This is a genomic window from Pradoshia sp. TA40_28, assembly GCF_059694525.1.
Map to the genome: position 1 here is coordinate 57,672 of NZ_JCATZO010000006.1, position 57,671 is coordinate 115,342.

A 57,671-nucleotide genomic window follows, 5' to 3' on the forward strand; every position below is an offset into this window, starting at 1 on the left:
CTAGGCATTCAGGATATTGGTACAGCAGATTATACGATCCGAATTGTTGCCAGAACAACTAACGGACAGCAATACCATGTTGAACGGCAATTACGTTCTCAAATAAAATTGGCTATTGATCAAATCAGACGTAAATATACTGTTGAAGGAGATGCATAATAAGAATAAAACCCGGTTGCCTCTTTGCAGCCGGGTTTATCTTTTTATTTTGATTTCATGCGAATATAGTCTGATATAACGGATACAGCAAAAGGCAAAGCCCTCTCATCAGGATTTAATTTTGAATGATGTAATCCATAAGAGGACTGAACACCAAGCCAGAACATAAAGCCTGGTGTATCTTTAATCATATATCCGAAATCCTCACCCGTCATTGCTTCCATACACTTCACAAATGACGTATCCTGACGTTGATAAAGAAAATCCATAAACTCTTCGGTCAATTGCTCTTCATTATACACCTGGTAGTATGCTGCTCCAAAATTAACGTTTATTTCACAACCAAGAGCCACTTCCATTCCTTTGGCCATATCCAGTATCCGCCCGCGAATCAACAGCATAGATTCTTCAGAAAGTGTCCGAATCGTTCCTTCAATACGGGCATTTTCGGCAATACTATTTTGCACGGTACCTCCTGTTATTTTTCCAATCGTAACAACAGCTGAATCGAGCGGATTAATATTTCTTGCCACAATCGTCTGAAGCTGATTGACAAACTGGCAGGATGCAATCACCATGTCATTCGTTAAATGCGGATAGGCAGCATGACCACCCTTGCCCTTAAAATCAATAAAAAGCTCCGACGTATTAGCAAAGAGCAAGCCTGTTTTGGTCGCAATCGTTCCTACCGGATATTCGGGAGCTATGTGCAATCCAAAAATTAAATCCGGCTTCCATTTTAAAAAATGTTCACTTGCAATCATCTCTTCTGCTCCGCCAGGCCCCTCTTCAGCAGGCTGGAACATAAATAAAACATGATCATTAATTGGATTTTCAACAAGATCTGTCAATACGCCAAGGGCAATAGTCATATGAAAATCATGGCCACAGGCATGCATATAATCTGCATGTTCAGATTTAAAAGACAGTTCCGTTTCTTCTCTGATCGGTAACCCATCTATATCAGCACGATATCCGATTGTTTTTCCCGGTGCTAATCCTTTCACTCTAACAAAGATACCCGTTCTCCATTTTTCCCATTCAATACGGTCCTCGGGTAAATTTTTTATGTACTCAATCAAATATTGCTGAGTCTTAAATTCCTTATACCCGGGTTCAGGAATTCGGTGCAAATCTCTCCTAATCGCGATTAGTTTCTCCATATCAAAGCCCACCTCTTCTCCAATTTAAAATAGGCGCGGAAATCAAGATCTCCACGCCTTTCCATACTTTTTATAATTGACGAAGCTCTTCCTTTATTTCAACTTTAGATTTCGTCTTTTCATCAATCTTTTTAATCACTTTTGCCGGGACACCCGCCACTACTGTATGAGCTGGAACATCTTCAACTACGATAGCTCCTGCTGCAACTACAGCTCCTTCACCTACTCGGACACCTTCTAGGATAACCGCATTGGCACCAACCAGTACATTATCCTCAATCACAACCGGATTGGCGGATGGCGGCTCAATTACTCCAGCTAATACTGCCCCTGCACCAATATGGCAATTTTCGCCGACTGTAGCACGTCCTCCAAGCACTGCGTTCATATCGATCATCGTCTTATCACCGATGCTTGCACCAATATTAATGGAAGCACCCATCATAATAACTGCATTATTGCCAATATGAACTTGATCGCGGATAATGGCACCCGGCTCAATTCTTGCATTAATCCCTTTTAAATCTAACAGTGGAATAGCAGAGTTTCGACGGTCATTTTCAATTACATAATCTTCAATTTTCGCCTTATTTTCTTCTAATGTCGGTTGAATATCAGACCACTCACCAAAAATAACCCCTGTATTTCCATTAATAAAGGACTTAACTTCAGGATTAAACGTAAGATCACTGATATCTCCCTTTATGTATACCTTTACCGGAGTTTTTTTAACGCTATTACCGATAAAAGAGATAATTTCATTTGCATCCATCATTTTCATGTATTATTTCTCTCCCCTAAATAATTTTCTATTACTTTAACAAACATGATTAAGAAAGACAAGAAATGAGATTTCATTTCTGCTTATTGACCATTTCCTCTACTAAACTAACAAATGCCTTAACCTGTCTAAGTTCAAGTGAAGCATCATAACTTACCAACCATGTCTTTCTTTCTACAGACTGTCCCTCCAAGTCATACAAGGGATGTTTAAAATAAGAAGCTTCCCCTTCTCTCAGAGAAATGCCAGGTAAAATGGCATATCCTATTCCGTTCATCACCATCTGTTTACAGGTTTCAATTTGATCAACCAAAATGGTCCGTGTCGGAGGGATTCCATAATGGCGAATCCACCAGTTTTGAATTTCTCGATAATAGTTCGAATCACTTTTAAACAAGATGAAGGGTCTTTCTGTCGATAACGCATCCGATAATTGGCTCAATTCGGTATCTACAAGGTACAAATGATCACTAAACAATAGTTTTTTATAACCATGCCAATCAGGTGCTCCTCTTAGTATACCAATATGAGAATCCCCATTATATATATTTTCAATCATTTCACTGCTCCAACCTGTAACCAATGAAATTTTAACATTCGGATATTTACTGACATATTCTTTTAAAACGGTTGGAAGCCAGTATTGACCTACGATAGAAGCACTGGCAATCTTTAATGTCCCTTGCACATTATGATTAAGAGCATCTACTTTTTCACGTGTTTTTTCTTTCAATTTCAGTGATTCCCTTGCAAATTGAACAACAATTTCTCCGGCCTCTGTTAACGTCATCCCTTTTGTTGACCTTATAAAAAGCGGGGTTCCCCATTCTCTCTCTATTGATTGAAGACGCTGTGAGAGTGCTGGCTGAGAGACAAACATTCTCTCAGCAGTCTTACGTAAATTTAATTCAACAGCAAGAGTATCCAATAATTCAAAATCAGTTATAACCATTTATTCCCCTCACAAACCAATCTAACTTAATCAGACATTCATTTTATTTTACCTTTATAGTCTGCTGAACTGCAAATAATTCAATATAGCTAATTTCACTTAGCTAATCTTACCCTCTTTCGGCATTTTCAGGATCAATATTGCACTCACAATCGCTAAAATAAAGACAATAATATAAACGATGCTTAATGAATGGGTCAATCCGTTCTGGAGGATCAGCATTCTGCCTGACTCTAACGAAGAACGAATATCCGAGTTCAATAATTCATTTATTGAGTTTAGATGTAACGTTTCATTCCCTTCTCCATTCTGTATAAAGTAGGCATTTAGTCGATTATTCAAAATTCCTCCCAAAAGGGCAGCACCAATCGTATTTCCCAGATTCCCCATAAACGTATTTGCAGCCGTAGCAACACCTCTTTGATTCCATTCCACATTGGATTGGATGGAAACAATGAAAGCTGTACTTGTCAGACCCATTCCTACTCCAAACAGAAATGATCCTGATGCTGCCAACATGACGTGAACATAATGAGGCAAAAGTGTAAAGACGAAGCCTCCCAAAACAATAAAAAAGCCTCCTATCATACAAGTACGGCGATAGCCAATTTTCAACATCATATTACCTGATAGGGTAGAGGCGATTGGCCATCCAATAGACATTGCAGTAAGTGTAAAGCCTGCAATAGTTGGCGATTTTCCCATGACCCCCTGTACAAATGTCGGTAAATAACTTGATATCCCAATCATCATAATTCCAGTCGTTAAAGATGTCAGATTGGCAAACAAAATTAATTTGTTTTTCCAGATAGAAAAGGGCATAACCGGTTCGTTAGTTCTATTCTCATGCTTAACAAATAATATGGACAAAAAGAGGATAAAGGAGATTAACAACAAGCTGGTAAATGAAATCCAGGAAAAGGCTATTCCACCTTCTACAAAGGTATACATTAGAAGTAATAAGATAACCGTAAGCAGTGCAGATCCGATATAATCGACTTTTTGCTTTTTAACGTGTTTATGCTCATGAAAGAAAAACAATAAACCGGCTATAGAGAGCAATCCTAGCGGGATATTCATCCAAAATATCCAGCTCCATGATATATACTCAATCAGTAACCCACCAAGCGCGGGTCCTAAAATCGCCGATATGCCCCAAACACTGGACAAATACCCTTGTATTTTTGCCCTTTCCTCTTTCTTGTAAATATCCCCGACAATCGTCATCGCTACCGGAGTAATGGCTCCTGCTCCAAAACCCTGGATTAAACGGAAAACAATTAAGCTTTGCATGGACCAGGCATATCCAGAACCAAGAGACCCCAACAGAAAAACTGTAAGTCCGAATAATAATACCGGTTTTCTGCCAAATAAATCTGATAACTTGCCATATATCAATACAGTTACGGCATTCATTAGCAAGTAGGCAGAGAAAACCCAGCTATATAAGGAGAAACCTCCCAGCTCGCCAACAATTTCAGGCAAGGCTGTAGAAACAATCGTCCCTTCTATAGCACCCATAAATAAGGCTAATATAATCGAAATTAGCACAAGCGGTCGTTTTGTCTCCCTCTTCTCCCGCTTTGCTTTATGTGATGCATGGTTTAACTCCATCTTTCCATGGCCCCCTCCTCTATTCATTTTAACTAAGTTTATTTCCAGAATAAAGCGTACTTTCGAATATTTAACTTAAACATAGGGCTTATGAACGGAATTTTAGCACTAACACTTTTTCTTTCCTCAACCTTATTATGTAGTTCTTAATCATTTTATCCAATACAAAAAACACCCGGAATTAGTCCGGATGTTTTTATATAATCTGTGCTATTTCGTAATTCATTGATAGAGATGACTGATTTTAATTATATTTAATGATTTTTAATATACGGTTGGTTTGCTTCATAACTTGCCTTCTGGTCAATATCCCTTCGAATGTTCCTGCTGTACCGACGACACAAATAAATGGATGGTCAATAAGTAAATCCATCGCTCTCTCAATTGAATCATCTTCTTTAAGACATGGGAGACTTGAATCCATAACTTCGGCAACCTTCATCTCTTCCAGTTTTTCAAATTCAATTCGCTCAAGACCCAATATTGCATCCATGATTTTTGGTGTACTGATCAATCCATGCAACTTATAGTCATGATCCAGTACTGGTATAGCAGTATATCCACTTCGTGTTAGTACCAATAAAGCATGTTCCAGATTATTTTCCTGTTGCACATGAGCAACACGTTCAGATGAAATCATTAAATCCTTCACAGTCAGTTCAAATCCATCTAACTTTTGTATATCTAACATGGTTAAGTACCCCTTATATAGTTAATTCCTGTTTATCCACTTTTGTTTGTGCTCGGATGACTCAAGTATCAAACCGCCAGTAGTAATAGATCCTTCTTCTCCACTTCAGGCTTAATTTTAGTAAGAGCATTTCAGAATTCTACTTCCACAATTAGGACAAATGCCATCAGGAAAATGATAATGGATCATAACCAAATCATCTTATTTTCAAATTAGCTATAGATTAACTCGAAAATTTCAATTGCAATCATATCAATGTTATCAAATTGATACTTCATAGTCTTTCCTTTGTCCTGGAAAATCTCTAGCTCGAATGTTTCAGTTTTATCGAAATAAGAAACCTGGCATTTAACCTGGCCTTCAACTTCAAACACACGTTGTGCTGTATCAGATACTTTCCCTTGCTCCTGTAGGTTTTTTAAACGTGATAGAATTCCTTGTAATCGTGACATATCTAATATATGCTCCTTTCATGACTTACCAACAAATAAATATTGTTTCTTATGGACTGGCCATTAGTAACAGAATATAGGAATAGGCATAATTTGAACACCCAAATTCATTATACCGTATTTGATGGTTATACCCTTTATTTCATCTCTTTTTTCAAGAGACTTTCTCATTTTATCATAAAAACGTTCTAAGAAAAATTCCAGGGCTATTTTTTCATTAATAAAATTAGCTTTATATACTTTTCTTCTCTTATTGTTCCAAATCTAAAATGACAATATGAGTGATGCAGCATACTATTCCCTTATATTTTTAATGTACCCATCTCTCCCATTAAAATAACGAATCTGTGTCTTGTCCGTTTTACTCATTAATAGAGGAAAGAAAAAAAATGTATTAAGCCTTCCTCATTGCAAGTTTCATGTATACTAGTAGAAAGAAATCATTCGAAAGAAGGAAAAACAGTGAAACCCATTATCTTTTTTACACAACCAGGCTGTCCGCCATGCGCTTACGCTAAAAATTATTTTGATGAGCACAATATTCCGTATATCTTAAAAGATATTCAGAAGGATGCCAAGGCAAAAAAAATGTTAGTAACAAAATACGATTCTTATTCTACCCCCACTTTTGTGATTGGGGATGAAGTAATCATTGGATTTGATCAGGAGCGAATTTTGAAACAGCTAAACAGCTCAAATTAACAATAGAAAAGCTAATCCTATTTGTATACAAGGATTAGCTTTTTCTTTGGTGATTATTTTAGACCATTTATACCAAACCAATGAGACATTTGATTAATAAATCCATAGCTTATATAATTGGTTATGTCATCTACTAAAGTTTGACTGGATGGTTCTTCCTCTTTACTCACCTTTTGCACCGTTTCTTTACTGCTATCAAGTACTTCCGGGTCGAAAGCAATTTGATAATCATTAATCATCCATTTATTTTCATCATAGAATAGCCCGATTGCTTCATAATGCCCTTCAGAGCTTATTGGCCCATCGGTACTTTCCGGAAACCATTCATAAACATACCACTGGTCATTCGTTGAGCTATATCCAAATTTAGTACGATCACTATATGTAAAAAACGGAATATAATAGAGTGCTATATCGGTACCATAAGTTTGGTAACCACTGCCGTCCATATTTTCTTGTACATTCATGTTTATAAAATCCTCAGTGTATTCCTTAGAGAAGGATTTTCCTAATAAATCGCGTATTTCGTCCATTGTTCTTGGTTGTTCAGAGAGAGATACTTGCAATTGAAATGACTCATCCAGTAGATTAAATACTTGCTGTTTGTCCAATTCGCTGCTAGCATCCGCTTTCGCAAGAGGAGAAACTGCTAATGCAAGTATGACAGTAAACAATGATGTTAAAACCTTTTTCATTATGATCCTCCTTTTTGAATACATCTATCTTAAGGCCTTTAATTAGCTTATTCCCCTTTTTACCAGAATAAACACTTTATATAGAAAAAAGAAAAAAAGAAGCCAACAGGAGATTGATGGGCCAACATCTTTCCCTCAGATAGTAATCGATGATTCTACTTTTAGATTCCAGAGGACCATTTCATTTAAAAGCTAGTCACTGTTCGTATTTCATTATCGTTTTATTAAAACGGACAATTCACCCTCAAAAACTTTTTCTTCTTTATCATTAAAAGTAGTTAATAATACTGTAAGAATTCCCGTTTCATTTTTCTTCGCTTCCTTGTCAATAACCTCAACAATGGTATGTAATTCATCATTGGGATAGACGGGCTTTATAAATTTTATATTATTCATCTTTGTTCCAGCGATGACATCATCACCATAGATACCTTGTTCAACCCACAATTTAAATGAAATGGCTAATGTATGTATACCAGAAGCAATAATTCCATTAAACCTTCCCTGATTTGCTTTTTCCTCATCCAAATGCATATACTGAGGATCAAACTCAGCTGCAAATTTCATAATATCCTCTGCAGATAATTTATATGATTTAGTTTCGAATACCTGTCCAATTGCAAACTCACCTAACTTCATTCATACACCTCGATTGATTTAAAGTACTATTCATTTATAGTAGCATCATCTACTTAATAAGATAAAATAATAGTCCTAGCCCTTTTTAGTTAAAGAAGAGTGAACTCAAAAAAAAACACCGAATGACTCTATTTAAAATGAAGTATAGATAGCACAAAAAGGAATCCAATTGTATTCACTTAATTGGATTCCTTTTTCTACATATTTATATTGCCTAAAACTAAAAACCTTCACGCGATATTTTAGCCTCATCTATCATTAAAAAGGAAACTTATTGAGATGAGCACCGCCATCCATAGTGATACAATCACCGTTAATGAAATAAGAACGATCAGATAATAGATACAATGCTAAATCAGCGATTTCCTCCGGTTTTCCCATTCTTCCAAGAGGAACACTTTCGAGCGTTCTTTGAGCCGCTTCTTCAGACTGAAATAACTTATCAGCTCCTCCAGTCCTTTCAATCGGTCCAGGAGCGATCGCATTTACTCTAAAACCGTATTTTTTTCCCCATTCTACAGCTAAAGTTCTTGTCATTGCCAGAACACCGGCCTTTGCAGAAGCTGAGTGAATGACATATGGACCAGCATCCCACGCATAGGTAGCCACCATATTTATGATAGATCCCTTAATCCCTTTTTCGATCCAATACTTTCCTACTAAACTACTGCAGTAAAAGGTACCATTTAGGACTATGTCAATGACAGATCTCCATCCATTCGGTGATAAATCCTCAGCAGGACAGATAAAATTCCCTGCTGCGTTATTTATTAAATAATCAATAGTGCCAAATTTACTTACTGTCTCATCAATTGTTCTCTGAACATCCTCGACATTACGAACATCCATCTGAACGGCTAATGTATTCTCCGGACCAACAGGAAACTCCTTTAATGTGTTTTCCAGTTTCTCTTTATTCCTTCCAGTTATGACCACTTTTGCCCCCTCTTGCGCAAAACGATATGCCATAGCCTTCCCCATCCCACTTGAACCACCAGTAACAATCACTACTTTCCCCTTCATAACACCCCTCCAAAAAATGAATGAACATTCACTTTTTATTATATCACAAAATTCTGTTAATTATATCCAAAATTAAAATTAGTAACTAATATATTAATAGGAGAGACTTTTATGAGAAAAACAAGCGTACCCTAGACTCCTCAGTGCGGAGCGCGAGCTGGCTTGATTCTTGCCCGCGGAAAGCGAGCCCATTCTGTAAAAATAGCTTTAACCGAATCGGAAAGAATAGCGAAAACAAAAAAACTGTAGACAAGCCCTAAAAAATAAGGGATTTGTCTACAGTCTGAAAGGATAGCCAGCTAGCTATGCTTTTTAACAATAAAAAAATTTTGATATTTTCATGTATGTATTTTAGTACACTTTATGATTGATTAATGAGCTCATTTAGTTTAGAAAGAGTACTTATTAAGGTTTCTTTCTTATTTGTCCCTTTGCTGTTTACCTTTAAATCATTAAGCATAACAAATACTCTGCCTGGATCTCCATTTTTATGAAATCCATACATGTATACTTTGATCATCCCTATTTTTGAAGGAAGGTAGATCATTTCGTATGATTTGGCTCTTTTCATCTGCAACACCCTCGTCCTCAGAATGAAACTGTCCATTCAGTTAACTGATATAAATTATAAATCTAATCAATCTAAATACCTATCATTCTTACATTTTACCTTAATACATTCTGTTAATCTATAGACCAAATAGCACATATATTTGTAACCAAAAATTAATATTCATACATCTTAACAATCAGCATAATGAATGATAGGATAAGATTGACCATTATGAGATAGGAACCTTACTATGAAAAAAATAACTAGACGACTCTTTTTAAAAAGATCATTCATCTATATAGCAACTATTTTTTGCTCTCTTGTAGGAGGGCGTTTTTATATGAAAGATATTGAACCTTCCTGGATTGATATTACGAATTATAGTTATTCACATCCACGCATTCCTGAATCCTTTAATAATATACGGATTGTTCAATTCAGTGATACTCATTTAGGTTTTCAATATAATCTATCAGATTTAGAAAAAACGATTGAAACCATTCAATCACTTGAGCCTGATATCATTTGCTTTACAGGTGATTTAATGGATAATCCGAATGAATATCAGGTAACCCCTGAACTTAATAGATTATTAAGTCAACTGAAGGCACCGCTTGGTAAATATAGTGTATATGGCAATCATGACCATGGGGGTTATGGGACAGAGATGTACAAAGAGATCATGACTAATAATGGATTTACCCTGTTGGTAAATGAATCAAACATCATTACCCATGCGGATGGCAGTCAAATCGTTATAAGCGGAGTTGATGATGCAATGCTCGGCAAGCCAAGTCTGGATGTTAGCATACCGGAACAATCAAATGAATTATTTACTATTCTTATGTCACACGCTCCTGATTATGCTGATTCTGCAGCCAGATACCCTGTTCAATTACAATTAAGCGGACATAGTCATGGCGGACAAATTCAAATTCCACTGCTAGGTGCGATCGTAACCCCTCCTTTTGCAGAAAAGTATAGCGAAGGATCCTATTCAGTTGACCAATTATCCTTGTATGTAAATCGTGGTCTCGGGACCACCAGAATTCCCTACCGCCTATTTTCACGTCCAGAAATTACGGTGATTGATTTGCAAAATGGTACAGCTGGCCTCAAGAAACAATAATAGGCAAACAACAGCTTTTATATGCCCATAGGTTAACAGACATTTGCCTGTCTATCCTGTGGATTTATGAAATGACTGTTGTTTGCCTTTTCTAGTGCTTTTTTTTCAGAAATTGCTGCTCTGCTTCAACAGCAGGGATTGGTCTTGAAAAATAAAACCCCTGCGCTTTTTCACATTGTATATCTAACAAGAATTCCACCTGTTCCTTTGTTTCAACGCCCTCTGCGATAACTTCGAGCCCTAAACTATGTCCCAAATGGATAATTGTTCTTGTAATTGCTGCATCCTTACTGTCGGTCATCAGTTCACTTATAAAAGAACGGTCTATTTTTAGCGTATTTAATGGGAATTGCTTCAAATAACTTAAAGATGAATACCCTGTTCCAAAATCATCCACCGATATACTCAATCCTAATTTTTTCATTTCTATCAGTGTTTCATTCGTTTCTTGCGTATCCTGAATGGTTCCTTCAGTAATTTCTATTTCCAATGAAGAGGCTTTAATATCATACTGAAGCATATACTGTTGGATTGTTTCAACAATATTTGGCTGCTGAAATTGTTTGGGTGACAAATTTATGGCTACTTTCGTAGAATACCCACTTAGATTCCACTTATTAAGTTGCTTGCAGACTTCTTCCAAAACCCATTCTCCAATTGGGATGATTAATCCTGTATCTTCTGCCACAGGAATAAATTCTGCAGGAGAAACATATCCCAACTTGGAATGATTCCACCTTAACAACGCTTCAAAACTGGTTGTTTCATTTGTAACCAGGTTAATTTGAGGTTGATAATATACCGATAATTCATTTTTTTCAATAGCTCTTCGTAAACTTGTATCCATTAAATAAGGATTCGAAAACTGATCATTCCTCATACCCGCACTATAGAATAGAAAGTGAGCTCTTCCCCTCTTTTTCACCTGATAAAGAGCATGATCTGCTTTTTGCATTAAAGTGACTAGATCCGAACCATCATATGGGTACATACTAATTCCCAGACTTGCCGTAACATAATATTGCTGCTTATCAATATGAAAGGGCTCTTCGAGAAGAATTAGAATTCCCTCAATAAACTGGATGGTGTCTTCTCTGGATGTATTCTCCAGCAAGATAACAAACTCATCTCCACCCTGCCTATAAACAGAATGGTCACCACCTTGAATTGATAGAAGACGCTGGCTGATGACTTTTAAAAGCTGATCTCCAGACTGGTGCCCAAAAGAATCATTCATAAATTTAAAACGGTCCAGATCCATATAAATTAAAGAAAATTCATTTTTCGCTTCTTTTGCACGATGTATAGCTTCATGTAAATCCTTCATTAAAGCAGATCGATTAAAAAGTCCTGTCATTTGATCATGTAAGTTCATATATTTAATCTTTTCCGTGTTCTTCACCTGTTCAGAAAGGTCCCGCATAATAAAATAAACACCTTTTATTTCATGGTTCACAATGATTGGGACAGATTTGAGTTGAATTTGGATATAATGGCCTTTTTTATGCAGGAAAATCACATCAGATGTTTCCATCGAATAACCTTTTAAGGCCCTTTCTAATAAATTCATAATCCTTCCACAGTCATCAGAATGAATATAATGAAAAAATGAGGCATTTTTAAGATGCTTTTCCTGATACCCTGTAATCGACAAAGTCGAAGGATTACAGTTTAGGATATCACCTTTGCAGTTAAGCGAAAAAATCGCGTCCATATTATGATCCACTAATGAACGATAGATTTGTTCACTTTCTATAACAAACTCATTCTCTTTTATAGAATGGGTAGACAAGTGTGTTATGCCTACCAAATAAGCCATCTTTCCTTCAGCATCATAAAGAGGGCTTATGGTTGTTTCTCCAAAGTATTCATGACCCTCCCGATCATGTAATACATCCAAGAATGACACAGGTTTTTGATCATCTCTTACTTGTTCATAATATCGCTGAAGTAATCCAGCCCTTTCTGCAGGCAAACAATCGTACCATGTATTTCCTATGCAATCTTCAGATATACCCGTTAATTTGTAAACTGATTCATTTATAAAGGCATATCGTAATATGTTCTCTGCATCAAATTCCATGACAAACACCAACTCTTCAATATGATGAAACAAAATATTGAAGAGTACATTCTGACTCTGTGAAATGTTTATCCCTTTATTTCCTTTATATTTTTTTAGTATGTTATTCTTTAACGTTGTCATAGACATGGCACCTATCAGTTTATTTATTAGAAATAAATTACATTCTTTCAATTATTTTATAATATATTGTCGAAATTTCATAGGTACTATCCATTATTAGGCGATACTTTTCATCAGATGATACCAAACCATACAGCAGAAAATTGAACCTGCCAATGAAAAACATATATAGGTCCATAACTTACGATAATCCTTACTAAGCATTAGTTCCAGAGCTTCTATGGCAAAGGTGGAGAAGGTGGTAAAAGCACCCATAGCCCCAATCATCGTAAACATATATAATCCAGTCCCCTTTTCTATACCAAGCCCTGCTAAAACACCGATTAGACTGGAACCAATCAAATTAACGATAAGGGTAGCGACCGGAAATGAACGATTGTACTTACTGAACCAGCTTGACATTAAATATCTCAAACAAGTTCCGCAAAACCCTCCGATTAATACAAATACAATCAACTCACTCGCCTCCCAAACCTTCGTGCAGCGATAAATCCGACCCAAGCCATCCCGAGACCCACAACCATGCTTAATAATAGATAAATGAAGCTTAAAATAGGATGACTGGTTGCCAATTTAGTTATTTCTAAAGCAAAAGTACTCATTGTCGTAAAACCGCCGCAAAGTCCGGTTCCGAAAAATAATTTTAAACGCTCACTTTTTTTATTTTCAAACGATGAATAGGTTAAGTTGGCCAAAACAAAACTTCCAGTACCATTGATGAATAAAGTGACGAAGGGGATCGCATTTTCTGAATACGGAATCAGTAATCCTATCCCATATCGTGCTAATGCACCGATTGCTCCTCCAAAACCCGTAATGAATAGCCTATGCATAAAGACCACTCCTTTTCTCTAAATCCATATCTTTCTTAATGATAATCTATCTCTTTTTAATCATGTAATCATTCATAAACAAGTATCAAGAAATGTTTTCTCTTTTATCCCATAGCTGAACGCGTTATAATCAATTATAGGCTTGTACTAATGATCATGAAATATTCTGAGAAGAAAGGAACATTTATGAACCAAAATAACGGGAAACATCCCAATCCCACCTGTTTTACTGCTGATGATTTGGGAGAAGCAATCTATTCTGTGAATAGACATGCAAAAACGGCACCAGATCCTAAATTCTTATATAAGCTAAAGAAAAAAACCATTATTAAAATGCTTGAAGAAGGTAAAGCAAAAAAATTAGGTCTGCAATATTCCGACCATCCTCACTTAAGCTTCCAACAATCAGATGTACTTATACAATGCGGAAGATACACATTCCATATCCCACCCTCAAAGGATGATTTTCAAACATTAACTCATCTTGGCCATTTATCAAAAGAAGTGAGAAATCCATCTTCCCGGCTATCCTTATCTAAAGCAAAAAAAATATTAATGTCTTATACCGGCTGTAAGGAACAGACGAATGAGGATCCCCCTAATGAGTATAAAAAGAAATACTACAAACCGACTTTTACCCGCCTCGGTGAATCCTATCCATATCAAAACTGGAAAAAATAAAGCTGCTGAACCTTTCGTTCAACAGCTTTATTTTTGTAAAAAGCGGTCTATTTGTCTAACCAGTTCAGCAATCTCAGGTTTACTGATTTGTGCATCCGCTCCTACCAACTCTCCCTTATGCTTTAAATCATCTGTTATAAGAGATGAAAAAATAATGACAGGCAGGTCAGATAAGGCTGGATTTCCTTTTATTCTTTTTGTGAAATGATGCCCATCCATTTGTGGCATTTCAATATCTGTAATAACCAACTGTATATCCTCTTGTAAGGTGCCTGCTTGTGCCTTACTTTCCAAAAAGGCTAGCGCATCCTGGCCATTTTCAAAGAAATCAAGTTGTTCATACCCAGCTTCTTTTAACGTCTCCAGCAATAGCTTGCGCAATAAGGGGGAATCTTCAGCTATTAACAAACGCTTTTCAGATCGTTCTCTAACACCTAATTTTTGAATCTGTGCAACCGTTATCCCTGATTCCGGATTGATTTCTAAGATAATTCTCTCATAGTCAAGTAGTAATAACATTTCATTATTCAATTTTATAACACCTGTGATTTGGCTATCCAAGCCTTGATACATCTCCGTTGGTTTTTCAATTTGATTCCAAGAAATCCGATGGATTTGCGTAACAGTATGTACATGAAAGATTACTTTCATTTTATTAAACTCAGTTACAATAAATTTATCTTTTTGTGGTTGCATAGATGTTGGTAAATTCAGTGCCTTTGCAATATCCACTACAGGTAAAATTTCTCCACGCAGTTCAATGATTCCTTCCACATAATGATGTGTTTGGGGAACACCTGTTACAGGCACCGGATTAATGATCTCCTTGACTTTAATAACGTTGATACCGAATTTGTGATTACCGATACCAAATTCCACAATCTCTAACTCATTTGTACCGCTCTCGAGCAGAATACCCTTCTGTTCATTCACTTTAATCAGCGCCCTTCCATCTACCTAATGATTACTCCCTTTATAAACAAATCCAGTTCTTTTAGATACCCTTTCTATCATTTATCGGATTAAATTAAAGTATTTTTATTTAAAATTAAAATTTATTCCTTAAACTTGTGTATTATGTGAAGCTTTACTCAAAGTTATAGACAGTAATTTGCAATAGGATTATGATACGGATAAGAAAAGATAAAACTTATCCACTGGAAAGAAGGGGTCCGATGATGAAAGGTACTGCCATAATCTATGAAGAAGACCATGTAGTTGCCTGTGTAGAGGATATTAGATTTACGGATGTAGAGAAGTATAGGAATCTACAATTTGATGAATCACCATGTTTGAAATCCTACCTTACTATTTGGCATCCAGAAGAAATAGACTGGGAATACGGATATTAATAAATAAGGCCTATTGATATGAACACACACCCTCTCATTCTGCCTACTTAAAGAAGAGTATATCATTTCATTAGGCCTTATTATTTTTGATCTTTTTTATCATTTCGCCAGAATAACCAACCTTTTAGCATAAATAGTATGATCATGACTACTGTTATAATTACCATAAACAAAAGAACATACCAATACCCATATTTAAATGTTAAACCCGGCATTTCAGTGAAGTTCATTCCGTATAAACCAGCAATAAATGTTAATGGCATAAAAATAGTCGTAATAATGGTCAAAGTCATCATAGTTTCATTCATTTTGTTTGAACTAACCGCCATATAACTATCCCTCAGGTCTGTAGAGAATTCTTTGTATCCATCAACCAGCTCCTTTAATTTCATTAGGTGATCGTACACATCATTGAGATAATGGTGATGTTCAGAAAGGGCACTGATTCTTTCAGAATGAATAATCCTGTACATTAAATCATTCATAGGCAATATAATTCTTCTTAATTTCGATATCATGGTTCGAATTTCATACAATTGATTCATTGGATCATTATTAAAGGAATATTGCAGGTGATCCTCCAGAATATTTAACTGTTCCTCTATTTGATATGCTTTTGGAAAATAAGCATCTACTACCGCATCCAGGATTCTATGAAGGATATGAATAGGAGTATCCAGTTGATTGGCTAATTTCCATACTTCCTCCATTTCTTGAATTGGACTCGCATGAACCGTTACCATTACTTTTTCATTCACATAAATATCAATTTCATTTTTCTTTAACTCACTATCCAATGAATGAATAACAAAAAACATATACGATTCATAAAAATCAACTTTTGGTCTCTGATTGATTTGATCAAGGCAATCTTCAATTGTCAGAGGGTGAAATTCAAACAGTTCCCTAAGTATCTCTGCCTCTGATTCTGTTGGAGCAGTCATATCAATCCACACCAAATTAAATTCTTTCTTCTGAAATTCTTCTAATGTTATTGGCTTCATACACCCAGTTTGTTCCTTAGCAAGTAGCCGGTACATCTCTTCCCCTCCCAATAAAGCTAAACCAAGTACACATAGTATCCCCAAGTGTATATAATCATCCCTTCAGATTCTGCTTGAATCGTCAAACTCAGGATTTGTACACATACTTAAAGCAACCTTATAATAAGAAAAGAGATGTTTTTAGGAGGTATGATTTAGAATGGAACACTTAATAAATCCCCATGTAAAAAGAATAGAAATCTCAGGCATTAGAAAGTTTTATAATATGGTATCTGAGATTGATAATGTCCTGTCTTTTACACTCGGTTTACCCGATTTCCCAACACCCTTACATATAAAAGATAAAGCAATAGATGCCATTCAAAGTGACTGTACCACCTACACCCATAATGCCGGTTTACTGGAACTCCGGCAGGAAGTAGCAAAATTTATGTATAATCATTATTCACTTAAATATGATCCGGTTGATGAGATTCTTGTCACCGTAGGAGCAAGCCAGGCGATTGACATAGCCTTCAGGACTATTTTATCTCCTGGAGACGAAGTTATTTTACCCGGCCCTGTCTATCCCGGGTATGAACCATTAATTCAATTAGCAGGGGGAAAAGCAGTCCATGTTGATACTAGAAATACGGCTTTTAAGATAACTCCAAAATTAATCGCAGCCAACTTAACTGAAAAAACAAAATGTATAGTTCTCCCTTACCCATCCAATCCAACCGGTGTATCAATGACGAAAGAAGAACTAGAAGAGATTGCTGATCTAGTTAGAGGGAAAGATGTGTTCATCCTTGCTGATGAAATCTATAGCGAGTTAACCTTTGACAGAAAACATACATCCATTGGTTCAATATTAAGAGATCAAACGATAACGGTAAATGGGGTCTCAAAATCGCATTCGATGACAGGATGGCGTATCGGCTTCCTTATGGCACCAAAAACCATTGTTAAGCACATGATAAAGGTTCATCAATATAATGTTTCCTGCGCCACGTCAATCTCGCAAATGGCTGCTTTGGAGGCCTTAAAAAACGGCGAAAATGATTCAGCCACAATGAGGGATGAGTATACAAAACGGCGTGATTATGTTTTCAGAAGACTTACTGAGATGAAACTACAGACTGTATCGCCTGATGGAGCTTTTTACTTTTTCATTAAAATACCGGCTGGTTTTAATCATTCTCTTGATTTTGCCCTACAGCTGGTTCAAACTGAAAAAATTGCTGTAGTACCAGGTTCTGCTTTTTCAGAATACGGAGAAGGATATTTCCGTTTTTCCTATGCTGTTTCCATGGAACAACTCGAAGAAGGATTAAACAGATTGGAACGCTTTCTAAAACAACAGATAAAATAAAAAGAAGCATTTCGTGAACAGGCACTCTGCCTTTAACGAAATGCTTCCTTTTTTAAGAACCGGTTAGTCCAGCATAATATTTATATAAAGCCTGTGTACCGGAATCCTCTTCTCCCATATCCGATAATTTTTCATACATGGATTTGGCAAGAGACAAACCAGGAAAGTCCAGACCCAATCGTTCGGTCTCTTCTAACGCAATCTTTAGGTCTTTAATAAAATGTTTGATATAAAACCCTGGTTCAAAATCGCCTTTTAGGATCCTCGGTGCTAAATTAGTTAAGGAAAAACTTCCTGCCGCACCGGTCGAAATGCTTTTCAAGACTGCTTCAGGATTCAGTCCGGATTTTTCAGCATACACAATCGCTTCGCATACACCAATCATATTAGTAGCGATGGCTATTTGATTACATAGTTTCGTATGTTGCCCCGATCCTGCATCTCCCTGATAGATAATATTTGTCCCCATTGCTTTAAATACTGGAAGCATAGTATCAAAGTCTGGTTGATCGCCACCAACCATAATAGCAAGCTTGGCATTTTTAGCACCAATATCACCACCAGACACTGGAGCATCAAGCACATGTAATCCAACTTTTTTACCGGCAGCATAGATTTTTTGGGCTAAAGTAGGAGCAGATGTTGTCATATCAATTAAAAAGGAGCCTGGTTTAGCATGGTTCAATAAACCTTCTGACCCCAAATAGATTTCTTCAACATCCGATGGATAACCCACCATCGTTATAATAACGTTTGTGCTTTCTGCAATCGCTCGGGGAGTTTCTTTCCATTCCGCTCCTTCGGAAAGTAATTCTTCACACTTGGATTTTGTTCTGGAATAAACACTGACAGGATATCCCGCTTTCATTAAATTACTCGCCATACTTTTACCCATTACACCAATTCCGATAAAACCAATATGTAAATTGCTCATATTACTCCCTCCTCCACACCTATCATAACAAAAAAAAATCAACTGGAAAACCAGTTGATTAAGAAAGGGGGGTCACTAAAAGCATGTTGCTGTTTTGTGTCCATTTTTAATTTACCCCTGTGTCTAAGTAATTAAACACGTATATTTATGATTTACTAAATTATTTTTTAGCAGTTGCTTCTTTAACCATTTCAACAATATCTGCTGCTGTCTGCATTTGAATAGCTTTTTCAGCCAACTCTTGCATTTCAGTTCGTGAAAGTGTCTTAATTTGGGAACGTGCACGCAGAACAGATGTCGCGCTCATTGAAAACTCATCCAACCCTAATCCAATCAACAATGGAATAGCCAGTTCATCCCCAGCCATTTCTCCACACATTCCGGCCCATTTGCCTTCTTGGTGAGCTGCGTCGATAACCATTTTCACTAGACGTAAAATGGCAGGATTATATGGCTGATACAAGTAAGAAACACGTTCGTTCATTCTGTCTGCAGCCATCGTATATTGAATAAGGTCATTCGTACCAATACTGAAGAAATCCACTTCCTTGGCAAATTGATCTGCAATGACTGCAGTAGAAGGAATTTCAACCATAATTCCTAATTGAATAGAATCAGATACTTCAATACCTTCCTGTATCAATTTAGCTTTCTCTTCTTCAAGTACTTTTTTAGCAGAACGGAATTCATCCAATGTAGCAATCATTGGGAACATGATTCGTAGATTTCCATATACGCTTGCACGCAGAAGTGCTCTAAGCTGAGTCCTGAAAATCGGTAATTCTTCAAGACACAAACGAATGGCACGGAATCCAAGGAATGGATTCATTTCTTTTGGAAGATCTAGATATGGAAGCTCTTTGTCTCCACCAATGTCCAATGTACGGACAACGACTGGCTTACCATCCATACCTTCCAGTACGGCTTTATAAGATTCAAACTGTTCTTCTTCACTAGGAAGATTATCTCTACCCATATACAGGAATTCAGTTCGATATAATCCAACAGCCTCAGCACCATTAGCTTTTACTCCTTCAAGATCTTTAGGAGTACCAATATTGGCTGCCAATTCAACCTGATGACCATCTTCTGTTACTGTTTTTTCATTAACAAGTTTTGCCCATTCAAGTTTTTGCAGTGCATACTCATCAGCCGCTTTTTTATATTCTTCGATTAGTTCTGGTGTTGGATTAATATGTACTTCGCCTTTAAGCCCATCAAGTATGATCATATCACCATTTTGAATCATTTCAGTTGCTTGTTTGGTTCCAACAACTGCAGGTATTTCGAGTGAGCGAGCCATAATTGCAGAGTGTGAAGTACGTCCACCAATATCTGTAGTGAACCCTTTAACGAATTCTCTATTTAATTGAGCAGTATCTGAAGGCGTTAAATCCTCCGAAACGACAATCACTTCTTCGGCAATCATACTTGGGTTTGGAATTTGTACTCCAAGTAAATGACTGATTACTCGTTTTGTCACATCACGAATATCTGCTGCTCTTTCTTTCATATATTCATTGTCCATTTGTTCAAACATGGTGATGAACATATCAGCGATTTCACGCATGGCAAATTCAGAATTGATTTTTTCTGACTTAACTTTATCCTGTACAGCACCAAGCAACTCAGGGTCATTCAAAACAAGGATATGAGCATCAAAAATAGCTGCTTTATCTTCCCCTTGTTCTGTTTTAACCTTCTCACGAATTGTTTCCAATTCCGTTTGAGCTTTCTTCACAGCCTCATCGAGACGTATTAATTCTGTGTCGATATCAGAAATGGTGTTTTTTGTTACAGTTAAGTCAGGCTCCATTAAACGATAAGCTTTTGCTATGACGATACCATTAGATGCCGCTATCCCGTTTAACATAGTTGTCATTAGTTAGCCAATCCTTCTTTTGTTAATGTTTCTTCGATTGCATTCAACGCTTCTTGTTCGTCACTTCCTTCAGCAATAATCGTAATATCAGATCCACTGCCAATTCCAAGAGACATAACGCCCATGATTGATTTAAGATTTACTTTCTTTTCTTTATATTCTAAGTTGATATCTGAATTGAATTTACCTGCTGCTTGTACGAGCAAAGTTGCCGGACGAGCATGAATTCCTGTTTCTGCAGTTACATGAAAAGTTTTTTGTACCAAAGTAATCGAACTCCTTTATTAATAGTATTAGTTTGTTTTGGCCATAATAATTCTAGCTGCTTACATCTTTATGATTTTACCCAGTTTCAACCGGTCCTATGTATATAATGATGAACAGTTGAAATTATGTACCTTTTCTCACAATACAGGTTATACCCTATAAGAAGAATGTACCGAAAAAATCTAAATTTTTCAACTGCTTTTATCTATTTAGAACCAAAAATTAATCTAAACGTTAAAATTAAATGAAACATCATTAACTAAACGAAAATATCCGATTCCTCCCCAAACATTCCAGAGATCCTAAAAAGGCAAGTAACCAGTAGCCATTTAATCAAGTGTCTGTAAGTAAATATAATGATTCACAGCTATATTTTATATAGCTTGGCAATACAACTAAATATTGTATAACCACCTCGATTTTACAACAAAGGTATTTATAATGACAAATTTGAAGAACCTACTCGATTATTATTTTATCTCACAAAGAATTTTAATCTTCATAAATCATTTTTCTGGTCATTCCGCCATCAATCACCAAATTTTCTCCATTAATAAAATCGTTATTGAGATCGCTTAAAAACAAACATGCTTTCGCTATATCTATCGGCTTTCCAACTCTGCCGGAAAAATGCTGAGTGTGATCCGCTTCACGCAAAGCAGAGTAATTATCCGTTTGAATCCAGCCAGGACTAATACTATTAACACGAATGCCTTTTTTGGCTAATGAAGCACTTAATGCATGTGTTAGGGCCAGGATCCCACCTTTAGAAGCAGCATAGGCTTCTGAATGTGGTTCAGATTGAGTTGCACGGGTAGACGCAATATTAATAATCGAACCACCCGCTTCATTCATAATCTTAGCTCCTTCCCTTGAAAGGATAAATATACTTCGTAAATTAGTATTCAAAATACGGTCCCATTCTGCTGTTTCCATTTCAAATAACGGAGTAAATGTTGATACTCCGGCATTATTTATAAGAATGTTAAGTTTATTCCATTTATTCCTGATTACTTCCATTACATGAAGACAATCCTCTTCTTTACTGAGATCAGCTCCAATAAACAAAACTTCGTACCCCTTCCCCCTTAAGTTAGCCTCTACATCCTTTCCTGTTTCTTCATCTATATCTGTTAGAACAACAGTTTCTCCCTTAAGCGCATATTGTGTTGCGATTTCTTTTCCAATTCCATTTGCAGCACCTGTGACTAATACAACTTGATTTTTACGATTCACTTTACATTCTCCTTTTCAAATATCTTAAAATGACTAATTCTCTCATAAAAGTTCATAAATTAAGAATTTCCTCTATTTTAAATAAAAAGATTATGAATTTTCCCCTAAATAACAGACTCTATTTTCGCATTTCCTTTTTTTACAGAAAGGAACTTACCCTTTACTTTAAAGATACCCGGGAAAATAGAGGTCGCACCTCACAGGGAAGGATTATTATGGATAATTTTGATACGTTAGTTAACCAATACAATCCATTAATTCACCATATTATGAGAAAGCTTCATATCATATATGATCATGACGAATATTATCAAATCGGATTAATTGCTCTTTGGGAGGCAAGCCTTAACTTTGATCCAGCGAAAGGTCAATTTCTCTCTTATGCATATAAATCCATACAAGGTAAGATGCTTATCCAACTTTGTAAGTCAACTAAAATAGGCGAAAGAGAGCTAAAGAAATCGCCTGAATACTGGGATCTCCTTAAAGTGGAAGATGATGTGCTGATCCTGGAATGGTACTTTCCAGAGCCCCTTCTCACGTCCTTAACGATCAATCAATATAATTGGTTGGCTGAATATATTCAATTTGGTAAAAGCATCACAGATATTGCACATGAATACCATACAACCTATGCAACTGTGAAGTCATGGAAATGTTCAACATTAAAAAAATTAAAGCATTATCTTGATATGCATCCGGACGCTTTCTAACTCTATGTCATCCTAAGTGCTATAAAACAAACCCAATTGCATTAGAATTGGGTTTGTTTATTTCATTTAACTTCGCGGCTCCTTCAAGTATTGATAAGTTAAACCACCGCCTATATGGGCAGTTCCGCGAAAATGTTTAAAATCCTCCCTCTCCACAAGCACAGAGCGAAAAGCCATGAAGTCTTGTTTTGTTACATCCAGTTTATCTATTTCACCATTTTTTAATTGATCAAATAGTGATTGAATTTCTTCTTTATTCATTCATAAAACCTCCTCATCTATACATCAACATCATACTCTCAATCTCCCCCCATGAACAAGTATTCGATAAGCTCAGAAAAATAGTAATTATTTATCCTTTTGAGATTCCAATTAATCACAATTTATACTATAATTACAATATTAATTTTTTAGGGATTTCACTTTATAAGTTGCCTTTAAAAATCCCTGAATCTTGAGATTAATAAGTTTACTATTTAGATATGTTGATAACTTTATAAAACTGAAAAGGTGTGAACATGATGAAGAAGGCCGATGTAGGCAATATGATTGAATTTCGCAATGGTTTACGCGGAATTGTTGAGAAAGTAAATGAAAACTCTGTCATAGTAGATTTAACTTTAATGGAAAACTTCCATGAACTGGAGCTAGAAGAAAAAACAGTTGTCAACCATAAAAATTATACGATTATATACGAATAACAAGGAACGAGGCTTAATTGTCCTCGTTTTTATTTTTCCACTCCCATCATCACTTACTTTAATTTTATTAAAAACTTAGATATAATAGTAAGAATCGATTCCATTTTGGAACCTTTCAACTAAACTTTTCATACGAATGAAAAGCATAACAGAAAGCGGGTTTAGTATCATGATTGTAAAAAACGATAAAGACTTAGAAGGTTTAAAAGCAGTAGGCGCAGTGGTCTCACGTGTTAGGGAAACTCTGAAAGCCGCAACAGTTCCTGGTATTACAACACTGGAGCTTGATTTAATTGCAAAGAAATTATTTGAAGAAACCGGTGCGATATCTGCTCCAAAAAACGAGTATGATTTCCCCGGCTATACATGTATTAGCGTGAACGAAGAAGTGGCTCATGGAATTCCAGGAAAACGGATCATAAACGAAGGCGATATGGTAAATATCGATGTCTCTGCCGTATTAAATGGATATTACGGTGATACGGGTATCTCATTCCCAGTTGGCTCTACAACCAGTCAAAAAGAAAGCTTATGCCAGTGCGCTGTAGATGCCTTCCATCACGGAATCAGCAAAGCAAAAGCTGGATCCAAGAAAAACCAAATTGGTAAAGCTGTTTACAATACAGCCAAACAAAATGGATTTAATGTGATTAAAAATCTAACTGGTCATGGAATAGGAAGAAGCCTGCATGAAAAACCGGATCATATTTTAAACTATTATGATCCATGGGATTCTGAACTTCTTCAAGAAGGAACGGTTTTAGCTGTTGAACCATTTATCTCGACAAAAGCTACAATGGTGACAGAAGCTGGCGATGGATGGACGTTTATCACAAGCGATAAGAGCTTAGTCGCACAATGTGAACATACCATTATCGTAACTAAAAACGAACCAATCATTTTAACTTTATAATAAAAACACGAAAGAGAAGGGAAACTCCCTTCTCTTTCTTTATGCCTGCTGTACAGGGAGCTTTTATCCCTTACTAGTGGTAACAGTTCTTATTTTCTCACAGCTAATAATAGTAAAAAACTCAAACTTATGTATCCAAAAATTGGATATAACAAGGAAATTAACGGGCCATAATCAAGTTGACCTACACATAAGCAAATCGCAAATATACCAACATACAGCGACCAGGATGGTAATTCAGTTGCTTTTTTCAGTTGCCTCTCAAGACCAAACGCATTCCCAATTAAGCTTGAAAAAATCTCTCCAAAAATAATGAATAAATAGAGTCCATATAAAAATGGTGCAATCTGTTTCATTACATAAGCAGTTGGTATATTAATATGTTCAATCCCTGCCACAGAAGATAAGGAAATATGGCAGCTAACCAAAACAATGGCTAATATAATTCCACCTAAATTAGCCCCTTTTCGGATAATGTTTTCATCTTGAATTTCAGTTGCAAGCGGAACAAGAACAGCTTGTGTCAATGCAAGATTAAAGGCTGCATAAGAAAAAGGGGATAGAATCATTTTCCAGCTTACTGAATCTGGAATGTGAAACAAAGTATAAATGGGATTAATATGGACGATTGAAACACACATTAAGGCTACATTAAAAGCAATCATCGCGGGCACAACAAACGTATTAATAGATAGTAATCCTTTTGTCCCCCAGCTCATCACAACAACCGAAAGAAATGTAGTAAAGATCATCCCGCCGATTTTTGAGAAGCCCAATTGCTCTTCAAACAGCCCGCCAACCCCTGACATCATAACACCCGTAACCCCAATCAACATCCCCATAAAAAGGATATTAACAAAAAAGGAGATACGTTTACCGTATAGCCAATCGTTAAATTCCATATAATTTTTTAAATTTTTATGTAAAGCAATAATCATTATTTTTCTGCCAGTTATAATAAAGATATACCCTGCAAGGATTATGCCTAATAAACCATAAAATCCATACTGGGTAAAAAATTCATATATTTCCTTTCCAGTTGCAAAACCTGCTCCAATTACCGTACCAACGTATACAGCTGCAACCTGGAAGATACCTACACGCTGTTTATTCACCCTTGTCCCACCCCCGCTTATACTCACTGTATGCGGGTCGATTGTCTTTATGATTAAAATATTTGCTTGCCATCACCCTTATTCGTATTTATCAGGTGAAAGGTAAACACCTTCCCTATCCCTGAATACAAAACACTTTATTCTCTCGGTCCTGTCCAAATAAGCAAAAAAATAGTTGTCGACTAATCGACAACTAAGCTAAATTTATAGAGCTTGCGTACTCTTTTATTAAAAAAATGTCCTCTATAATCAAATAGTTAAAATGAATTATTTAACAGGTACAGATTTCCCTATTTTTTTCAGAAGCTCAATCACGATTATTTTCTCTTCATCTGTTAGGTCATCCATTAAACCCTCAATTCGTTCCTGATGCTCTGGAAAAATACCTTCAAGGAATTCCTTTCCCTTATCGGTTATTTGCGCATACGTCACTCGTCTATCAGTAGGGCTTGCAACCCTTTTTAATAATTGCTTTTTTTCCAGTTTATCTACAACATAGGTAATGCTGCCACTGGCAAGCAGTATTTTATCGCCTATATGTTGCAATGGCTGATCTCCTTTATGATAGAGAAGTTCAAGTACTGCAAATTCCGTAGGGTTAACTCCCGATTTTTGAATATATTTGTTTGTATAGTCACTAATTGCCCGGTAAGCTCTCGACAGGACAATAAATATTTTTAAAGAATGATTTTGTTCTTCCATACTAACCACCTACAATTTATGGGTAAAATTCCACGTTATCATCCGCGTAATTATACTTCTTTCCTATTAAAAAGTAAAACTATATAGTAACAGTGTTCATTGAAGCTTAAAGAGAAGGTCGTCTTTGGATGGAGTGTACGGAAGATAAAAATTTTTAGTTTATACCAATCAGGTATACCCCTAACACTTCCATACTTAGTTATACTGGTTCATTTTTTCGGGGTGCTATATTTTATTTTGATCCCTAAACAAATCACTAATTAAGTACTGAAAAAGTCATTCTGATATGTTCTATTATTAACTGATCAAGCTGTCTGCTCAAATTTAATGTTCCTTCATCTAAAAAGCCATTGGTATTGGCATGACTAATCATCTTTTCCCTTGTAGTTCTAATGGCGGTTTCGAGACTTTCTTTTCGATTCTGCAAGAAGAGCTCCTCCTTTTATCCCCTAAAATATACATACAAAAAGATATTATGTCAAAATTATAAAATAATGTAAATACAATCGCAAAAATAGACAAAAAACAATTATGGAAAATTCTTTTTTTATACATATTTCAGCAAAAAACCTCATACAAAAAACAAGAAACCCTCCGTAGACCAAAGAGTTTCCTATTTTTCACTCTTATTTTGTTTTGATCGGATCAAGAGAATTCATGATTGATTGGCAGATAAATTTGAAATAACGTCCCTTTTCCTTCTTCACTTGCCACTTCAATCCAGCCAGCATGCTCTTCAATGATTTTGTAGGTGACCATTAACCCAAGACCCGTTCCCTTTTCTTTGGTCGTATAAAATGGTTCTCCCAACTTATCCAGGACAGCCTCTGGGATCCCAGTCCCATAATCCTGTATCGAAATTAATATATGATTATCAAAAAATAATTCGGTTGTAATATCAATAAATCCCCCTGCAGGCATAGCTTCAATAGCATTTTTAATTAGATTGATCAAAACTTGCTTAAGTTGATTACTCTCACAATGGATGGGAGGTATTTTAGCGAAACGAGTATGAAACTGAATATTGAGCATAGAAGCCTGCGCACTTAACAGATCCAACGTATTAGCTATAATGGTATTCACCTGCACAACTTGATAGGAAACAGCCTGTGGCTTTGCAAGGATTAAGAAATCTGTGATAATCGTTTCAATCCTCTGCAATTCAGATGAAATAACCTGAAAATATGTTGAAAATTCACCATGCAAGCTTCCTTCCAACAACTGAATAAAACCTTTTAAAGCAGTCATTGGATTCCTAATTTCGTGAGCAATCCCAGCGGCTAACTCACCAACTACATTTAATGTATCAGATTTCTTTAATTGCTCCTCCATCCGCAGCTTATCCGTAACATCTCTAAAGATAGTCAAATTCTTACCCGGAATAACATCCAGCCTCGATGAAAAATCAAGTTGTTTAATTTGTCCATCTCTACATGTTAGTTCACAAACAAAGTGATGATGCTTATTCTTGTTAATAAATGATATATGCCTTTGCAAATGTTTGTTCTGCTGGTCACTCAAATCAAATAGTTCTTGAAATTCTTTATTTTGTATATCATCAATAGGAGCCCCAATGATTGCAGCTCCAGGTTCATTAATATCAAAAATTTTACCGTCAGAGCCCCAGATAATAATTCCATCAAATGTACCATCAAAAATTTTTTTAAATTTATTTTCTGATATGCGAAGCTCCTGTTCCATCTCCCGCTTATCACTAATATCTTTACAAAGAAACAGCGTATATGGACTCTTGCTAATTTGTTTTTTTGTTAATTCAACAATCTTCTTCCCTTTTGGAAAATGGCAGATTAGTTCCGCCTTCTCTTCATCGTTCAAGTTCTTTAAATCCGCTGAATGAAAAAGAGGTAAATCCTCTATATTCATATTAACTAAATCCACACGGGACTTTTCTACCAATGTACAGGCAGGTTCATTGGCCTGAACGATCATCCCTTTCGCATCGACCATGAAAATACCATCCATTGATTGGCAAAACACACTTTGAATCCCTTCAATCAGATGATGATTAGTATCCGATTCTTCAAGAACATCATAGATAATTGTATAATATAAACCACTGTAAAAATTATATTGGCTCGTATATTGGTATGTAACCTCCTTTGAACCCAGTACAAGTTCAATAAGGTGAAAATTAGAGCTATTCGTAGGTATGTGATTGAGTATGATTTCAAATTTATCTTTGTAAGCCGGTGAAATGAATTGGTACAGGCTTTTTCCGAGAATTCTGGATTTATCTATCTTTACCAGATCACAAAATGCTTTATTCCCATCTACTATGATTCCTTCCTTTGTATGAATGACGATATAGCACTGTAAATTATTGAGGATATCAGAATATAAATTATCCTGACTTGCCCATCTCTTAGTAACTCCCTTTTCTGATGGGAGGAACATATAGGTTATCCTCTCTGAATGTGAATCTAAAACAGCATTTACCTCTAGTTTCACCATAAATGAATCAGAAGCCTTTACTGCCCATATATTCTCTGAATAACCACTTTTGTACATTTTATTAATATGGTCATCAATAGTCTCATTCGGTACTGATAAAAGAAAGTCCCGTAGATTAGCAGGTGTCCCTTCTCTCCCTAACTGATGGTATAACTTAATTGCCTGGTCATTCTGAGATACTATATTTAATTCCATATCTGTTATAATGATTGCTTTTGTAAAAGAGGAAAAAAAATGCTCCCATGTCTGAAATCTTGTACGCAAAGTCATATTTCCCTCTAAAGTCCCCGCTTTATTATTCCATTCATTCAAAGGAATCCTCCTCATACCAATGACATATAATATGATACTTATTCTACAAAATTATGGAAAAACCTTTTTAATCAACTAGAATCAGACTAAATACCTTCATTGCCATCATTCAGTACTATAGACAGAAAAAACCCTGAAGAGATTATTCTATAGGATCTCTTTCAGGGCTTTTATCAAATTTCTAGAGAGAAGGATTCTCATGCTTGGCAAGCAATCGATTCCATCGTCTATTTACTTCTTGTTCAAATTCTTTAAGCATCCAAGCATTCTCTTCTTTTAGCAAATGCTTAGTTTTCCCCATATACGTTAACCATTCAGACAATTCAATCCGTTTTTTCCTTGCTTCCGGATTATACGTTATAGTCGTTTCTCCATTTTCCACCTCATATAGCGGAAAGAAACAAGAATTTACTGCAGCTTCCATGATCTTTGCACCATAGCGCTCTTCCGCTTTCCAATTCAATGGACAGGTGATTAAGATTTTACCGTATACGGTTCCTACATTTTGTGCATACCATTGGGCTTTCGCTGCCTTCTTAATTAAATCCTGCGGGAAAGCTTCTGAACCTGTAAAAACATAAGGTATACCGGTCGCAGCCATTATTTGGGCTGTATCTTTATGATGGAACGCTTTTCCTTTTTGCTCTCTACCTACTCCTGTTGTACTTGTCATATGGCCAATCGGGGTAGAGTAAGACATTTGTGATCCAGTGTTCATATAGCCCTCATTATCGTACTCGAGCATAATAAGCTTATGATTACGTAAGGCTGTTCCAATAGCGGAACCCATTCCAATGTCCATCCCGCCATCTCCGGTGATCATGACAAAAGTTGCGTCATCACTGATGGAGATTTCACCCCGGCGTTTCTTCTCTAAAAATGCTTCAAGAGTTCCGGATAATGTCGCTGGTCCATTTTGGAAAAGATTGTGTATCATCGTCTGTTTATGAGAACTGTAAGGATAAGCTGTTGTCACTACATAGGCACAACCCGTTTGAAACAGGACAACGATATCCCCTTCAATCCCTTTAAAGAACAACTCCAGTGCAGGGAAAATTCCGCATCCTGGACATGCTCCATGGCCCGAAGCCAAACGCTTCGGCTTGCTCATCAATGAGCGTAAAGGTGGAATACGAACCTTTAATTTGCCGCTCTCCTCATCAGGGGTAACCTGAATAAGCCCTGTTTTATATACATCACCACTATGTGACTCTATAACAGGTTTTGGTGCGTCTGCAGACATTCCCGGATTAACTCCATAATAATCAAACGCTTTTTCAACCTGACCATTAGCTAATGTCTGTAAGGACATTTCAAAAAATGCTCTTGCATCTTCAGGATAAAAGTCTTTCCCACCCAAACCAAACACGCGGCTTAACACCATTGTATGGTTATCATGATCTTCCTGTAAGGCTGATTTCACTTCATGAGTCAAATTAGGACCATTAGCACCATAGGAATCTGCTCGCTCGCCAACCAATAACACTTTTACATTTTTAAGAGCCTCTCTGATTTCTTCTGCCGGGAACGGACGGATAATATTGGGGCTGATGACACCTGCTTTTATCCCTTGTTTTCTTAAATCATCGACAACATCCTTGGCTGTTTCAGCGGCTGAATTCAATAGGAATAATGCTACCTCCGCATCCTCCATTCTATAGAGATCCAGTATCCCATATTGGCGTCCTGACAGTTCAGCATATTCGCGAGCTACCTGACTGAAAACCTCTCCGGCTTTATACATTGCTTCCGATTGCTGATAATGATTATTCATTAAATCATCCCCATTCATATGGGCACCAATAGTTATCGGATTCGCTACATCAACATGAGGAAATTCAGTTGGTATCTCACCAACAAATTTTTGGACAATTTCTCTATCTTTAAAATAATTCACTTTTCTCTTCTGATGGGAAGTAAAGAATCCATCATAAGCTACAATAACCGGCAAACGAACATCCGCATGCTCTGAAATTTTCAAAGCCATTATATTCATATCATAAACAGCTTGCGGCGTTCTAGCTGTCAAAATAATCCACCCGGTATTTAAAGCAAAGTATAAATCAGAATGGTCGCCGCGGATGTCGAGCGGACCACTGATCGATCTTGTAACAAGGTTCATTACCATTGGAAAACGTGTACCTGATTGAACCGGCAGCTGCTCAAGCATATACATAAGACCATTTGCACTTGTTGCATTAAACACTCTTGCTCCTGTCACAGCAGCACCATAACAAATACCTGCAGAACCATGCTCTCCATCAGCTGCAATCAATTGGATATCGTGTTCTCCCCTCGATTTCATAATATCCAAATACTGAGCAATCTCAGTTGATGGTGTAATCGGAAAGTATCCCATCACATGATAATTAATTTGCGCTGCTGCCATTGCTGCCATTTCATTACCTGATTCAAATGTAGTTACTTGTTCAGCCTTAACATCCTTCACCAGTTCAGTTAGTTCCATTTCTGATATTGCCATTATTTCTTCCCTCCTGCTATATAAGGAAACGACTGTTTCACTGTATTTTCATCAGCAAATCCAAGGATTTCTCTCATCTCCTGTAAAGCATTGGTCGGACACGCTTCGATACATTTCAAGCAGCCTTTACAGTATTGATAGTCAATGCCTGTTAAGAACATTTGCTTGCGTCCTCGCTTATCTTCCCCCTCTTCCCAAACAAAACAAAAATCTGGGCATGCTGTATCACAGGCAGCGCAATGGATGCATTTTTCTATATCCCATTCAGGTAGAAACCCTTGCCTTGAACCGGACAAATCTTTTAGTATGCTGTTTCCCTGAGCGATAATCGTCCCACCAATAACTTGAGTTTCATATCCCAATGCAGGTAATTCGCGCTGATAACTTTTCCCCTCTGCATCTTCAGATACTTCGTAGTGCTTGAAACTTACCTCACGATAGCCACGTTCAAACGTACGAATATTCGGCTCAACTAAATGCGGATACTTCTTTTCAAATGTTTTTCTGATGACGTCTTTCATGGATTCTGGATTAAGGAAATCACATATACGAAACAAAGCTCCAAGCATAGCCGTGTTTACCTTTGTCTTTTCTTCAACCGCTATCCCAAGGGCATCGACTACCGCCAATGTTCCATGCTGCAGATTTAAATCCATTCTTATTTGATCAGACTGACGAGTCGAATTGACAAGCACAATTCCATCCGGGCGTAAGCCACTCACTACATCAACCATTTTATACAATGCTTCATGGAACACTCCAATAACATGGGGTTCTTCTATTGGACTGTGGTCACGTATTTCAGTGCCGGCATCACAGAAACGGACAAAACTCTTCACGGGGGACCCTTTCTTTTCCGAACCATAAGAAGAGAAATTAGACCCATTCAATCCATGACCAAGAACACCTGATTCAGCAAGCATCTTTCCAGCCAGGTTTGCTCCGAGTCCTCCAATTGACTCTAAACGGATTTCATAAAAACCTTGTTGATTCTTTTTTGGAAGTATTGTCATTCTTATTCCTCCCTATTATCATTCGACAACTATGTTTTGAAGTTGATTGAATAAAAACCAAGACACATTGCCATTCTATATAATATTCATATGAATACAGATCTATTTGGAATAATTTTTACATTGATACTGTTAATTATTTTTCATAAAAATAATATATAACAGGTACATACATAGTTATGGTACAGATTTTTCAAATCCACCATATCGATTATAGTACGGAACAGGACTTTAATCACTTTGTTAAATATGGTTCAATAGGATGCTTTTACTAATTATCCAATGTATTTTGTTTACTACATTTTAAACAGGGAATATAAGAAAGAATTTGTCCAGAAGATTGGGAGGCAACTATGAGGCAAAGAGAAAGTTACTTTGATAATGCAAAATTCATATTAATGTTTTTCGTTGTCTTTGGTCATATTTTACGAACATATATTAATCAAAACGATATAATTTATGCTCTATATAACACAATCTACACCTTTCATATGCCTGCTTTTATTCTGTTATCAGGATTTTTCGCAAAAGGCTTTAACAAAAAGGGCTATATAAAAAAATTAAGCACGAAGTTGATTCTTCCCTATTTAATATTCCAAGTCATCTATACCATTTATTATTATTACTTATTCGATGAATCTACTCTTACATTCGAAGCACTAGAACCCAATTGGTCCTTATGGTTTCTTTTAAGTCTATTCTTTTGGAATTTAATGCTTTTCGCTTTTACCAAATTTAAACCTTTAATGGGTATTGGATTAGCAATCGGGCTTGCTTTACTCGTCGGATATATTGATACAATCTCTACTTATCTAAGTTTGTCACGTACTTTTGTCTTTTTTCCGTTTTTTCTGATAGGTTATCATCTACAAAAAGAACATTTTCATAAGATAACAACCAGGAAAACTAAACTGTTCGCTTTGACATCCTTCGGGATCATTTTCATTTGGTTCTCATTTTTTCCAGAAATAGATTCTCAATGGCTACTTGGATCCAAGCCTTATTCGGAAATCGAGACGGTATCGTTCCTATCTATGTTTAAGCGACTTGGATTTTTCATTGTCAATTCTATTATGATTATGAGCTTTATGGCTCTTGTACCTAAGGGAAGCTATTTCTTCACAAGATGGGGTACCCAAACCTTATATGTGTATTTATTACATGGCTTTTTTGTACGTACTTTTAGATTCACAAGTATTAGTGAATATTTCACTACCGTAGAGAACTATATTCTATTAGGTGCTATATCACTAATCATTACCATCGCTCTATCCAGTACTTTTGTCAGTTCGCTTACACAGCCACTTATAGAATTTAATACTCGCCATACTAAAATAATGATCTATAAGATGAAGGGGTATTTACATTTTTATAAACAAAAATTTAATTTTGCTAAAACCATGAATCGCAGTCCTTCGGAATAATCCGAAGGACTTTTTTATTACTGGATTGTGTCTCTCTTCTTATTGGAATTCTCTCTATAACCTGCTTCTCATAAATAATTCCACCTTTAGAAAATATGTAAAATTCCGCCAATACTGTAAACCCACACACAAATGTGATAATATGAATTGTTAGCAAACGGTGAAAGGAAGTATGACAAATACATGAGAATTATCGGAACTACTTTAAATGCCAAATATATTCATACCAATTTAGCCCTTCGTTATTTAAAAGCCTATGCAGAACCAGAGTACAATGTCGAAATCATTGAATATACGATTAAAGATCCGGTCATGAATATCGTTACTGATTTATATAACCAGAAGCCAGATGTCATTGGGTTTAGTTGTTATATTTGGAATATGGAAGAGATAAAAAAAGTCATTACACTATTAAAAAAAATTAATCCGGACATCTATATAGTTCTTGGTGGTCCAGAAGTCACATATGATCCATTCTTCTGGCTCAAAGACATACCTGGAGCTGATTTCATCGTAATAGGTGAAGGAGAAGCTACATTTAAAAATCTTCTTGCAGAAATAGATGGCAATAAAGACTTTCACAGTGTTCAGGGGATTGCATTTCTTGAAGGTGAAAAACCAATTCTGACACCTGCCGCTCCGAAGGTAGATCTGAAGTCCATTCCATCCCCATTCAGATTTGAAGAGGATGTTCCCAACTTATCAAAACGAATTACGTATATTGAAACTAGCCGCGGTTGCCCTTTTAACTGTCAGTTCTGTCTCTCATCCATAGAGACCGGTGTTCGTTTCTTTAACAGAGAAGATATCAAGGATGACATTCGTTTTCTGATGAAAAATGGAGCAAAAACAATTAAATTTATGGATCGTACCTTTAATATCAGCCGTAGTTATGCTCTCGACATATTTGAATTTCTGATTAAAGAGCATGAGCCGGGCTGCGTGTTTCAATTTGAAATAACAGCGGATATTATGAAGCCGGAAGTTATTGAATACTTAAACAAAGAAGCTCCCCCGGGCTTATTCCGTTTTGAGATTGGTGTCCAATCAACGAATGACTATACAAATGAATTAGTAAAACGGAAACAAAACTTCGACAAATTAAAACGGACGGTCACTATGATTAAAGAGGGAGGGAAAGTGGATCAGCATCTGGATTTAATAGCGGGTCTACCCGAGGAGAATTATACCTCCTTCCGAAAAACATTTGATGATGTGTTTGAAATGCGGCCAGAGGAACTTCAACTAGGCTTTTTAAAAATGCTTCGCGGTACAGGTTTGAGAACTCAGGCTAAACAATGGGATTATCAATACATGGATCAAGCCCCATATGAAATTGTCAGCAATAATGTCATGCCCTTTTCCCACATCATAAAAATCAAGCAGGTTGAGGATGTACTCGAGAAATATTGGAACGATCACAGAATGGATCTTGGTATGGAGTATATAGTTGGCACTGTTTATAGCTCTCCTTTTGACTTCTTCCAGGAATTCGGTAGTTATTGGGAAGAGAAAAAATGGTCACGTATTGGACATCAGCCTGAGGATTTATTTAAGCGTCTCGTTGAATTTATTGGTGTGACGAAACCTGATAGTCTCGATACTCTCATTTCTTTATTAAAAGTGGATTATTTATCCCCACTTACCTTTAAACCGCGTAAACCATGGTGGGAATATTCCATGACCAAAAATGAGAAATCTCCAATATATCAAGCCGTCCTGGCTAATCCTCATCTGATTGGTGAAGAATTTAAGGATTTGAATTTAAACGAAAAGGAACTCTATAAGCATGTTCTAATTGAGGAACTATCAATTGATATGCAGCATTATGTAGTGACAGGTGAAGTAATAACGGCTCCTACCTTGTTGATTGCCTACTTCCATCCAAAGCATGGCGGGTCCAAGCTATTTTATGTACCTTCAGCTATATTTTCAAAAGGAATAGAGCTCGACTAACGTCGAGTCTCTATTTTTATTTGCCTTGTTTACCACGTTTAGAATTACGATTAGCGCCCTTCATAGGGTTCTCACCATGTGTAAATTCTGCAGAAAACTCTGTGTCCTGCAGATTTTTCTTTGGGGTTTTACTCAATTTATTAACCGCATTCATTTCTGCCTTACGTTTCATTTTACACACTCCTTTTCTTGTCTTTTAGTATTTGTTCAGGTTTACATTTCATGCAAGGATTCACACTATATTAAAAGGGAAACCATGCCTATTCCACCATACTTTAAACTGCATTAGATCATGGATTTCATCCATATTAAAGAATGTGGAGAATAAAAAATCCACAGTATAGGTATGTGAGGTGAATGAAATGTCCAACAGTAATAAACTATTGGTACCAGGTGTACAGCAATTGCTTGATCAATATAAATATGAAATAGCTGCCGAATTCGGCGTTACATTAGGTTCAGATACGGTTTCCCGTGCAAACGGTTCAGTGGGTGGGGAAATAACTAAACAGCTTGTGAAACATGCACAAGAACAACTGCGTGGAAAAACTAAATAAATGGCATCAAAATAGTCCGGAAAATAACCGGACTTTTTTCTGTTATCTATAGTGTTCTTTCGGTGTATGTCTCTGCCTATGTCCATCATGCTTTCCGATTGGATCTGGATGGTTTTGAGACTTTTTATGTATGTCGTTTTTGCCTGGTTGATTGTTTTGCCATTTTGGGCTTTTTTGGGGGTGTTGATCCGGCCTATTTTGGCGTATCTCTTGTTGCGGATTCTTTTGTTGAGTCTTTCGTTTAACATCTGTTTGATTATTCTCTGATTCATTTACATTACTATTTGCTTTTTGTTCTTTTCGTATATTTTCATTTGTAACCTTTTGATTTGAATTTGGGTCTATAGATGATGAATTGTTCTTTTTAGGTTTGTCATTATTTTTTGCAGGTTCCTGTCTTGGAATCTGTTTAACAATTCCTTGATTTTGATCAGGAACTACCTTTTTCGTTTCCTTCTCTTTCACCGTTTCCTGTTTGTTTTCCTCCTTACTAAAAGATTTCTGAACGTTGACTGGTTTAGAATTTGCACTGGCTGGCTGAGTTAATTTAACTTCATCTTCACTTGGCTCAGGATAGTCACTGGCTTCTTTTCTTGGTGAATCGGCTACTTTGTCGTTTTCTTTATTCTTTGATGAAGAATCCGTTTTTGGTTTCTTAGGAGTTATCTTTAGGTATGTACCAGTCGAAATCCCCTTGTTCTCCGCTTCTGTCCGATCTTTAACGGTTGCCTTTTTCAATTCAATTTTCACAGAATGATTCTTTTGCTGAATCATATTTTCAACATCCTTTAATCCTTTCTGCAAGGATTGATCTAGCTGCTGATCTTTTTCCATTAATACGGTCGAAAATAATAGGTTGGAATTCGCTCTAAAATGGCCAGCGGTTTCATTTAAGGACACGATCTCGCTAATCACATTCTCCATATTCTGCCCTTTCCAATCCTCAAGTTTTTCAATAATTTGTTTTCCTTCCAAATTAATACCTTTCACTTCAACTACTTTTAATTCTTCTGTAATTCCGAGTTCAACACTTGAATTTACATCCATGCTGACATAAGCTGATACTTTCGAATTTGATAATAAAATGGGAATAAAACTTAAAACAACTAAAAGAGTTGCAACCAATCCAGAAACAAGGATTTTTAGCTTCCAGCTACCCTTTAATCTTCGTGATCTAGATTCATGGACTTCAATTGGAATTTCTTCACCTAGTTGATAATCCTTACGTTCTTTATTCATTTTGATAAATTCACCATCAGGGGTAAGTACGGTGATTTCCCTTGACGTTATTTGCATGATTATTCCACACTTCAATTCGAAAGCACCCCCTTTAAATAATCTTTTAAGAACAAGTAATCTCCCGTTAAGATTAGAACCATTGCTATAATATAGATACGATGTCTTTCAATTGTTTTTCGCGAGACATTTACTTTGCCTTCCAAAACTTTAATAGGTATTTTTTTTCTGTCCATTACATATTGCATCATCAAAGGGTCATCCGCTACTGTTTTTGCAATTTTAATTGCGTTATCCCTTGCATCCTTATGCTTAGGTGTATGCATGACTAATTGATCAAACGATATGCGAAAAGTCTGCAGTAATTGAGTATACTGGACGATCTCGTCTTTTAAGTTTTTTGAATCTAGTTGTTTCTGATGATTTTTAATGGACTTTTCCACTTCTAAGAGATTTTGTCTGTACTCATCGTCTGTTATTTGTAGAATCTCCAAAGACAATTCATTCATATTCTTGGATTGCGACCTTATATAGTCAATGACCCTACGCCGAATTATCATGTCTGCGAAGGCTAATAATGCACTGCCCTTTTCCGGCGAAAATTTATCAATGGCGTCATTGAATGCAATCAAGCCAATACTAAACTCATCATCTGTCTCACGTATATAACGATGGCATACAGATGATACAGACTTTTTTATAAAAGGTTTATAGCGTTTGAGGAGATCATTCCGTAATTCTAAATCTCCTTTTTGTATTAACAGTACGGTATCTGTTAAATCCTGCTTTTTTCTCAAAACCGGAAAAAGCATACCAAGCATTTTATTCACCCCATCCCGCACAAATTATACCATAGGATGGAAATATAGACCTTAAAAGGTCTATATTGTTTAAAAATGATTATTATGTAACTATTACCTTTTCTCGAGTTTTGATTATAAGATACGTATCGAGTTATTTATTTTAAGGGGTCATACAATAGAAGTCTGAATATGAAGCAGAAGTTTTCCACAAAACAAAAAAAAGGAATACATGGCAATCACCATGTATTCCGGTAAGTTATAAATTACATTTCCTGATCAATTTGATTGTTAGCTTTAACATCTTTACCTGAAACAAGGAATCCAATGACAACAATCGCTACGAGGACACCCCAGAATATGAGTTTCCACGTTGTAGACTCTGGGAAATGATGGTCAATGATTGCAACACCTGGATGCGCTAATGTAAGAACTGCAAGCTTTACCCCAACCCAGCCTACAATAAGAAAAGCTGCTGTCTCAAGGGACGGACGTTTGTTCAGTAGGACAACAAACTGTGTCGCTGCAAACCTCATGATGACCAAACCAATAAATCCTCCAAGGAACATGACAATGAATTGTCCCCCATTAATACCGCCAATATGGAAAGAACCAACTTCCGGCAGGGTAACAGCCAACGCAACAGCTGCTAGCATGGAATCAACTGCAAATGCCAAGTCTGCTACCTCGACCTTCAGAACCGTCATCCAAAAACCGGATTCCTTTCTTTGCTTAACACTTTCTTCTTTTGGTTTGAGAAGATAGTGTTTCACTAAATAATTAATCATAATATACAGCAGATATACGGCTCCAATCGCCTGTATTTGCCATACATCAACGAGCAAGGAAATCAGGAATAGAGAACCAATCCTGAAGAAGAAAGCTCCTATCAATCCATAAAATAATGCTTTTTTCTGTTGTTCCTTCGGAAGATGCTTAACCATTACAGCCATAACGACTGCATTATCGGCTGCCAAAATTCCTTCAAGCCCAATCAATACCAATAAAACCCAGGCATACTCTAATAATATAGCCCAATCCATAAGTTCAAATACCTCCTTAAATTTCCAATCCAACAAAAAAGACCAATGCCAAAAAAGTATTTCTTTTTTGACAAAGGTCTTGCTAGACATTGTTAAAATGCCAACAAAGCCGATGGTAAAAACCACGTAATGACGACTTTGTTTTAGGTTTCCCTAACGCTACTCCCCTTTGAAAGGTTTGTATGAAGTTTGTATACTTATTATATTGGCTACAAGTAAGAAGCGCAAGTAATATCTATCTATATCGTATTCATTTTGATAGTTTAATAAGTTTTAAATATTCCTTGAGTACAGTCAACATGGACGTTCGTTTTCCAAAATAAGCAGTTAACAGGGCATGGAAATGTTCATATTTCCCTTTATAAGGATACCACTGAATCTCTGTTTTTTTGAATCCCATATCTTCCATCACCGCTTTTTGATGACAGAATATACGAAGTCCCTCATCTCCATGATACCTTCCTATCCCACTTTCTTTAACTCCTCCAAAAGGCAGATTATTATTGGCAACTGTAATTAATACGTCATTGATCAAGACAGCACCTGACATTAGCCTTTTAGCAGCGAGCCTTCCTTTTTCCTTATTCGTCGTCCACACGCTGGCATTTAATCCATATTTAGAATGATTAGCGGCTCTTATGGCTTCTTCTTCCGAATCGACGGTTAAAATCGGTAGAATAGGTCCAAAGGTTTCCTCCTGCATAATCAGCATATCTTCTGTGACATTTGTTAATACGATGGGTTTAATATACATGGAATTTTCATCCCAATCAGCTGGCTGTTCGCCGGTTAGAAGGGTTGCTCCTTTTTCTAGGGCATCTTCAACATGCTCTCTTACAATAGATATTTGCTGAATAGAGGTCATAGAACCAATATCTGATTCTTTGCCATTCCCTTGCTTTAATTGATGAACAATTGGCAATAGCTCCTGTAAAAATGGTTCAAGCGCCTCCTGCTCAATAATTAACCGCTCCACACTCATACAAACCTGTCCGCTATTCGTAAAGGCCCCCCAGACAGCTGCTTGGGCTGCACGCTTCAGATCCGCATCATTAAAAATAATCATTGGATCCTTTCCACCAAGCTCAAGGGTAGTCGGGATGAGATCACGTGCTGCAATTTCCTGAATAATTCTCCCGGTTCCGACAGAACCAGTAAAAAATATATAATCGGGTTTTTGTTTAGTTAGACTTGATCCAAGTTCTTTACCACCATGAGCTACCTGGAAGACATCCTCAGGGAACCCGGCTTCCTCAAATAAACCTTCTATCAATTTGCCCACTGCCGGAGTAACCTCTGATGGTTTTAAGATAACTGTATTTCCGCCTGCAAGCGCAGATACTATAGGAACCATAGCTAAAAGAAACGGATAATTCCATGGAGAGATAACAAGAACAGTTCCTCTAGGTATATACTGAATACTCGATTTGTGACCCATCAATAAAAAGGGCGTACTCACTTTTTGAGCTTTCAAGGTTCTTTTCGCATGTTTTTCAATATGCTTAATCGCATCTAAGGTTGGCATAATATCCGCCACTAAAGCATCCGTTTTTACTTTCCCGGTATCTGTAGAAATGAGTTCAGCTATCTCATCAAGCCGTTCAACAATAGTCAACCTCAGTTGCTTAAGATAGAGTAGCCTTTCCTCAATGTTTATTTGTGACCAAGAAGTGAATGCTTTTTTTGATTTATTCATCATTTCACCAGCATAACTTGCCGGAGTCTCCTCATACTGCATAATCAACTCCCCGGTTGCAGGTGCATATACATTTACTTTTTCTTTTAAGGCTTCCATATTTGTTCCTCCTCTATTTATGTAATCTCTATATGAAAGGCCCGATTATTCCTATTGGCTCTATAATATTCTACCATTGGCATCACGCCCTCTTTAAAATCAGGACATCTAATGTCTCCTTCAGCAAGATCAGCCTGTGCCTGAGTACAATCAAAATCTCCTTTCCACGTAAAATAGTCGAGAGATTCCACTTCTACACCAAGAAATTTCCGTATTGGTTTAATCGATAATGCCATTTTGGTCAATCCAAATGGTAAATATCCTGTTGGCTGCTTACCATTATACCCTTTCATAAACATCTTATAAATATCTGTAACCGTATAAGGTTTGGGATCCGTTAAATGATAGGTTTTCCCAACCCCTTTTGGGCTTAATGTCAAATAAGCGGTTGCCCTTATGATAAAGTCTATAGGCACTAAATTGATCACGCAGGTTGATTTAGTTATATTCGGGATGATTGGAAGAAACTTCATTCTGTCCAAGAAATTTAATATAAAATATGGACCATCAAATTTAGTCGTTTCTCCTGTCAACGTGTTTCCTTTCACGATCCCCGGCCGAATGACGGTAACAGGCACTTGGTCCATAATATTCCGAACAAGAACTTCTGCCTCATATTTCGTTTCTTCATAATAATTTTTAAATTGATCTGGCCTGATAAGTTCATGCTCATATAATTTACCCTCCCTCCTTCCAGCCACATAGGCTGTACTAAAATACGTATATCTTTTTAAATTTGGCAGGCTTAATACATATTCGTTTACATTCCGTGTTCCATCTACATTTACTAAATAAGCTATGTTTTTAGGTACAGCTAAATCATAAATGGCAGCTAAGTGAAAAAAATGGGTAATATTTTCCTTGTTGAAACCGCTTTCTTTTTTACTGATGTTCAGCCCAGGTTTTGTGATATCCCCTTCAATAAGGATAAATTGATTTTCATCTAAGTGGAGATCATTGATTATTTTTAATCGTTCATTCACAGCCTTATGCCACTCAGACGGCAATACTATGGCAATCAATTGATTAAAGGACTGATCTTGTTTTTTCAACTCCCTTATTAATTGATTTGAGATAAATCCTGGAAAACCGGTAAAAAAATAAACATGCCTCATTGATTCACGCCCTAACATCTTCTTTTCACTATTGTAAGAATATTTAGAAAAATATGTCAACCATTTATTGTTATAGAACAAGAAAAAGCAGGATTTACACCCTAATTGGGTTCAATCCTGCTTTTTCTTAGTTAACGTTCATGCTGATCCATTGGATTATATAGCTCGACAGAAGGATTTTTGTCTTGGAACCAGCGTAAGGCAAAGTCATTTTCAAAAAGGAATGCATATTGATCATAGCGGTCTCGAACTAAAAGACTTCTAGAACTTGAAAGCTTTTCATCGACTTTTTCACTTGTCGTCCAGCGAGCAATCTTGTCACCCATTCTTTCCATGATGACCTCTGTGTTGTATTCATTTTTCATACGATGCTCAAATACTTCAAACTGCAACTGTCCGACTGCTCCAAGAATATAGGATTCAATCCCAACTGTTTTAAATAACTGAATGGCACCTTCCTGTACCAACTGGTGAATTCCCTTGTGGAAGTGCTTTTGTTTCAGTACGTTTTTGGCACTGACACGTACAAACATTTCAGGTGTAAATTGAGGCAATCGCTCAAATGAGAATGCTTCTTTTCCTGAAGTTAATGTATCGCCAATTTGATAAGTTCCTGTATCATATAATCCAATAATATCTCCTGCTACTGCCTCAGCAACATTGTTTCTTTCCTCAGCAAGAAATTGTGTTGAATTATTTAGTTTCATTGGTTTGCCAGTTCGGCTCAATTGGACAGTCATTCCTCGTTCAAATTTTCCGGAACATATACGTAAGAATGCAATTCGGTCACGGTGCATTGGATTCATATTAGCTTGTATTTTAAATATAAATCCTGAGAAAGTATCCTGAATCGGTTCAACTGGACCTATGGAAGAAGGCCGAGCTTGAGGTTTTGGCGCAAACTCTAGATACGTATCCAAAAATGTTTGAACACCAAAGTTCGTCAGAGCACTCCCAAAAAATACAGGAATTAATTCGCCATTTCGTACTTTTTCTCGTGAGAATTCATTGCCTGCTTCATTTAACAAGAGAACTTCTTCCAATGTTTGCTCATATAAAGGAGATTCAACAATATAATGGTCTCCTGCTACTTCACCTTCATTGTTTAATTTCAGATATCGTTCTTCATCCTCGGCTTTAAACATTTCAATCCGGTTGTAATAGCGATCATAGATCCCGAGGAAGTCTTTCCCCATCCCGATAGGCCAGTTCATTGGATAAGACTCTATTCCAAGTACCTCTTCCAGCTCAGCCAATAGCTCTAGCGGTAATTTACCTTGTCGGTCCATTTTATTAATAAATGTAAAGATTGGAATGCCTCTCATACGGCAGACCTTAAATAATTTCAGTGTCTGTGCTTCTATCCCTTTGGCTGCGTCAATAATCATAACCGCGCTGTCCACTGCCATTAACGTACGATACGTATCTTCACTGAAATCTTGGTGGCCAGGTGTGTCAAGGATATTAACACGCGTCCCATTATAATCAAACTGCATAACACTGGACGTTACAGAAATTCCACGCTGTTTCTCAATTTCCATCCAGTCACTTGTCGCGTATTTCCCCGTTTTACGTCCTTTTACAGTACCCGCATCACGGATTGCGCCTCCAAATAACAGCAATTTTTCTGTTAATGTTGTTTTACCTGCATCCGGGTGAGAAATAATCGCGAAGGTTCTTCTTGATTCAATCTGTTCTTTTAAATTAGTCATGTGAGCCATCCTTTTATATATAGTGAAACTTTCTGACAACTATTCATTTTCTGGTATCTCCAATCATACATCAAAGCTAGCTAAATGCACTAAAATTGCTATTTGATCCCCAAACCTATTAAGAGTGGTGACCCCTATATAATTGGAATCCTTAAATACATCTTATCAACTATACCATGTAGAAAATTAATATGTGAATAGGCGAACCATAAGTTTTAATCAAACAGTCATATTTTCTCATATGTAGTGAATCACAGTCAATTCGAGTTCATTCAAGTATTTCATCAACTATTTGGGCAAAGTAAGTTTACATAAAAAAAACGAGCAATAATGCCCGTTCCTTAAGCTACTTTTTTTCTATTCGTTAATTTCTTTGTTATATAACTGATCACTAGTGGTGCAGCTGCAGCAATGACTCTTTTTAAGATTTTATTTTTCAAAATAATCACCATCCTTATCCTTTCTTTACCCGTATTTCTTGGAAGATAATCACACGATTAAGCATGATTTACCTCAATTGAAGAAAAGAGCCTATCAGAAAAGTGAATAATTTCACATACTTATTGATTAATTAAAGAAGTCATAGTAGTTTATTAAATGGACATTTTTTCATCACAGGAGGATTTAACATCATGGAAGAACAAGGATTACAATATTTAGTTGCCCTTGCCAATAAAAAGAAAAGGTTGTTAGACCATTTCCCACTCCATTATTTCTTAAGAGCAATGATGGCAGGAATTTTTGTAGGTTTTGTTATCATTACCTGCTTTAGAACAGGAGAATATTTCAGAGTAGCGGACTCACCTTTCGCTTACCTATTCCCTGCACTTTTCTTTGGAATTGCATTGATTTTAATTATTTATGGCGGTGCAGAGCTCTTTACGGGTAATACAGCTTATTTCACTGTTGCCTATATGCGTGATGCGGTTACACTAAGAGATTTAGGTCGAAACTGGGGCGCTTGCTATCTTGGAAATGCTGTTGGAGCCATTTTCTTCGCTGTTTTATTTTATCTTACAGGTATATTCAGCCACATTCCAAATGACCATTTAATGCATGAAATTGTATCTTATAAAATGCATGGGTCTGTTACAGCTTTATTCTTTAAAGGGATCCTTTGTAACTGGCTTGTTTGTTTAGCTTGTTACTTGCCTAGCCAGGTAAAAGGTGACGGAGCTAAAATGGCAATGATGATTGCAGTCGTATTTTTATTCTTCTCATCAGGTTTTGAGCATAGCATTGCGAATTTATCATTATTCTCAATTGCATTAGTCTCTCCACACCCTGATACTATTACAATCGGAAATGCCATCTACAATTTGATTCCAGTTACGTTAGGTAATATTGTCGGTGGAGCGATTTTTGTAGGAATGTTATACCAATTCTTAAGTAAATCAAGCACTAAGCTTCAATTACAGGATAACATGAATAAAATCACGGAAATCACAGAGAAAAAGGAAAATATAAAATAATTCATACTTAAAAACAAACAGAAAAAGACCAATTCATAAAAATGTGAATTGGTCTTTTTTCATTCAACTCATGACTGCCTCTTTATGGATGTGAATCATTTGATAATCCTCTCCATCAAGTGTTTGCTCCAATAAATGAACTAAATGATAATGATGAGTGAAAAAAATCACCTGAGTCTTTTTAGATAATTCTTTTAAAATAGATAATGTGATTTTTGATCGTTCATTATCAAAGTGAACTAAAATGTCATCCACGATAAACGGAATAGGCTCATTTTCTTCGCAATATTTTTCAATACTGGCCACCCTTAAAGATAAATATAATTGGTCTTTTGTCCCATCACTCATCGCTTCAATTCCAATTTTTTCGTTATTCCTAAGACCCATCAGAACTTCTTCATCCTTATCATTATAATCAACGATTAATCCGTCAAACGAGTTCAAGGTTAATTTCGCAAACAGGCTGGACGCTCTTGTAAGGATTGGATTTTGATTCACGGACCGGAAATATTCAATTCCTTTTTGTAATACAAAAGAGGCCATTTTCTTTTGCACAAATTGATCTGTCAGATCAGCCAGTTCTGCTAGAATACTTTCTCTTTCTTCTGCTGCCTGAACGGCTGCATACGAATTACCTTTAATTTTTTCTTCATATTCTTTTCTGCAAACACCAAAGATTTGGTTTTGTTCAGTCCTTTTCTCTTCTAGTTCTATCAGTACTGTCTTCAACTCTGAGATTTCACTTTCAATGAAATCTAGATCCAGTTTGGTTATTTCTTCTTTCATTTCATCAATGGACAACCCATTACCTATTTCCAGTAATAGTTTTTCCAGATGGGTAATCTCTCCTGTCAACTTCAGCTTTTGCTTATACTTTTCTTCAACGACCTGCATTTCCTCAACGGTCGTTGCCCCTGCTGCCTGTAATAATTCCTGAAGGCTTCCCAGTGCTATTTTCTTCTTATCCAATGCTAATTTATATTCATTCTTTCTTTTTTCTAACTGTTCCTGCCATTCAATTTGATTTTGTTTACATGTTTTCTGTTCCTGTAACCGATTGGATAAGTCATAGACAAAAGATTGGATATTCAGCGGTTCAGACAACTGTAGAGTTTTCGCAATATGATGAATTGAATCCAAATAATCTTTTACAAATGACCGGCTGGCTCTAGCCTTGCTATCAATATCCGCCCATTCATCATATGTGCTTGTCAGTTCATCATATTTATCAAGCAGCTCCACTGTATAATCAATAGTTGCATTACTTCCAGCATGCAATGGGATAGTAGCATCCTCCCACATCTGCTTCCAATGGACTAATTCCTGTTGTTTATTCTCGAGCTCGTTTTTGACCAATTCAAGGTCTGCTGCCTTGCCCATCCACTCTTTCTCCAATGACTTTTTCTCATTCATTCGCTCTGCTTCCAACTGAATCGTTTTAGTGGCTTCTCTGATTAAATCTGTAAGAGTCCATTCCGTTACTTTTGTATCCAGTGGAGTTACCTGTGATAGGGCATCAAATAAGCGGCTTCTGATTGCCGATCGTTTTTCTGTCATCTCATTCCACAGTTTTTGTTTCTTCTTATATTCGCCTTGGTTTTGTTTAACCGCCGTATATTTTCTTACCCATTCTTTCATTTCAATTGGCAATAATGGCTTAATACCGAACGGTTCCCATAGCTCGTTCCATTTCTGAAAAAACTGATGGATTTTACATTGAAGTTCTTTCAATTCTGTCTCAGCAACAGCAATTTTATTTTCGGATCTCTTGATATCCTGCAATGATTTATTCTTCATTCCAACTTTTGCTGATTCTCGCCACATGATATCTGAAAGCTCGTCCGTTGTTTTTAAATCATGCTCGAATTTATCTTCCAGCTCTTGCTGGCTGCAATATTCCTTGAATACTTCCTGATCACTGGTTTCCCCTTTCAGTTTACGCTTAATTAAGCTCCACCCACGGTCGCGAAGTTGTCGGGTTTTTTCTAAATCGTCTTCGGTTGGGATAATGGACAGGGCTTCTAGTTCAGCAATCGATTTTTCCGCTTCTAAAATTGTCGTCCTCTCAACTGCAATACTGCGTTCAAGATTTATTTTTTCTTCATTAAATGTTTCGAGCTGATCGATGTAATGGTGAATGGTCTCTTCCAGAACAGAAACATAAAAAGAGTCAAATTCTTCTACAGAACCATTCCATAGAGGTAAATAGTTCAGCTCTTCCAACGTTTTTTCTTTAAGATCCTTCATTTCCTGTGTTAAAACATCAATCGTATTTTCAATATTTCCTTCTATCTGGGCATGGTCCACAACAAGTTTAAGAGTGCTAATATCTTTTAAATCTCCAAAACCTTCCCACTCCGCATGCCTTGAAGCAACTGTATCCTTCAGAATTTGAAGCCGTTTGTTTATTTCTTTTATGGCTTCATGTAGAATCCCATATTGCTTATAGAGTGTACGGATTTTTTCTTTACGAGAAAAGGCAATTCTGAATTTCTCCATATTGACGCTATCAATGCCACTATAGCCGAGCATATGCAAGATATCGTTAATTCGATTAATCGCTCGTTCTGCCTTTGCATCATAAACATGCAGATCTTTATTCTCTTTCTCAAATGCGCCAATATTGCTTAAAAGAGCGTGAATCATGGACTCGCATCGTAAAAGTTCTTCATCAATCACCAAATTAGAGAGCTTTTCTTCAAGGGCCGTTATTTCAGTTTTTGAAATCTTAGCATTTTCATCGGCATGTTTTAACTCATTCATACTATTTTCTCTCTGTATATTAAAATCAGATGGCAAATCAGGTACTTCACAAAAACTCTCTAATTGCTCTATTCGTGTGTCCCTTTCTATGAGGATAGGGGCAGCTTGGTTCAGCTTGGACAATTTCTTCAGAGTTGCATCTACCTGTAGATATTCACGTTTCAAATCCTCTAACTGTTTCATACCATGATGGTAATCATCCTCTAACTGCTTCCATTGCCGCGCGAGCATTTGTGACTCATTCAACCGCCGTGTCAGCTCTTTTTCTTTCTTTAGTAATTCATTAATCTTTGGTTTTGATCCGCCCGATTTATATAATTCTTTACTTTCCGAGTCAAATTCCTGCATAATTTTCTTTACGGCATTAATACCAGAAGCCGCTGCAAATAAACTTTCTCCAACATTTCCATCTGACTCAAGCAAGGCTTCTCCGCCTTCCCGCAGAGTTTCATGATTGAGCGCAAACATATTGCGAAACGTTTCCTCCGACAACACATTTATATAGGGAATCAAAACAGAATCAGGCAATGCTTCTCCTGACTCATTTAAAATAGTTTTTGTTTTTCCTTTTCTTCTAATAAAGGTCAAAGAATCGCCCGCTGTATTGGACAGGCATCCTTTAATACGTAAATTTGAGTTGGCATGGATAAACGAATCCTTCGAATTATGAGGAATGCCATATAATAATTGCGTAATGGAACGCAACATAGTACTTTTTCCGGCTTCGTTATTTCCAAACAAGACATGGAAAGAACGGTCTGGTTGAAAGGTAACTGGAAAATCAGTAAAATGTCCAAAAGCAGTAAGATTTAATTCTTCGAAACGCATTACTTATTTCCCCTTTCCATTTGTAATTCTAGTTTTACCAGTTCCTTAACTTCCCTTAGTTTTTCTTCTAATAAAGATACTGTATCAGGTATGATAATATTTTCTCCTCTTTTTAAATCTGTCGGCAAGGCATTGGTAATAGCAGAAAACTCCTTTTGTACGTCCTCAAGCAATTCTTCCATTTCACAGGTTTCCAGCCATTTGAATATTGAATTCATCGGATTATTTTCATCAGAAATTCGCTCTGAACTAATCGGTGCGGTGGTTTTATTTTTTAGTTTTTCAATCCATATTTGCCCATGTCCAACCGTAAAAGCAGTCGATCTAATATCATTTAGTATCCTCTCTTTATTTTTCAAAAGTTCCTGATATAAGGAAGTACTGCCAGTAATGATAATTCGAGCGGCAAGCAGTCTGCCATCTGCTTCATCCAGACATCTCTCGAGGCTTTCTTCGACTTTCTTAAGAAAGTGGTCATATTCCGTAAAAGGAGTAGCATCTATCTCAATGTTTTCCCACCGTAAAACATCTAGAGCAATATGATCGAGATTCTCAATTTGACCATCGGTAACTTTAATTAACGTACATCCTTTAACACCCGTCTCTTTACTATGACGGCTTTGTATATTACCAGGAAAGAGAATAACAGGGTTCTTCTCACATAAAAATTCCCTTTTATGAATATGGCCAAGAGCCCAATAGTCATATTCTTTTCCCTTCATATCCTCTATAGAACAAGGAGCATAATTCTCATGTCCTTCTCGTCCAACAGCCGAGGTATGCAGAATTCCAATATTAAAATACCCACTTTCTTTCGGCGGATAGTTTTTGGCTAGATTCTCTTTCACTGCACGGGTAGAAAATCCTTGACCATGAAGGGCGACACCCAACTCATCAATAAAAATACTTTTGCATTTTTTATCATCAAATACATATACATTATCTGGTAGCTTGATCTCTTTTGTTATCATACTTGCTGCATCATGATTCCCTTTTATCATATAAACCGGGATATTTGATTGTTTTAATCTAGCCATTTCATTTGCAAAAAAGAGACCTGTATTGTAATCCTTCCAATCACCATCATACAAATCACCTGCAATGATGATGAAATGAACCTTTTCTTTAATCGCTAAATCAATTAAATTTTTAAATGCATCTCTGGTAGCACTACGTATCCTTTCAACAGGTGCTCCCTCATATCTTGATAATCCTTTTAAGGGACTGTCCAAATGGATATCAGCAACATGTATAAATGAAAAATTCAAAAGATCTCCCCCTTTCCCAGTTCTTCTACCCATAGAATAGCATAAAGCGGAATGCCCGGCAGTTAAATTTTCACAATACCAAACACTTACAAAGATGGTTAACCCTTTGCTAAAAGGAACGTTTGTTCTTATTTTTAAGTATATACAATTTATTACGATTTGTCTCTAGTAGATAAATGTAGATCAACTGAAACCTTTGATCTAGTAAAACGTAGATATAGTACGATAAGAAAAAGGAGAGGTAATTGGATGAATTCCTATACTGAAAGTAATAAATACCATATTCCTGCTGTTCTAAGAGCATTCACTTTTTCATTAGCCATTTCTTTAATTGGCTTTATTGCAGGAAATTTTGTTCCCCCATCCATGTTCCTGCCACTAATGATCATTGAATTTGGCATGCTGCTTGCAGCATTTTTTGTAAGACGAAGGAAACTTCTTTCTTATAGTTTCCTTTATGCATTTACATTTATATCTGGCATCACCTTGTATCCTGTAATAGCCAATTATCTGGTTACTATTGGACCACAGCCTGTTATAATGAGCTTGGCTGCTACAGTGGTTGTTTTCGGCGGGCTTTCTATATACGCTGCAACAACCAAGCGGGATTTGACATTTTTAAGCGGGTTCCTGTTCGCCGCTTTGCTTGCTATTCTCGTTATTGGGATATTTAATATTTTTTCCCCGCTATCTTCTACTGCCATGCTTGTTTATTCATTTATAGGAATACTCGTCTTCAGTGGGTATGTGCTGTATGACGTAAACCGTATGAAACAATACGGAGTAGCAGAAGATGAAATCCCATTGGCTGCCTTAAATTTATACCTGGATTTTGTTAACCTATTCCTTTTTATCCTAAGATTTATTGGCATACTATCTTCGGATGATTAATAAAAAAAGCTAAATGAAGCACTGTGAGCTACTTCACAGTGCTTTTTTTTGATGTAAACTCCTCCTCTTTATTCACCTTAGTTAATACTTTTTTCAGCGTGAAAGTACATATTTTTTCATCCTAAGTGGCAAAGTAACTGCACAGAAACTGTTTAAAGAGATGAGGGAATTGTTAGATGAGTTCAAATACCGATACGAATAAAGTAGGCTTTTGGTGTCTGGCAAGCATAGCTGCCGTACCACTAATTATGACGTTGGGTAATTCAATGCTTATCCCTGTTTTACCAATATTAGAGAAGAAAGTAGGCATTTCCTCTTTCCAGTCGAGTATGATTATTACAAGCTATTCCATTGCCTCTATATTATTAATTCCGATTGCAGGCTATTTGTCTGATCGCTTTGGAAGAAAAATGATCTTACTTCCCAGCTTAGCTATTACATTTATCGGCGGTCTGATATCGGCTTTTGCTTCATGGAAGATGGATAATCCATTTATGGTCATCATATTAGGACGGATTATTCAAGGGATTGGATCTGCTGGTGCCTTTCCAATAATCTTGCCTCTGGTTGGTGATCTATTTAAAGATGATGACAAAGCAAGCTCCATCCTTGGGATTGTAGAAACCTCGAACACCGCCGGTAAGGTATTAAGCCCAATAATCGGAGCTGGATTAGCCATATCCTTATGGTTTCTTCCCTTCTTTGCTATTTCATTTCTTAGCTTTATAACCTTTTTTATGATTCTTTTTTGTATAAAAGTTCCGAAAAGAAAAGACGAGCCTCCTACTTTAAAAGAATTTTTACAAGGTACGAAGAAAATTTTCAAAAAGGAAGGCAAATGGTTATACAGTATATTTCTTACGGGCGCGTTTGTTATGTTAGTTCTATTTGCTATTCAATTTTATTTATCTTCCACCCTTGAATCCAAATATGATATTCATAATATAAAAAAGGGATTTGTATTGGCTATTCCCTTATTTTTCTTATGCTTAGCTTCATTTATTACAGGAAAGAAAATAAAAGATAATATAAAGCTGATGAAAATACTCATCTTGGTTTCAATCATTATTAGTGCATTAACCATTTCCTTCGCATCTTATTTTGATAATATATACTTACTTATTGGGGTATTATCCTTATTCGGTATCAGTCTAGGTACGATTTTGCCATCCTTAGATGCAATCATTACTGAAAATATCGATAAGAAACAAAGAGGGACGATTACATCCTTTTATAGCTCAGCACGTTTTTTTGGAGTGGCAGCTGGTCCTCCACTCATGTCTTATTTTATGAAGCACAACGAAGCCTATCTTTTTTATAGCTTTGGTGCACTATCATTAATTTTATTTTTTATCGTCCTTAAATTTATTAAAAGCGATGATAAAAAAGCAACAGCTTAAAAAAACATGTCCCTCATGCTTCAATTGGCATTTTAGGGACATGTTTTTTATGTACTATTGAAAAAGATCCTTAATAAGAGCTGCTTATTAGGGGGACAAAGGAATATATAAATTGTGGCAGCCAGGATGCCGGTTAAAAAAGAAGTAGTAATAACGTAACAGCGTTCTCAAAAATTTAGAAGATTGTTAAATACCTGTCTTAGAACCAGATAATGAACCCCAAGTATCCTTTTTATCAATCATATTCAGGCTAATTCATTAATCACTGGGAGAAATTTCCTGTTTTCACTGATTGGCTAATATTACGATTACCTCCATTTATACAGGGAATGTAAATAAGAAGGTTTTCCATTGCCTTAATTACCAGTCAGGGAGGAATTGCATGCATAATTCTATGATGAAAGCAGTAGTTATTGAAGAATATGGCGGACTGAATACATTAACGGAGAAGGTTGTAGAGAAACCACCTCTATTAGATAATCAAGTATTAGTCGAAGTAAAAGCTTCATCCGTCAACCCGATTGATTGGAAATTAAGAGAAGGTCATCTGGCTGATCAATATTCATTTGAATTCCCAATTATATTAGGTTGGGACGTAGCCGGTGTTGTTAAAGAAGTTGGTAAGCATGTGATTGATTATTCAATCGGAGATCGGGTTTTCGCTCGGCCAGATACAACCCGTTACGGAACATATGCTGAATTCACAGCTGTTGATGAATTATTGGTTGCAAAAATCCCCGATAATTTATCCTTTACAGAAGCCGCATCGGTCCCATTGGCTGGATTGACTGCCTATCAGTGTTTATTTGATGCATTGGAAATTATGGAGGGGCAAAAAATTCTTATCCATGGCGGAGCCGGAGGTGTCGGTTCTTATGCTATACAATTAGCAAAACTAAAAGGGGCCTATGTCGCAACTACAGCCAGTAAAAAAAATCATAGCTTTTTAAAAGAATTAGGTGCCGATCTATGTATTGATTATCATAACGAAAATATCGAGGATGTATTGGCTGACTATGACGCTGTATTAGATACGGTTGGGGCATCCGTTCAAACTGCCAGTATGAAAATATTAAGACGCGGCGGTAAATTAGTATCTATCGTTGACGAACCGAATGAGGAATTAGCGAATCGTTATGGAATTAAGGAACAACTCTTATGGCTAAATCCTAATGGCGAACAATTGAAAGAGCTGGCTCGCCTCTTAGCTGAAGAAAGATTAAAACCGGTAGTCGGAGAAACATTCCCCCTAAATGAAAAAGGCGTTAAAAATGCACATGTTTTAAGTGAATCAAGTCATGCTAGAGGTAAAATTATCTTAAAAGTTGACTAATCTTAAGATATTTCTTGGGAAATATAAATAAGTAAGATATAACAAAATCAGTGCTTTACTTGCACTGATTTTGTTATATAACTCTATATGAATCAGTAACACTAAACTTTTACGTACCTTTAATGGTCATACCACTTAGTTTGTAGAATCTAGACCTGTATTCGATTTAACCAAAATTTCATCATATTTCGCTTCATCTTCCTTCTTACGAGACAATACAGTTCCTACATAACCAGCCAGGAAACCAAGAGGAATGGATACTAGACCCGGTGTTGTCAAAGGAAATAAAGGGTCACCAACTAAAATCGCTTTTCCTGCTTCTGGACTGAACACATTAGGGCTGATTAAAACAAGTCCAACTGATGTGACCAATCCTACTACCATTGCACTGATTGCACCGTTTGTATTGAACTTCTTCCAGTAGATTGTATAAATAATGACAGGTAAATTCGCACTGGCAGCCACCGCAAAGGCTAAAGACACTAGAAAAGCAACATTTAAATTTTGGGCTACTAAAGCTAAAAGAATGGATAATACAGAGACACCAATAGATGCATATCTTGCCATCTTTACCTGATCTTTTTCTGTTGCCTTCCCTTTCTTCAATATTTCATTATAAAAATCATGAGCAAAAGCAGATGCTCCTGTTAAGACTAGGCCAGCAACAACTGCCAATATCGTTGCGAATGCCACTGCCGATATAAATGCGAACAAAATATCTCCGCCTATGGCTTTCGCCAACAATGGTGCTGCCATATTACCTGCTGCATTAGCCTCTATTATGTCAGTATTTCCAACAAAGGCTGCTGCTCCAAATCCAAGGAAAATGGTCATGACATAGAAGATCCCAATAATCCACGTAGCATATACAACTGAGCTTCTCGCGGTTTTAGCATCCTTTACGGTAAAGAATCGGACTAGTATATGCGGTAAACCTGCTGTTCCAAGAACAAGTCCCATTGTTAGCGACAATGTATCCAACCCATCCGTATACTTTACGCCTGGATTCAGAAAGGCTTCTTTTAGTGGAGTAGCCGTACTCATCTGTTCAAACATATGAGCAATATTAAAATCAAATTTCGCGAAAACAATAAATGAAATAATAAAGGTTCCCGCCATAAGCAAGACTGCTTTTACAATTTGTACCCAGCTAGTGGCATGCATGCCTCCAAAAATAACGTAAATGGTCATTAGAACTCCAACAATTAAAACAGATGTTGTATATTCCAAACCCAATAGTAATTTAATTAAGGCGCCAGCTCCTACAAGCTGAGCAATCATATAGAATATAGAAATGGACATAGTATTAAATGCGGCAACACCCCGTATTTTTTTAGCATCAAACCGAGCGGCCAACATATCTGCCAACGTATACTTACCTAAATTCCTTAATGGTTCAGCTACTAAATACAATACAACCAAATAGGCAACCAAAAAACCTATACTGTAAAAAAAGCCATCAAATCCAGTTAAGGCAACTGCACCTGCTATCCCCAGGAAGGATGCTGCAGACATATAATCCCCTGCAATTGCCAAGCCATTTTGCCAACCTGTCAGACCACCTCCGGCTGTATAAAACTCACTCGCATTCTTGGTTTTTTTAGAAGCCCAATACGTAATGAACAACGTAACTAATACTATACCAAGGAACATATAAAAAGCCGTATAGTTCATCTACTGTTTCCCCCCTCTTTTCAACACCTCTTCACTTAATCGATCAAATCGAGCTGCTTTTTTGGAATAAATCATACATAAAGCCCATGTCATAATAAATTGCGCAAATGCAAATACCCATGCCCAAGTGATATGCCCATAAAATGAATGATTTAACACGGATGAATAGGATGTCATTATAGGAAGCGCAAAGTAGAAGACTAGAAAAAATAAAGTAAAAGGTATGATAAATTTTTTCTTTTCCTTTAATAATTGTTGAAACTCAGAACTTTGGACAATAGCCGAGTAATCCCTTTGATTCTTCCCTTCCTCCGTCGATCTCATTTTTTCTCCCATCTTAATCCCCTTTCCAAATTTAATCGAAGCGCTTACAAAATATTCTAAATATTCTAAACAACAAAAGTATACTCTATTGTTATCCTTTGGTAAACAATATTTTGTTTGTTTTATTTATACAGATGCTTTTGTCTCTCTTAAAAAGCAAAACATAATTTCAGTCATTCCATAAAAAAACAGAGACCTAGAAAGGCCTCTGTACTTATATTTATAGATAATCAGAAGGATTAACAACATTTGATTTGCTTGCATTCCAAGGTCCCTTATGGATTTCAAAATGTAAATGCTGGCCTGTTGAACGTCCAGTACTTCCCATTAATCCAATTTGTTGACCTTTGCTCACAGTTTGTCCTGCACTAACCTTCACACTGTTATCTCTCATATGAGCATAGACAGTTGTATATTGTACTCCATCAATATAATGTGTAATAAATACTACATTTCCATAACTGGAAGATTTGTAAGATCTAGAGACCACACCGCTTGCAGAAGCAACGATTGGAACAGTACCTGATGTTGCAATATCAACTCCGCCATGTGATTTCCCCCATCTTGGGCCATATCCAGAAGTATAATAGCCTGCTGATGGTTTCATGAATGCACCGGATGAGCTACTTGGAGCAGGTGCACTTGGTTTTGGTGCACTTGATTTTGGTGCACTTGCTTTTGGCGTACTTGCTTCTTTTACTGCGGAACTTTTAGCAGGTGCACTTGGTGAAGAGGATTGTTTGCTCTCTTCTCGAGCTTTTCGGGCTTCTTCTGCTCTTTGTTCAGCAAGGACTGCTTGGCGTTTTTTCTCTGCTGCTGCCGCTGCTGCTTTTTCTCTAGCGATTTCAGCCTGACGTTCTTTTTCCTGTTCAATCGCTTTTAACAATGCTGTTTCTTGACCTGCTAAGATAGAAGATTCTTCTTCCATACTTAATTTATGGCCTTCCAAGTGTTCCTGTTCTTCTTTTAATTTCTTCATTAACTCATTTTTTTCTTTTTTCTGATCCTCTTGTTTTGCCTTCAAATCTGTTAATTCTTTTTTCATATCTTCCAAACTTTTAAGCTTATCTTCTACGTCTTTCTTTTTCTTCTCTAATTCTTTTTTATCTCTTTCTTGTTCAGCAATTAAATCATTATCAGCTTCCATGATTGTACTAACTGCATTTACCCGTTCAACAAAGTCACCAAAGCTGCTTGAGCCTACTACAACTTCCAGATAGTTCATATTGCCGCCTGTCACTTGATAGGATCTGGCACGTTCTTTTAATAATTCTGTTCTTGCTTCTATCTTCTTTTCAAGTTCGATGATATCTTTTCTTAATTGATCGATATCTTTTTTAGTATTACCAATATTT

General features: G+C 36.6%; 54 protein-coding genes and 1 riboswitch (2 of these 55 cut by a window edge). Of the genes, 16 read left to right on the forward strand and 38 right to left on the reverse strand.

Annotated features, from left to right (window positions below):
* Positions 1 to 159 carry the end of a mechanosensitive ion channel family protein gene (locus AC58NB_RS09585; RefSeq protein WP_497426603.1) on the forward strand. 678 nt of this gene lie to the left of the window's left edge, so 159 of the gene's 837 nt are visible here — the last part of the coding sequence; the start codon falls outside the window, past its left edge; the stop codon is at positions 157 to 159.
* A gap of 44 nt (positions 160 to 203) precedes the next feature.
* On the opposite strand, the gene AC58NB_RS09590 is transcribed toward AC58NB_RS09585, so the two are convergent.
* From AC58NB_RS09590 to AC58NB_RS09615, 6 genes are all read right to left on the reverse strand, one after another.
* Positions 204 to 1,322, reverse strand: coding sequence for an N-acetyldiaminopimelate deacetylase (locus AC58NB_RS09590; RefSeq protein WP_497426604.1), 1,119 nt, complete (start codon positions 1,320 to 1,322; stop codon positions 204 to 206).
* A gap of 70 nt (positions 1,323 to 1,392) precedes the next feature.
* On the reverse strand, positions 1,393 to 2,103 hold the full coding sequence (gene dapD, locus AC58NB_RS09595) for a 2,3,4,5-tetrahydropyridine-2,6-dicarboxylate N-acetyltransferase (RefSeq protein ID WP_497426605.1): 711 nt from the start codon (positions 2,101 to 2,103) through the stop codon (positions 1,393 to 1,395).
* Between the two features lie 73 nt (positions 2,104 to 2,176).
* Positions 2,177 to 3,055 carry a transcriptional regulator CcpC gene (gene ccpC, locus AC58NB_RS09600; RefSeq protein WP_497426606.1) on the reverse strand — a complete coding sequence of 293 codons (879 nt, stop codon included), beginning with the start codon at positions 3,053 to 3,055 and terminating at the stop codon, positions 2,177 to 2,179.
* Positions 3,056 to 3,154: 99 nt separating this feature from the next.
* Positions 3,155 to 4,669 (reverse strand): MDR family MFS transporter, encoded by a 1,515-nt coding sequence (locus tag AC58NB_RS09605; protein ID WP_497426607.1) that lies wholly within the window; start codon positions 4,667 to 4,669, stop codon positions 3,155 to 3,157.
* 244 nt (positions 4,670 to 4,913) lie between these two features.
* Positions 4,914 to 5,360, reverse strand: a complete 447-nt coding sequence (gene cbpB, locus AC58NB_RS09610) for a cyclic-di-AMP-binding protein CbpB (protein WP_497426608.1) — start codon at positions 5,358 to 5,360, stop codon at positions 4,914 to 4,916.
* A gap of 212 nt (positions 5,361 to 5,572) precedes the next feature.
* Complete coding sequence (locus tag AC58NB_RS09615) at positions 5,573 to 5,812, reverse strand: YkuJ family protein (protein WP_066100892.1); 240 nt, start codon at positions 5,810 to 5,812, stop codon at positions 5,573 to 5,575.
* Between the two features lie 462 nt (positions 5,813 to 6,274).
* On the opposite strand from AC58NB_RS09615, the gene AC58NB_RS09620 reads away from it, so the two are divergent.
* Positions 6,275 to 6,514, forward strand: a complete 240-nt coding sequence (locus tag AC58NB_RS09620; protein ID WP_497426609.1) for a glutaredoxin family protein — start codon at positions 6,275 to 6,277, stop codon at positions 6,512 to 6,514.
* A 53-nt stretch (positions 6,515 to 6,567) separates the two neighbouring features.
* Here AC58NB_RS09620 and AC58NB_RS09625 read toward each other — a convergent pair whose 3' ends face one another.
* The 4 genes from AC58NB_RS09625 to AC58NB_RS09640 all read right to left on the reverse strand — a co-directional run bounded on the left by AC58NB_RS09625 (position 6,568) and on the right by AC58NB_RS09640 (position 9,442).
* Complete coding sequence (locus tag AC58NB_RS09625; protein WP_497426610.1) at positions 6,568 to 7,209, reverse strand: DUF3993 domain-containing protein; 642 nt, start codon at positions 7,207 to 7,209, stop codon at positions 6,568 to 6,570.
* A gap of 213 nt (positions 7,210 to 7,422) precedes the next feature.
* Positions 7,423 to 7,848 (reverse strand): MaoC family dehydratase, encoded by a 426-nt coding sequence (locus tag AC58NB_RS09630; protein WP_497426611.1) that lies wholly within the window; start codon positions 7,846 to 7,848, stop codon positions 7,423 to 7,425.
* A 258-nt stretch (positions 7,849 to 8,106) separates the two neighbouring features.
* Positions 8,107 to 8,871: a 2,4-dienoyl-CoA reductase gene (gene fadH / locus AC58NB_RS09635; protein ID WP_497426612.1), complete on the reverse strand. Its 765-nt coding sequence runs from the start codon at positions 8,869 to 8,871 to the stop codon at positions 8,107 to 8,109.
* A 361-nt stretch (positions 8,872 to 9,232) separates the two neighbouring features.
* Entirely contained in the window at positions 9,233 to 9,442 is a 210-nt protein-coding gene (locus tag AC58NB_RS09640) for a hypothetical protein (protein ID WP_497426613.1), read from the reverse strand.
* 322 nt (positions 9,443 to 9,764) lie between these two features.
* Between AC58NB_RS09640 and AC58NB_RS09645 the strand changes: the two genes are divergently transcribed.
* Positions 9,765 to 10,553: a metallophosphoesterase gene (locus tag AC58NB_RS09645; protein WP_497426614.1), complete on the forward strand. Its 789-nt coding sequence runs from the start codon at positions 9,765 to 9,767 to the stop codon at positions 10,551 to 10,553.
* A 91-nt stretch (positions 10,554 to 10,644) separates the two neighbouring features.
* On the opposite strand, the gene AC58NB_RS09650 is transcribed toward AC58NB_RS09645, so the two are convergent.
* The 3 genes from AC58NB_RS09650 to AC58NB_RS09660 form a co-directional block, all read right to left on the reverse strand.
* Positions 10,645 to 12,759: a sensor domain-containing protein gene (locus AC58NB_RS09650; protein WP_497426615.1), complete on the reverse strand. Its 2,115-nt coding sequence runs from the start codon at positions 12,757 to 12,759 to the stop codon at positions 10,645 to 10,647.
* Between the two features lie 96 nt (positions 12,760 to 12,855).
* Positions 12,856 to 13,215: a fluoride efflux transporter FluC gene (locus tag AC58NB_RS09655; protein ID WP_497426616.1), complete on the reverse strand. Its 360-nt coding sequence runs from the start codon at positions 13,213 to 13,215 to the stop codon at positions 12,856 to 12,858.
* Positions 13,212 to 13,592, reverse strand: coding sequence for a fluoride efflux transporter FluC (locus AC58NB_RS09660; RefSeq protein ID WP_497426617.1), 381 nt, complete (start codon positions 13,590 to 13,592; stop codon positions 13,212 to 13,214). Before AC58NB_RS09660 ends, AC58NB_RS09655 begins: the two co-directional genes overlap by 4 nt.
* A 186-nt stretch (positions 13,593 to 13,778) precedes the next feature.
* On the opposite strand from AC58NB_RS09660, the gene AC58NB_RS09665 reads away from it, so the two are divergent.
* Positions 13,779 to 14,273 carry a YkyB family protein gene (locus tag AC58NB_RS09665; RefSeq protein WP_497426799.1) on the forward strand — a complete coding sequence of 165 codons (495 nt, stop codon included), beginning with the start codon at positions 13,779 to 13,781 and terminating at the stop codon, positions 14,271 to 14,273.
* Positions 14,274 to 14,300: 27 nt separating this feature from the next.
* Here the strand turns inward: AC58NB_RS09665 and AC58NB_RS09670 are convergent, their stop codons facing one another.
* Positions 14,301 to 15,206, reverse strand: a complete 906-nt coding sequence (locus AC58NB_RS09670) for a chemotaxis protein (RefSeq protein ID WP_497426618.1) — start codon at positions 15,204 to 15,206, stop codon at positions 14,301 to 14,303.
* Positions 15,207 to 15,448: 242 nt separating this feature from the next.
* On the opposite strand from AC58NB_RS09670, the gene AC58NB_RS09675 reads away from it, so the two are divergent.
* Positions 15,449 to 15,625: a hypothetical protein gene (locus AC58NB_RS09675; protein WP_497426619.1), complete on the forward strand. Its 177-nt coding sequence runs from the start codon at positions 15,449 to 15,451 to the stop codon at positions 15,623 to 15,625.
* An 80-nt stretch (positions 15,626 to 15,705) separates the two neighbouring features.
* On the opposite strand, the gene corA is transcribed toward AC58NB_RS09675, so the two are convergent.
* On the reverse strand, positions 15,706 to 16,665 hold the full coding sequence (gene corA / locus AC58NB_RS09680) for a magnesium/cobalt transporter CorA (protein WP_497426620.1): 960 nt from the start codon (positions 16,663 to 16,665) through the stop codon (positions 15,706 to 15,708).
* Between the two features lie 163 nt (positions 16,666 to 16,828).
* Between corA and AC58NB_RS09685 the strand changes: the two genes are divergently transcribed.
* Entirely contained in the window at positions 16,829 to 17,983 is a 1,155-nt protein-coding gene (locus AC58NB_RS09685) for an aminotransferase A (protein ID WP_497426621.1), read from the forward strand.
* 52 nt (positions 17,984 to 18,035) lie between these two features.
* Here AC58NB_RS09685 and AC58NB_RS09690 read toward each other — a convergent pair whose 3' ends face one another.
* The 4 genes from AC58NB_RS09690 to AC58NB_RS09705 all read right to left on the reverse strand — a co-directional run bounded on the left by AC58NB_RS09690 (position 18,036) and on the right by AC58NB_RS09705 (position 22,302).
* A complete protein-coding gene (locus AC58NB_RS09690) occupies positions 18,036 to 18,917 on the reverse strand; it encodes an NAD(P)-dependent oxidoreductase (protein ID WP_497426622.1) in 882 nt (293 codons plus the stop codon).
* 160 nt (positions 18,918 to 19,077) lie between these two features.
* Positions 19,078 to 20,799, reverse strand: a complete 1,722-nt coding sequence (gene ptsP, locus AC58NB_RS09695; RefSeq protein ID WP_497426623.1) for a phosphoenolpyruvate--protein phosphotransferase — start codon at positions 20,797 to 20,799, stop codon at positions 19,078 to 19,080.
* Positions 20,799 to 21,065, reverse strand: coding sequence for a phosphocarrier protein HPr (locus AC58NB_RS09700; protein ID WP_497426624.1), 267 nt, complete (start codon positions 21,063 to 21,065; stop codon positions 20,799 to 20,801). Before AC58NB_RS09700 ends, ptsP begins: the two co-directional genes overlap by 1 nt.
* 493 nt (positions 21,066 to 21,558) lie before the next feature.
* A complete protein-coding gene (locus AC58NB_RS09705; protein WP_497426625.1) occupies positions 21,559 to 22,302 on the reverse strand; it encodes an SDR family NAD(P)-dependent oxidoreductase in 744 nt (247 codons plus the stop codon).
* Between the two features lie 215 nt (positions 22,303 to 22,517).
* Here AC58NB_RS09705 and AC58NB_RS09710 point away from each other — a divergent pair, with 215 nt between their 5' ends.
* A complete protein-coding gene (locus AC58NB_RS09710; protein WP_497426626.1) occupies positions 22,518 to 23,015 on the forward strand; it encodes a sigma-70 family RNA polymerase sigma factor in 498 nt (165 codons plus the stop codon).
* A gap of 66 nt (positions 23,016 to 23,081) precedes the next feature.
* Here AC58NB_RS09710 and ykzS read toward each other — a convergent pair whose 3' ends face one another.
* On the reverse strand, positions 23,082 to 23,276 hold the full coding sequence (gene ykzS / locus AC58NB_RS09715; protein WP_497426627.1) for a protein YkzS: 195 nt from the start codon (positions 23,274 to 23,276) through the stop codon (positions 23,082 to 23,084).
* A 260-nt stretch (positions 23,277 to 23,536) separates the two neighbouring features.
* Between ykzS and AC58NB_RS09720 the strand changes: the two genes are divergently transcribed.
* Both AC58NB_RS09720 and map read left to right on the forward strand, forming a co-directional pair.
* A complete protein-coding gene (locus AC58NB_RS09720; RefSeq protein ID WP_497426800.1) occupies positions 23,537 to 23,716 on the forward strand; it encodes a YkvS family protein in 180 nt (59 codons plus the stop codon).
* Between the two features lie 169 nt (positions 23,717 to 23,885).
* On the forward strand, positions 23,886 to 24,629 hold the full coding sequence (map, locus tag AC58NB_RS09725; protein WP_497426801.1) for a type I methionyl aminopeptidase: 744 nt from the start codon (positions 23,886 to 23,888) through the stop codon (positions 24,627 to 24,629).
* Between the two features lie 89 nt (positions 24,630 to 24,718).
* Here the strand turns inward: map and AC58NB_RS09730 are convergent, their stop codons facing one another.
* The 6 genes from AC58NB_RS09730 to AC58NB_RS09755 form a co-directional block, all read right to left on the reverse strand.
* Positions 24,719 to 25,744: a YkvI family membrane protein gene (locus AC58NB_RS09730; protein ID WP_497426628.1), complete on the reverse strand. Its 1,026-nt coding sequence runs from the start codon at positions 25,742 to 25,744 to the stop codon at positions 24,719 to 24,721.
* A gap of 267 nt (positions 25,745 to 26,011) precedes the next feature.
* Positions 26,012 to 26,446 carry a MarR family winged helix-turn-helix transcriptional regulator gene (locus AC58NB_RS09735; protein ID WP_497426629.1) on the reverse strand — a complete coding sequence of 145 codons (435 nt, stop codon included), beginning with the start codon at positions 26,444 to 26,446 and terminating at the stop codon, positions 26,012 to 26,014.
* Between the two features lie 256 nt (positions 26,447 to 26,702).
* Complete coding sequence (locus AC58NB_RS09740) at positions 26,703 to 26,873, reverse strand: Spo0E family sporulation regulatory protein-aspartic acid phosphatase (protein WP_497426630.1); 171 nt, start codon at positions 26,871 to 26,873, stop codon at positions 26,703 to 26,705.
* A 218-nt stretch (positions 26,874 to 27,091) separates the two neighbouring features.
* On the reverse strand, positions 27,092 to 29,230 hold the full coding sequence (locus tag AC58NB_RS09745) for an ATP-binding protein (RefSeq protein WP_497426631.1): 2,139 nt from the start codon (positions 29,228 to 29,230) through the stop codon (positions 27,092 to 27,094).
* Between the two features lie 181 nt (positions 29,231 to 29,411).
* Positions 29,412 to 31,712 (reverse strand): thiamine pyrophosphate-dependent enzyme, encoded by a 2,301-nt coding sequence (locus AC58NB_RS09750; RefSeq protein ID WP_497426632.1) that lies wholly within the window; start codon positions 31,710 to 31,712, stop codon positions 29,412 to 29,414.
* Positions 31,712 to 32,725 (reverse strand): 2-oxoacid:acceptor oxidoreductase family protein, encoded by a 1,014-nt coding sequence (locus AC58NB_RS09755; RefSeq protein ID WP_497426633.1) that lies wholly within the window; start codon positions 32,723 to 32,725, stop codon positions 31,712 to 31,714. Before AC58NB_RS09755 ends, AC58NB_RS09750 begins: the two co-directional genes overlap by 1 nt.
* Positions 32,726 to 33,078: 353 nt before the next feature.
* Here AC58NB_RS09755 and AC58NB_RS09760 point away from each other — a divergent pair, with 353 nt between their 5' ends.
* Together AC58NB_RS09760 and AC58NB_RS09765 are read left to right on the forward strand one after the other, a co-directional pair.
* A complete protein-coding gene (locus AC58NB_RS09760; protein ID WP_497426634.1) occupies positions 33,079 to 34,149 on the forward strand; it encodes an acyltransferase family protein in 1,071 nt (356 codons plus the stop codon).
* A gap of 183 nt (positions 34,150 to 34,332) precedes the next feature.
* Positions 34,333 to 36,105 (forward strand): B12-binding domain-containing radical SAM protein, encoded by a 1,773-nt coding sequence (locus AC58NB_RS09765; protein ID WP_497426635.1) that lies wholly within the window; start codon positions 34,333 to 34,335, stop codon positions 36,103 to 36,105.
* A 16-nt stretch (positions 36,106 to 36,121) separates the two neighbouring features.
* Here AC58NB_RS09765 and ykzP read toward each other — a convergent pair whose 3' ends face one another.
* Positions 36,122 to 36,277 carry a protein YkzP gene (gene ykzP / locus AC58NB_RS09770; protein ID WP_497426636.1) on the reverse strand — a complete coding sequence of 52 codons (156 nt, stop codon included), beginning with the start codon at positions 36,275 to 36,277 and terminating at the stop codon, positions 36,122 to 36,124.
* A gap of 190 nt (positions 36,278 to 36,467) precedes the next feature.
* Here ykzP and AC58NB_RS09775 point away from each other — a divergent pair, with 190 nt between their 5' ends.
* Positions 36,468 to 36,662: an alpha/beta-type small acid-soluble spore protein gene (locus AC58NB_RS09775; RefSeq protein ID WP_497426637.1), complete on the forward strand. Its 195-nt coding sequence runs from the start codon at positions 36,468 to 36,470 to the stop codon at positions 36,660 to 36,662.
* Positions 36,663 to 36,704: 42 nt separating this feature from the next.
* Here AC58NB_RS09775 and AC58NB_RS09780 read toward each other — a convergent pair whose 3' ends face one another.
* From AC58NB_RS09780 to AC58NB_RS09805, 6 genes are all read right to left on the reverse strand, one after another.
* Positions 36,705 to 37,976 (reverse strand): anti-sigma factor domain-containing protein, encoded by a 1,272-nt coding sequence (locus AC58NB_RS09780; RefSeq protein ID WP_497426638.1) that lies wholly within the window; start codon positions 37,974 to 37,976, stop codon positions 36,705 to 36,707.
* A complete protein-coding gene (gene sigI / locus AC58NB_RS09785) occupies positions 37,973 to 38,728 on the reverse strand; it encodes an RNA polymerase sigma factor SigI (RefSeq protein ID WP_497426639.1) in 756 nt (251 codons plus the stop codon). Before sigI ends, AC58NB_RS09780 begins: the two co-directional genes overlap by 4 nt.
* A gap of 236 nt (positions 38,729 to 38,964) precedes the next feature.
* Entirely contained in the window at positions 38,965 to 39,741 is a 777-nt protein-coding gene (locus AC58NB_RS09790) for a TerC family protein (RefSeq protein ID WP_497426640.1), read from the reverse strand.
* A gap of 84 nt (positions 39,742 to 39,825) precedes the next feature.
* Positions 39,826 to 39,921, reverse strand: a riboswitch (yybP-ykoY riboswitch).
* A gap of 70 nt (positions 39,922 to 39,991) precedes the next feature.
* On the reverse strand, positions 39,992 to 41,536 hold the full coding sequence (locus tag AC58NB_RS09795) for an aldehyde dehydrogenase family protein (RefSeq protein WP_497426641.1): 1,545 nt from the start codon (positions 41,534 to 41,536) through the stop codon (positions 39,992 to 39,994).
* Between the two features lie 17 nt (positions 41,537 to 41,553).
* Positions 41,554 to 42,651 (reverse strand): SDR family oxidoreductase, encoded by a 1,098-nt coding sequence (locus AC58NB_RS09800; RefSeq protein ID WP_497426642.1) that lies wholly within the window; start codon positions 42,649 to 42,651, stop codon positions 41,554 to 41,556.
* 131 nt (positions 42,652 to 42,782) lie between these two features.
* Entirely contained in the window at positions 42,783 to 44,363 is a 1,581-nt protein-coding gene (locus AC58NB_RS09805; protein WP_497426643.1) for a peptide chain release factor 3, read from the reverse strand.
* A 632-nt stretch (positions 44,364 to 44,995) separates the two neighbouring features.
* Between AC58NB_RS09805 and AC58NB_RS09810 the strand changes: the two genes are divergently transcribed.
* Entirely contained in the window at positions 44,996 to 45,835 is an 840-nt protein-coding gene (locus tag AC58NB_RS09810; RefSeq protein ID WP_497426644.1) for a formate/nitrite transporter family protein, read from the forward strand.
* A gap of 63 nt (positions 45,836 to 45,898) precedes the next feature.
* Here the strand turns inward: AC58NB_RS09810 and AC58NB_RS09815 are convergent, their stop codons facing one another.
* Positions 45,899 to 49,426, reverse strand: a complete 3,528-nt coding sequence (locus AC58NB_RS09815; protein ID WP_497426645.1) for an AAA family ATPase — start codon at positions 49,424 to 49,426, stop codon at positions 45,899 to 45,901.
* Positions 49,426 to 50,694, reverse strand: coding sequence for a metallophosphoesterase family protein (locus tag AC58NB_RS09820; protein ID WP_497426646.1), 1,269 nt, complete (start codon positions 50,692 to 50,694; stop codon positions 49,426 to 49,428). Before AC58NB_RS09820 ends, AC58NB_RS09815 begins: the two co-directional genes overlap by 1 nt.
* Positions 50,695 to 50,943: 249 nt before the next feature.
* On the opposite strand from AC58NB_RS09820, the gene AC58NB_RS09825 reads away from it, so the two are divergent.
* The 3 genes from AC58NB_RS09825 to AC58NB_RS09835 all read left to right on the forward strand — a co-directional run bounded on the left by AC58NB_RS09825 (position 50,944) and on the right by AC58NB_RS09835 (position 54,318).
* Entirely contained in the window at positions 50,944 to 51,585 is a 642-nt protein-coding gene (locus tag AC58NB_RS09825; protein WP_497426647.1) for a Bax inhibitor-1/YccA family protein, read from the forward strand.
* Between the two features lie 176 nt (positions 51,586 to 51,761).
* Positions 51,762 to 52,985, forward strand: a complete 1,224-nt coding sequence (locus AC58NB_RS09830; protein ID WP_497426648.1) for an MFS transporter — start codon at positions 51,762 to 51,764, stop codon at positions 52,983 to 52,985.
* Between the two features lie 397 nt (positions 52,986 to 53,382).
* Positions 53,383 to 54,318, forward strand: coding sequence for an NADP-dependent oxidoreductase (locus AC58NB_RS09835; protein WP_497426802.1), 936 nt, complete (start codon positions 53,383 to 53,385; stop codon positions 54,316 to 54,318).
* Positions 54,319 to 54,453: 135 nt separating this feature from the next.
* Here the strand turns inward: AC58NB_RS09835 and AC58NB_RS09840 are convergent, their stop codons facing one another.
* The 3 genes from AC58NB_RS09840 to AC58NB_RS09850 form a co-directional block, all read right to left on the reverse strand.
* The gene (locus AC58NB_RS09840; protein WP_497426649.1) at positions 54,454 to 55,992 is read right to left on the reverse strand and encodes a solute symporter family protein; all 1,539 of its coding nucleotides are present in this window, start codon (positions 55,990 to 55,992) and stop codon (positions 54,454 to 54,456) included.
* Positions 55,993 to 56,328 (reverse strand): DUF485 domain-containing protein, encoded by a 336-nt coding sequence (locus tag AC58NB_RS09845; RefSeq protein ID WP_497426650.1) that lies wholly within the window; start codon positions 56,326 to 56,328, stop codon positions 55,993 to 55,995.
* A gap of 208 nt (positions 56,329 to 56,536) precedes the next feature.
* Positions 56,537 to 57,671: the 3' portion of a murein hydrolase activator EnvC family protein gene (locus AC58NB_RS09850; RefSeq protein WP_497426651.1), read on the reverse strand. Its footprint extends 272 nt past the window's final position; only the last 1,135 of its 1,407 coding nucleotides appear in the window; its start codon lies off the right edge, out of view — the gene reads right to left on this strand; its stop codon occupies positions 56,537 to 56,539.

Excerpts from the sequence above, each read along its gene's own strand:
- AC58NB_RS09805 (WP_497426643.1), bottom strand. The coding sequence starts at position 44,363 with ATGACTAATTTAAAAGAACAGATTGAATCAAGAAGAACCTTCGCGATT.
- AC58NB_RS09660 (WP_497426617.1), bottom strand. The coding sequence starts at position 13,592 with ATGCATAGGCTATTCATTACGGGTTTTGGAGGAGCAATCGGTGCATTA.
- AC58NB_RS09845 (WP_497426650.1), bottom strand. The coding sequence starts at position 56,328 with ATGGGAGAAAAAATGAGATCGACGGAGGAAGGGAAGAATCAAAGGGAT.
- AC58NB_RS09640 (WP_497426613.1), bottom strand. The coding sequence starts at position 9,442 with ATGAAAAGAGCCAAATCATACGAAATGATCTACCTTCCTTCAAAAATA.
- ykzP (WP_497426636.1), bottom strand. The coding sequence starts at position 36,277 with ATGAAACGTAAGGCAGAAATGAATGCGGTTAATAAATTGAGTAAAACC.
- AC58NB_RS09775 (WP_497426637.1), top strand. The coding sequence starts at position 36,468 with ATGTCCAACAGTAATAAACTATTGGTACCAGGTGTACAGCAATTGCTT.
- corA (WP_497426620.1), bottom strand. The coding sequence starts at position 16,665 with ATGTACCGGCTACTTGCTAAGGAACAAACTGGGTGTATGAAGCCAATA.
- AC58NB_RS09835 (WP_497426802.1), top strand. The coding sequence starts at position 53,383 with ATGAAAGCAGTAGTTATTGAAGAATATGGCGGACTGAATACATTAACG.
- AC58NB_RS09840 (WP_497426649.1), bottom strand. The coding sequence starts at position 55,992 with ATGAACTATACGGCTTTTTATATGTTCCTTGGTATAGTATTAGTTACG.
- AC58NB_RS09625 (WP_497426610.1), bottom strand. The coding sequence starts at position 7,209 with ATGAAAAAGGTTTTAACATCATTGTTTACTGTCATACTTGCATTAGCA.
- AC58NB_RS09630 (WP_497426611.1), bottom strand. The coding sequence starts at position 7,848 with ATGAAGTTAGGTGAGTTTGCAATTGGACAGGTATTCGAAACTAAATCA.
- map (WP_497426801.1), top strand. The coding sequence starts at position 23,886 with ATGATTGTAAAAAACGATAAAGACTTAGAAGGTTTAAAAGCAGTAGGC.
- AC58NB_RS09755 (WP_497426633.1), bottom strand. The coding sequence starts at position 32,725 with ATGACAATACTTCCAAAAAAGAATCAACAAGGTTTTTATGAAATCCGT.
- AC58NB_RS09800 (WP_497426642.1), bottom strand. The coding sequence starts at position 42,651 with ATGAGGCATGTTTATTTTTTTACCGGTTTTCCAGGATTTATCTCAAAT.
- AC58NB_RS09760 (WP_497426634.1), top strand. The coding sequence starts at position 33,079 with ATGAGGCAAAGAGAAAGTTACTTTGATAATGCAAAATTCATATTAATG.
- AC58NB_RS09605 (WP_497426607.1), bottom strand. The coding sequence starts at position 4,669 with ATGGAGTTAAACCATGCATCACATAAAGCAAAGCGGGAGAAGAGGGAG.
- fadH (WP_497426612.1), bottom strand. The coding sequence starts at position 8,871 with ATGAAGGGGAAAGTAGTGATTGTTACTGGTGGTTCAAGTGGGATGGGG.
- AC58NB_RS09825 (WP_497426647.1), top strand. The coding sequence starts at position 50,944 with ATGAATTCCTATACTGAAAGTAATAAATACCATATTCCTGCTGTTCTA.
- ptsP (WP_497426623.1), bottom strand. The coding sequence starts at position 20,799 with ATGACAACTATGTTAAACGGGATAGCGGCATCTAATGGTATCGTCATA.
- AC58NB_RS09810 (WP_497426644.1), top strand. The coding sequence starts at position 44,996 with ATGGAAGAACAAGGATTACAATATTTAGTTGCCCTTGCCAATAAAAAG.
- AC58NB_RS09675 (WP_497426619.1), top strand. The coding sequence starts at position 15,449 with ATGATGAAAGGTACTGCCATAATCTATGAAGAAGACCATGTAGTTGCC.
- AC58NB_RS09735 (WP_497426629.1), bottom strand. The coding sequence starts at position 26,446 with ATGGAAGAACAAAATCATTCTTTAAAAATATTTATTGTCCTGTCGAGA.
- AC58NB_RS09590 (WP_497426604.1), bottom strand. The coding sequence starts at position 1,322 with ATGGAGAAACTAATCGCGATTAGGAGAGATTTGCACCGAATTCCTGAA.
- AC58NB_RS09815 (WP_497426645.1), bottom strand. The coding sequence starts at position 49,426 with ATGCGTTTCGAAGAATTAAATCTTACTGCTTTTGGACATTTTACTGAT.
- AC58NB_RS09690 (WP_497426622.1), bottom strand. The coding sequence starts at position 18,917 with ATGAGCAATTTACATATTGGTTTTATCGGAATTGGTGTAATGGGTAAA.
- AC58NB_RS09710 (WP_497426626.1), top strand. The coding sequence starts at position 22,518 with ATGGATAATTTTGATACGTTAGTTAACCAATACAATCCATTAATTCAC.
- AC58NB_RS09750 (WP_497426632.1), bottom strand. The coding sequence starts at position 31,712 with ATGGCAATATCAGAAATGGAACTAACTGAACTGGTGAAGGATGTTAAG.
- AC58NB_RS09790 (WP_497426640.1), bottom strand. The coding sequence starts at position 39,741 with ATGGATTGGGCTATATTATTAGAGTATGCCTGGGTTTTATTGGTATTG.
- cbpB (WP_497426608.1), bottom strand. The coding sequence starts at position 5,360 with ATGTTAGATATACAAAAGTTAGATGGATTTGAACTGACTGTGAAGGAT.
- AC58NB_RS09665 (WP_497426799.1), top strand. The coding sequence starts at position 13,779 with ATGAACCAAAATAACGGGAAACATCCCAATCCCACCTGTTTTACTGCT.
- AC58NB_RS09615 (WP_066100892.1), bottom strand. The coding sequence starts at position 5,812 with ATGTCACGATTACAAGGAATTCTATCACGTTTAAAAAACCTACAGGAG.
- AC58NB_RS09685 (WP_497426621.1), top strand. The coding sequence starts at position 16,829 with ATGGAACACTTAATAAATCCCCATGTAAAAAGAATAGAAATCTCAGGC.
- ccpC (WP_497426606.1), bottom strand. The coding sequence starts at position 3,055 with ATGGTTATAACTGATTTTGAATTATTGGATACTCTTGCTGTTGAATTA.
- AC58NB_RS09795 (WP_497426641.1), bottom strand. The coding sequence starts at position 41,536 with ATGGAAGCCTTAAAAGAAAAAGTAAATGTATATGCACCTGCAACCGGG.
- AC58NB_RS09720 (WP_497426800.1), top strand. The coding sequence starts at position 23,537 with ATGAAGAAGGCCGATGTAGGCAATATGATTGAATTTCGCAATGGTTTA.
- AC58NB_RS09645 (WP_497426614.1), top strand. The coding sequence starts at position 9,765 with ATGAAAGATATTGAACCTTCCTGGATTGATATTACGAATTATAGTTAT.
- AC58NB_RS09765 (WP_497426635.1), top strand. The coding sequence starts at position 34,333 with ATGAGAATTATCGGAACTACTTTAAATGCCAAATATATTCATACCAAT.
- AC58NB_RS09650 (WP_497426615.1), bottom strand. The coding sequence starts at position 12,759 with ATGACAACGTTAAAGAATAACATACTAAAAAAATATAAAGGAAATAAA.
- dapD (WP_497426605.1), bottom strand. The coding sequence starts at position 2,103 with ATGAAAATGATGGATGCAAATGAAATTATCTCTTTTATCGGTAATAGC.
- AC58NB_RS09830 (WP_497426648.1), top strand. The coding sequence starts at position 51,762 with ATGAGTTCAAATACCGATACGAATAAAGTAGGCTTTTGGTGTCTGGCA.
- ykzS (WP_497426627.1), bottom strand. The coding sequence starts at position 23,276 with ATGAATAAAGAAGAAATTCAATCACTATTTGATCAATTAAAAAATGGT.